Here is a 56,550-nt window from a genome sequence, read left to right on the forward strand (position 1 = left end):
ATGCTCTGCGACATCCTGATCGCCGCCGACACCGCGAAGTTCGGGCAACCCGAGATCAAACTCGGGGTCATCCCCGGCATCGGCGGCTCGCAGCGGCTGACCCGCGCCGTCGGCAAGGCCAAGGCCATGGAACTGTGCCTGACCGGCCGGAACATGGACGCCGAGGAAGCCGAACGCGCCGGACTGGTCTCCCGGATCGTCCCCGCCGCGGACCTACTCGACGAGGCGTTGCAGACGGCGAGCACCATCGCCGAAATGTCGCTACCGGTGGCGATGATGGCGAAAGAAGCGGTCAACCGGTCCTTCGAGACCACCCTCACCGAAGGCGTCCGCTTCGAACGACGAGTCTTCCACTCCACCTTCGCCACCGAAGATCAGAAGGAAGGGATGGCGGCGTTCGTCGAGAAGCGTGCGCCCGTCTTCAAGCACCGCTAGAAGCCCCGAAAACGACTGTCGCCCCGTACCGGATCCGGTACGGGGCGACAGTCGTCTCTCACCACTTGGTGGGGGCGTCTCCGGTGTCGAAATCGCCTGCCTCGCGGCGCAGTTCGGCGAGGATCGTGACAAGTTGTTCCAGCTTGTCACCGGATACCCCTGGGCGCGAGAATACCTGGGCGTTGAGTCGCTCGGTGGACTCGACAGCCAGTTTCCTTCCCGCGTCGGTGATTTCGATCAGGGTCGCCCGGCGATCGCTAGGGTGCGGGACACGCCGCACGAGGTTCGCCGTTTCGAGCCGGTCGACGGCGTTCGTCACGCTGGTCGGGTGAACCTGAAGGCGCGCGCTGGCCTTCGCCATCGGGAGTGCGCCGGTGCGCGTGAACGTCAGCAGTGTCAACAATTCGTACCGGGCGAACGTGAGCCCCGACGGCTTGAGCACCTCTTCCACCCGGGCCATCATGATCTGCTGTGCCCGCATCACCGAGGTCACCGCAGCCATCCCGTCGGCGACATCACCCCAGCCGTGCTTCGTCCACTGCCGGTGGGCCTCTTCGATGGGGTCGAGATGAAGTGGTGACGGTGGTGGCATGCGTCGATCATCCCATGTCGGGTGATGGGCCGCGAAAGTCTGCCGAGCGTGTCGTCAGTGCGCTTCCGCCTTCGCGGCGGCCGCCAACGCCACCAGCCCGAGTCCCGCGCACGCCGTCATCGTGACCGCGAGAGCGACGCCGGTGTTGCCGAGCACGCCGACCAGGGGAGCGATCAGCGCGCCGACACCGAACTGCAGGGCGCCGAGCAGCGCGGCAGCCGTGCCGGCCGCCTCGCCGTGGCGGCCGAGAGCCAGCGCGGGGGCGTTGGGCAGGACGAAGCCGACACCGGCGAGGAGGAACCACAGTGGAACGACGAACCCGACGAGCCCGCCGAACTCGAAGTGGGCGGTGGTGACCAGCGCCAGCCCGGCCACCGTCGCGAAGGCGAGGGCCGACACCGTGATCTGCAGCGGTGACCACCGTGCGAGGGCGCGGACGTTGAGTTGCGAGGCGCCGATCAGAGCGATCGCGCCGGAGCTGAACAGCAGCGCGAACTGCTGCTCGTCCAGGCCGTACTGGTCCTGGAACACGAACGACGCACCGGAGACGTACGAGAACAACGATCCCATCGCCACACTCGACACGAGTGCGAGCACCATGAACGCGCGGTCACCCAGCAGGCTCTTGTAGGTGCCCAGCACGGCGCGCAGACTGCTCTTGCGCCGCCGCTCCGGCGGCAGCGTCTCCGTCAGACCCCACACCCCGATCAATGCCGTCAGGGTGCCGATCACGGCGAGGACGACGAAGATGCCGCGCCAGTCGAGGGCGATGAGGAGCGCCCCGCCGATACTCGGGGCGAGAACGGGTGCGACGCCGAGCACGAGCATCAGCCGCGACATCACGACGGCCACGGTGTTCCCAGAGAACAGGTCGCGGACGACCGCGAGCGCGACCACCGCTGCGGCGGCGGCCCCGATGCCCTGGAAGACGCGGAGCACGCCCAGCACGGCCACGGTCGGCGCGAAGACCGCGAGCACGGACGCGACGACGTGGACACCGATACCGGCGATCAGGGGACGCCTGCGCCCGAGGCTGTCCGCGAGCGGTCCGACGATCAACTGCCCCAGCGCGAGGCCGAGCAGGGTGCCGGTGATGGTCAGCTGGACCGCGGACGAGGACGCGCCGAGGTCGGTTCCGATGTCCGGAAGCGCGGGCAGATACATATCGATCGTGAAGGGGCCGAGGGCCACCATCGCGCCGAGTACCAGGATCACCCGAAGGCTGGGACGGGTGGTTGTCCGGTCGGCGGTCGGGGCGGCGCGTTCTTCGGTGTCGGTCACGGAGGAACACAGCAACGAGGGCACGTGGTTTGTTCCCGCCCCGGCGTGTCGGTTTCAGAATCACCGTGAGCGCAACCCTCGCGCCCGGGGCACCGGCCGGGCACAGTAATCCCCGATGCGGGTGTGACTGAGTGGTTGAGGTACCGGCCTGCAAAGCCGTTCACACGGGTTCGAATCCCGTCACTCGCTCGGGTGAGAACCGGCAGGTGATGCACCTGCCGGTTCTCTTCGCGTGGTCACACGTCTTCGAGGCGAATGCCCTTGGTCTCCTTCATGAACAGGCACGCGACGCCGGTGAGGACGGCCAGCACCATGATGTAGACGCCGAACACCCAGCCGAGGTCGAGTCCGAGGAGAAGCTGGTTCAGGTACGGGGCGGTGCCACCGAACACCGCGACGGAGAAGGAGTACGCGAATCCGATCGCCTGCGTGCGTAGTCGCGTCGGGAAGCTCTCCGACAGCGTGGAGGACAGAATCGACGCCGGGACCGCGACAATCAGCAGGGCGGCGGTGGTGGCGACGAGCAGGGTCCACCCGTCGGACGTGATCATCATCGTCAGCGGCAACTGCAGGACGAACATCAGAACCGCGAAGGCGCCCAGCATGGGCCGTCGGCCGATCTTGTCGGAGAGCAACCCGAGGAACGGCAGCGAGACCAGAGCGATCAGCTGAGCGATCACCAGCATCCAGTACGCGGTGTCGGGATTCATGCCCTGCTGCGTGATCGCGTACGTGGAGATGTACGACGTCCACGTGTAGTGCGCGGCCGTGATGCCCGAGGTCATCCCGATCATGAGGAGGATCGCCCGGACGACGGTGCGGCGGGGGATGCTCGGCTGATCCTCATCCTTCTGCGCAGCATCGAAGACGTCGCTCTCGTCCATGCTGCGGCGCAGGTACAGGGCGAACAGTGCCAGGAGCGCGCCGATGAGGAAGGGGATACGCCAACCCCATTGACCGACAGCGGTGTCGGACAGGGAGGAGGTGACGACGCCGCCGACGGTGTAGGCCAGCACCGAACCGCCGAAGATCGCGATGAACGCGACGCTTCCCCACATGCCGCGCCGGTGCGGAGGCGCGATCTCTCCGACGTAGGAATACGCGGTCGCGGACTCGCCGCCGTGCGCGAAGCCCTGCATGACGCGCGCCGCGAGCAGGATCAACGACGCCCACGCGCCGATGGTCGAGTAGGTGGGCATCACCCCGATGATCAGGCTGCCGGTGGCCATCATCAGCATGGTCGTGACGAGGACGAACTTACGTCCGCGCTTGTCGGCGATCCGGCCGAAGATGATCCCGCCGAGTGGGCGCATCAGGAACCCGACCGCGAACACGGCGAGCGTGGACAGCAGGGCCGAGACCGGGTCCGAGTTGCTGAACATCGCCGCCGCGATGAACGGGGCGAACACCGCGTACGCGCTCCACTCGTACCACTCGAGGACGTTGCCGACGGAGCTGGCGAGGAGCGATTTCTTGCGGGAGGCGAGGGTGGTGCCGGAATGGGTGTCAGGCTGCGCCTGGCGAGTGAGGTCGACGTTCACGTGCAGTCACTTTCGTCGGGGTCGCGGAGTCGAGATGTCGAGGGGAGGAGCCGTCAACGCAGGTCGCTGCGACGGATCTTGCCCGTCTGGGTCTTCGGGAGGTCGGTGATGATGTGCACCAGCCGCGGCCGCTTGTACGCGGCGAGCCGGTCGCGGGCGAACGCGACGAGTTCGTCCTCGGTGGCGGTCGCGCCCTTGCGGAGCGAGACGTAGGCCACCACCGATTCGCCCTGGTAGTCGTCGGGTTGCCCGACGACGGCGGCCTCGTGCACGGCCGGGTGTTCGTAGAGGGTGTCCTCGACCTCACGGGGCCACACCTTGTACCCGGACACGTTGATCTGATCCTTGAGCCGGTCGACGAGATACACCCACCCCGCCTCGCCGATGATCGCGACGTCCCCGGTGCGCAGCCGTCCGCCGGGCAGTGTGTCCCGCGAGGCGTCCGGGTTGCGCCAGTAGCCCGAAACAACCTGCGGTCCGGCGATTTCCAGTTCGCCTGCGGTGTGGGGCGGAACAGGGTCACCATTCGGGTCGACGGCGCGGATGTCCACCCGGGGCAGCGGGAGTCCGATGGACAGCGAGCCACTCGACGGGTCGACCGGCGCCCGCAGGCCGGGTGGCACCGCAATCACTCCGGCCGTCGTCTCGGTCATCCCGTACGCGTTGTGGATGTACTTGCCGAATCGGGCTTCGAACTTCTCCACGGTGGCAGGCGGGATGGGCGCGCCGCCCGAGTAGAGGGTCTTGACCGAGGCGAAGTGGTCCGCGCTCACGGCCGGAACCTCGGACAGCGCGTTGAACACGGTGATCGAGCCGATTGTGTAGGTCACCCGGTGCTCCACGAGCGTCTCCAGTGCGACGGCCGCGTTGAACCTGTTCGCGAAGACGAGCAGGCAGTCCCGGACGAGGGCGACACCCGCATTGAGCACGGCGCCGGTGATGTGGAACAGGGGAGCGACGGCGAACACGACGTCCCCGTCGACGACGCGGGCGCACTCACCGAAGTCGAGTGCGGTGGCCAGCACGTTCGCGTGGGAGTTGAGCGCGCCCTTCGGTGGGCCGGTGGTCCCGGAGGTGTAGGTGAGCAGCGCAAGGTCGTCTTCGTCGAGTTCGACCAGGGGAGGCCGCCTGCCGCGAAACCGCGCGAGGAGTTCGACGAGGTCGCCGTCGGCCGCCGGCGTGGCGCGCGTGGTTGACTCGAACACCCGCGGATCGTTGCGGGTCTGGAAATCGAGGGCGCTGGTGCTGATCGAGAATCGCACGCTGCTGCCACGCAGGGTCTCCGCCGTGGCCGCGACGCTCACGTCTTCGCAGAGGATGCCGATCGGCTCCGCATCGTCGACGAGGCGGCGGAGTTCGTTTCCGCGGTACATCGGATTGAGCACCAGCGCTGCAGCGCCGACCTTCCACAGCGCCAGCAGAGCGAGGGCGTACTGCGGCACGTTCTGCAGGTAGATGCCCACCCGGTCACCGCGCCCGACACCCCACTCGTCCAGTGCGACGGCGAGGGCATCCGACAGGTCGTCGACCTCGCGCGCCGTGAGGGTGCCATCGAAATAGGCCACGGCGGGGTGATCGGGATGCGCCTCCACGCGCGACCGCCACGCGTCGAGAGTGGTCGCCACGGGTGGCTCCTGGATTCCGTCGTTGATGAACGTCGACGACACCGCATGTCCTTTCTCCGGCTCGGTCGGAACGGGATGTCCGAATTCGAGCGGCCGACCGATCACTCGCTCGGTCGGTGTGCGCAAGTGTTGTGTGTCACACGAGAAGTGTCAAGTCGGGGCCCGCCCGCCGCTCGGCAGAGACCGGGTTCCGTGGCCACCCCAGCGACGGTTGCAGCTCATATTTCCATCTGGCAATATGAGGCTATGAGCGCCTACGCCGCCCTGGCCGAGCCGCACCGCAGACAGATTCTGGACCTGCTGCGTGACGGTGAGCGGCCCGCCGGAGAACTGGTGGAGCGCATCGCGCTCAGTCAGCCCGGCGTGTCCAAGCACCTCAAGGTGCTGCGCGAGGCCGGGCTCGTCGTGGTGCGCGCGGATGGCAAACAACGTCTGTACGCGCTGCGCCCAGAACCCCTCGCCGAGGTCGACCAGTGGCTGGAGCCGTACCGCGTGTACTGGTCGAGGCGCCTCGACGCCCTCGAACGACACCTGGAGGAGAACCCATGACCGACGGAACCCTGGAGACGATCGACGGCCGCCCGGCGCTGCGCTTCGAGCGCACACTCGCCCACTCGGTCGAACGCGTGTGGCGGGCGGTCAGCGTGCCGGCGGAGCTCGAGCGCTGGTTTCCCGCCGCCGCCGAGTGGACACCGGCGACAGGGGAGACCTTCGAGGCCTACGGCGCGACCGGCGAGGTGACCGAGGTCGATGAACCCCATCGGCTGGCGTGGACCTTCGGCGGTGAGCGGTACAGCTTCGATCTGACCGCTGAGGGCGACGGATGCCGGCTGATCTTCATCCATGTCTTCGGCGACCGTGCGATCGCAGCGCAGACCGCGGCCGGCTGGGAGACCTACTTCTCGCGGCTCGAACCTCATCTCGCCGGCGGGTACCTCTCCGAGGCGGAGGCGCACGGGTCGTGGGATGGGTGGGAGGAACTTCACGAGCGCTACGCCGAGCGCTTCGGCGTCGACCCGACGCCGGGACGGAAATTCCTGGAGGCGCAGCGCGCCGGCCAATGACATCCGGTAGACCCTCTGCCGAAACGGCGCTCGTCCAGCAGTTCCAGCCCGCACCGGACGCGCTCCGGGAGAGACCGGGTGCCGCCTCCCGCAACGACGGGAACGACGAACACCTGGCACGCGTCGACCAACCCGGCCGCGAAGGCGTGGGAGGCGAGCCCGGGGTTGCTGTCCGGGTGTGATCCGGATCAGCGTGTCACGTCCAGTGCGTCGACGTCGACGCCTGCCGCCGGAAGCAGGTGATAGAAAGCGCGTTCGCAGAGATCGATCATGTCCGTGCGGTCCATGGTCGGTTCATCGAGCCACGACAGCACGATCTCTTCCATCAATGCCTGCCACCCCGAGATCGCCGCCTCGAGCGCGGGTGTCGTCGACACCCCGAGCTCGGCCAGCGACGCGCCTATCCAGCGGGTGAACGTGCGCCGCATTCCCCGGTAGATCTTTCGCATGCCGTGGTCCCCGCTGCTCGCCATGCGCATGACGGCTAAATAGATTGCGGGGTGCGCGATTACCGCCTCGGCGAACGTCTCGACACCCGCGCGCAGCTGCGCCGGAAGGGGGAGCGACGTGTCGGGCGTCATCCTCCGCTGCAACTCGGTGGCCGAGGCTACGAGCACTGCGTTGCGAAACCCGTGCTTGTTCTTGAAGTAGTGAAACAACAGTGGCGACGAGACGCCTGCCTCGGCCGCCACCTGGTCCATCGACAGCTGCTCGAACGGCACCGAGTCGAGGAGTCGCATGGCGACGTCGAGGATCTGCGCGCGCCGATCTGCGGGGGAGCGGGGAGCGGCGGTCATCTCTGCACTCTAAGGGACGGGACGGCACACCCCATTGACTTTCACTCAACGGTGTACGTAACGTCGTGTAACACCAACTGAGTGTGAGGAGCGCAACATGTCGGATTTCGACATAGTGGTCGACGGAGGGCTGTGGTTCGACGGAACCGGGTCTGCGCCTCGCCGCCGAAACCTGGGCATTCGCGACGGAGTCGTCGTCAGGGCCTCCGCGGAGCCCCTCCTCGTCGGGCCCGACACCGAAGTGATCGACGCGGCGGGCAAGTGGGTGGTGCCCGGCTTCGTCGACGTGCACACGCACTATGACGCCGAGGTCCTGGTCAGCCCCGGCCTGCCCGAATCCGTCCGGCACGGCGTCACCACCGTTGTCCTCGGGAACTGCTCGTTGTCGACGGTGTATTCGACACCCCGTGAATGCGCCGACCTGTTCAGCCGGGTCGAGGCCGTACCCCACGACTCGGTGCTGCGCATCCTCGACGACAACAAGAGTTGGCAGAATCCGGCCGAGTACGTCGACGCGCTCGAATCGCTTCCGCTCGGTCCCAATGTTGCCGGTTTCATCGGGCACTCCGACATTCGCACCCGCGTGCTGGGGCTCGGCCGCGGCACCGACAGGCGGGTGGAGCCCAGCGCCGGAGAACTCGAGCGGATGGGTGCGATGGTCACCGAGGCCCTCGATGCGGGTTTCCTCGGTCTGTCATCGATGACGAATGCGCTCGACAAGATCGATGGCGACGAATATCGTTCGCGTTCTTTGCCTTCCACGTATGCGCGGTGGCGCGAATTCCGCTTCCTCAACCGGATCCTGCGCGAGCGCGGCAAGATCCTGCAGAGCGCACCCACGATCAACCTGCATCCCAACATTCTCGGATTCTTCGCCGAGAGTTCGGGTCTCGGCCGCCGCAGGCCCCTCAAGACGTCGCTACTCTCCGCGGCGGATTCCAAGGCGTACCCGCCGATCGTGTACTTCATGCTCGGCGCTGCGCCGCTACTCAACAGATTCGCCAAGACCGACTTCAAGTGGCAGCACCTGCCCGTGCCGTTCACCGTGTATGCGGACGGCATCGATCTGGTGGTGTTCGAGGAGTTCGGCGCCGGCGCGGCGGCTCTGCATCTCAAGGACCAGGTGGAGCGAAATGCCCTGCTGCAGGACGAGTCCTACCGACGCCGGTTCCGCAAGGACTACGACGACAGGTTCAGCCCCCGCATCTGGCACCGCAACTTCTACGACGCGGTGATCGTCGGGTGCCCCGACGAGACGTTGATCGGCAGCACCTTCGGCGCGGTCGGTGAGCTGCGCGGCGTCCATCCGGTCGACGCCTACCTCGACCTCGTCGTGAAGTACGGCACGGACCTCCGGTGGCGCACCACCATCGCCAATCACCGGCCGAAGTTCGCGAAGAAGCTGGCCGCCAGTTCCGGTGTGCAGATGGGATTCGGTGACGCGGGTGCGCACCTGCGCAACATGGCGTTCTACAACTATCCGATCCGGTTGCTGAAGAAGGTCAAGGACGCGCAGTCCGACCGCAAGCCCTTCTTGTCCGTCGAACGCGCCGTCCACCGGCTGACGGGAGAACTGGCCGACTGGTACGGCATCGATGCCGGCCACCTGCGGGAAGGGGACCGCGCCGATCTCGTCGTCATCGATCCGGCGGGCCTCGACGCCACCGTGGACGGATTGTTCGAGGCCGAGGTCCCCGAGTACGGCGGTCTGCGCCGAATGGTGAACCGCAGTGACGGCGCGGCGGTCGCGACGGTGATCAACGGCAGGCTCGTCTACCGCGACGGGGAGTTCACCGGCGGGTTCGGCGTCACCAAGACGGGACGGTTCCTCCGCGCGGGAGCGTCGGCCGCAGACCACAGCGAGCGTGAGCCGGCCGTCCGATGAGCGGCACGGGACGGATCGGCACGTTCACCCGGGACGGGCTCGTGTTCGACGTTCGCGACGAGGGTCCGATCGACGGAGCCCCCGTGGTGCTGCTCCACGGTTTCCCACAGGATTCGAGATCATGGGACAAGGTGGCGCCACTGTTGCACAGGCGCGGTTTCCGCACCCTTGCGCCGGACCAGCGCGGCTATTCGGCCGGGGCCAGGCCTCGCGCCCGTTGGGCGTACCGCACCTCGGAGCTGGTAGCGGACGTCGTCGCGCTCATCGACCAGGCAGGCCTCGGCCCGGTGCATGTCGTCGGGCACGACTGGGGCGCTGCGGTGGCGTGGGGTATCGCGGCGGAACGGCCCGACCGGATCCGCACGCTCACGGCGTTGTCGGTGCCGCACCCGGCGGCGTTCCTACGGTCGATGCTCACCAGTCGACAGATCCTGCTGTCCTGGTACATGTTCGCGTTCCAGCTGCCGTGGATCCCGGAGCGGATGATCGCCTCGGACGGTTACGGCTACCGTGCCCTGCTCTCCAGCGGGCAGGCCCCGGACCGGGCGAAGCGCGACCTCGAATCGATGCGCGACCGAAGTCGGGCCCGGGGGGCCCTGAACTGGTATCGCGCAATGTTCTTGGCCTCGCCGGGTTCGGTGACCGGCAAGGTCCGCGTACCCTCTCTCCTCGTCTGGAGCGACGGCGACACGGCAATCGGCCCGGTCGGACCCGAACTGACCGCGAGGTTCGTCGACGGCCCGTACACATACGAGGTGCTGCACGGCGTAAGCCACTGGATCCCCGACGAGGCCGCCGAGCGCCTCGACGAACTACTCGGCAACCACTTGCGCGATCACTAGCGACCCGCCGCGACACCTGGTACTCGCCGGGAGGCGCTTCGCGCGGGCTGCGTCTGGGACCATCCAAGAGTCGCGTGCGGTCCTCCGCGCCTACATGATCTAGGTGTCCCCCCAAGTCGTCGCAGCGTGACAAGCTAGTGCCAAGCACGCTCCATCAACGATCGGGTATCGATCCGTTGGGTTCGGACGGGCCGGAGGTGGAAGGAGCCACTGTGCGCAAGCCCCTTGTGTTCGCGGCCGGCGGTGTGGTGGTTGCCGGTGTGGCAGTAGGGCTGCTAATCAACGGTGCAGCCTCCGACCCCATTCCCGCCTCCGTTCCCGGCGCACCAGGTGGCGGCGCTGAAGATGGACCGATGACGAGCCGAGGAGTGGTCCGTAGCTGGGATATCGAAGGCATGCAGGGCATTATCGACGGCGACGATATTCCAGGTGGATGCCACATCATGTTCGGTGCGGTCGCGGTAGACGGATTCCCCGCATTGTCCGAAGGACAACAGGTGGAGTTCGAATGGCATCGCGGCGAACAGCCCGAGTCGGGCCTTCTCTACGAATGCAGTCGGGCCTGGCCGGCCGGCGAGCAGCCCTATGACGAGCCGAAGGCTTTCAGGTCGCGGGCGTGGACGGTACACGCGGACGGCACCGTCGAAGAGATCACCGAGGCAGAACTGGCGGAGCCGGTGCCAGCTCTGCCCCGTGTTACCGGCCAAGCCATGGGCACCGTGCAGATGTGGAATGACGAAGAGGGGTGGGGAGTTTTCGACTCCGCTCAGACACCGGGCGGTTGCTGGGCCTTTTACAGCGACATCGTCGGAGAAGGGTTCCGAACCTTAGCTGTGGGTGCCACCGTCACTCTCGACTGGGAACAGGTAACCGATCAGGACGGCTATCGGTATCGGGCCACACGCGTGGAGCAACACGGCAGCTAGCACCCCGCCGCGATACGACAGGGTCACAGCAACAATGAGATTCGAGACCTTTTGCGGCCTCGTCGCCGACGAATTCGGCATCGACCTCCGAGTCCCGTCGTACTAGGGCGTCGTTGTCTTCCGGAACGAGAGCAGCGCGGCGGTCAGCGGTCGATGGTGGCCATGTTCGCCTCGTCGTGGCGCTCGCCTGCGGCGGGGGGTGAGGTTGATCAGGCGGCCGAGTTGAGCGGCACTGCGCTCGGGACCAGGTCGTAGGAGACACGTTCGCCATGCTGCGCGCCGAGGCCGGCAGTGATCTCTACGACCGGCGGCTGACGGACCTGATCGGGGAGCTGTCCACCCGCAGCGAGACCTTCCCACTCGGCGACGGCCCCAGCCAGTTCCTCCTCACCTACACCGCCGAGCCCACGTCGCCCTCACAGGACGCGCTGAACCTGCTGGTCAGCTGGATCGCGACCAACGAGAACATCGAGCGGTCCGCGCCTGCCCACGATTCGGAGTCAAGCTGAGGATCTCGAGCGCCGGCTGCAGATTCCGGCGAGAATTTACGCTACCGACCGGCTGTCCGCTGTCGGTGAACGCCGCCTCGTCCGGGAACGTCGTCTGGAAGACTCCGGAGGTATGGAACCGCAGCGCAGACTCACACTGGTGACGGGCGCTCCCGAGCAGCCGCGGGAGGAGCCGCTGGTGCGCGAGCTCTACGGTCGGGTGCTTCGGGACGCGCGCCGGGACCAGGACCGGAGTCTCGAGGATGTCGCCGCAGAGGTCGGCATGTCCAAGCAGTACCTCTCCGAAATTGAACGCGGCAAGAAGGAACCGTCCTCGGAAATGCTGCGCGCAGTGTGTGGCGCGCTCGGTCTGCCGGTGGAACACCTGCTGTTCCGGTCGGGGCGCCGGATCGGTGCCACGAATAGAAACGCCGGCCGAGGAACTCCCACGATGCTCGCGGCCTAGTTCTCCTGGCCCGTGGTGATCAGTGTGTCGGCCAACCCGTAGTCGATGGCTTCCCGGGCGCTGAAGATTCGATCCCGGTCGGTGTCCTGACGAAGACGGTCGACGCTCTGCCCGCTGTGCTTGCTGAGAATTTCTTCGGTCTGCGAACGGACCCGCAGTATTTCGGCGGCTTGCAGGGCGAGATCGGAGATCGTGCCACTGCCCTGCGTGGACGGTTGATGCAACAGAACTCGGGAATGTGCGAGAACGTGACGGTGACCCTTCGTTCCCGCGGCGAGTAACACGGCGGCGGCCGAAGCGGCTTGGCCCATGCAGTACGTCGCGATCGTCGGTCGCAGGAACTGCATCGTGTCGTAGATCGCGAGCATCGCCGTGGTGGACCCGCCGGGTGAATTGATGTAGAGCCCGATTTCTCGGTCGGAGCTGTCTGCATGAAGGTGAAGTAGTTGAGCCATCACCACATTGGCGACACCGTCGTCGATCTCCGTGCCGACAAAGACGATCCGTTCGTTCAACAACCGGCTGAAGATGTCGAACGACCTCTCACCCGCCGGCGTCCGCTCGATGACATTCGGAATGGTGTACTGGGACATGGCGTCAGAGTCCTATCCTGGGAGCGGTTGTGTGGGGCGCGATTTCAGCGAAGGTCGATACCACCCGGTCGACGATCCCGTATTCACGGGCCTCGTCTGCGGTGAACCAGCGATCGCGGTCGCTGTCTGCTGCGATTTCCTCGACAGGCCTACCGGTCTCGTCGGCGAGTATCTGCTGCGATTGACGTTTCATCCGTTCGAGACTTTCGGCCTGAATGGCGATGTCGACGGCTGTTCCGCCGATGCCTGCCGAGGGCTGGTGCATCATGATCCGGCTGTGCGCGAGAGCGATTCGCTTGCCTCGGGTTCCGGAGCAGAGAAGCACTTGCCCCATGCTGGCCGCAAAACCCATGGCCACCGTGACCACGTCGTTGGGGATCAGTTTCATGGTGTCGTAGATGGCCAGTCCCGCGAAGACGGAACCGCCCGGCGAATTGATGTAGATGACGATGTCGCGCTCGGGGTCGGCGGCCGCGAGCAGAACCAGCTCCGAGCAGGCACGCTCCGCCATTGCGTCGTCCACTTCGCCCGTGAGGCGGATGGTTCGCTGACGGAAAAGCCGGTCTGCCAGTAGATCGCGGTAGTTGAGGTCGGCAAGTGTGGCTGTGGTCATGACCTCAGTACTACCGCCCTATGAGTACTCGATCGGCGATTGTCTGCTGTGGGCAGACACGGCATCTACTGACGTCGGAACATCGGTGGGCACGATGTGACGCAGATCGCGCGCGTCGCCTCGGGACCCTCGGGCCGAGGTCGAGCTGGGCATTCACCCGGAAAGGTGTCGGGGCGGCGACGAGTAGATGAACTACTCACGACCGGAACGTGAACGACGTAAACAGACCGCTCGGCCAGTGGACATCGGTCTGTCTCCGAGTGGATTTGGTGGTTAGGGTGCCCTCATGCACGTTCTGTTCGTTTGTAGCGGCAACGTCTGCCGTTCGCCGATCGCAGAGCGGTTGACGCGCGCCTATGCCGTGGACCGCGGTATTTCGCACCTCACTGCGGAAAGCGCCGGCGTGCGGGCGCTGGTCGGATTCCCCATCGAACCGATCGCGGCGAGAGTAGTGGAAGGTCTCGGCGCCAGCGCCGAGGGTTTCACCGCACGACGACTACGCCCCGAGATGATCAAGAGAGCCGACCTCGTGCTCGCCATGACCGAGCAGCTCCGGGATCGCTCGATGGAGCTGGTCCTCGGGACGAGTCACTGCACGTTCACGCTGCGCGAAGCGCACCGGATCGCGAGGGACACCGGTGCCCGCACCGTCGCCGAACTCGCCGTAGCTCGACGGGACTACGGGCCGATCGAAAATCTGAACATCAGCGACCCGGTCGGGCTGAGCGAGGCCGCGTTCACGCAGGTGGGTGATCAGATCGCCGCATCGTTGATGTCACTGCTCGATGTACTCGACCTCGAGGCGGTCACGAATCCCGAGGCCGACGAGGCCTTGTGCCCGGAGCCGGAGCCGGAGCCCGTGCCGACGCCGGACCGGGCCGCCGCGCCGACGGCGGCGCCGACGTTCATGCTGCCCTTGTCGCCGCGACCCCTCGTCGCGGCGCGGGCGGCGTCGTCGATCCTCGACTATCCCGTCACCTGGTAGCGCTGAACCGGTAGTCGGCGAACCTCTCATCCACCTGTTCAGCCGAGAGTCCGAAGTCCTCGAGGGTGTACTTGTGGGACGGCCGTCGGTTGCCGGCGCGGCTCTCGGCATGCATGGCCTCCATGGCCGACTGCGCCGACGGGGTCAGCTCGAGGCCGAAATGGGTGTAGACACCCTCTACGGTCCCCAGTGGATCCGCCACGAAGTCGTGGTAGTCGACGTCGAGAAACTGGGCGCTGTCGTGCCGAGCGCGAACTTCGGTGAACTGCTCGAGCCCGCGCGCCCACAAGTCGAGCTGGCTCTCACCGATCACGTTGCCGCGAAACTTCTCCGACCATCCGTCGGTTGCCTGCTCCGCCAGGCTGCACACCGAGGGGACGATGGTGCGTGGGGGTCGGTGCGTCTGGATTACCACAGCATCCGGATACACCGCGAGTAACTCGTCGAGCGCGAACAGATGGCTGGGATTTTTGAGCACCCAGCGGCGGTCGCGGTCGGGGAGTCCGATCAATTGCAGGTTCTTCTTGTGCCGCTGATAGGCGTTGGTCCATGTCTGACCGGCAAGCCACTGCGAGTACGTCGGCAGATACGCGAGGCACTCGTAGGAAATCGATTTGAAGGTCTGCCGGAGCAGCTGCCAGCATTCCTCGACCTCGCTCGCGGACATGTAGTGCACACCCATGAACTCGGGTCGTTCGATGTGGTGACGACTGAAGCCCTCCTCGATCTTCTGGAACACCGAATTCGACGCCCATGTCTCCCGCGGCGGCCGTGGTTGCGGCATCTCCGTCAACCACATCTCGAGTCCCTGGTGCGACGGATCGGCAGTCAAGAGCCGGTGCAGAGCCGTGGTCCCGGTTCGTGGAAGCCCGGTGACGAAAATGGGGCGGTCGATCGAAACGTCGGCGTACTCGGGGTGCTGCTTCCACGCGGCCTCGCTGAGCAACCGGGCCACCAGCGCGCCGCGCAGGAAGACCCGCGCGACCTTGCTGCCCAGCGGTGTCAGTTGCTCGTCGGTGGCGTAGGAGTCCAGCAGTACGCCGAGTGCTTCGGTGTAGTCGTCGGAGCCGAAGTCGGTCAACCCGGTCATGCGGGTCGCCGACTCGTGCAGGTCCTCGACCGTGCCGACGGTGGTGCGCTCACTCATGATGGTCCGGTTCTCTCTCGCTAGTGATGGAATTCGCCGCAGTTGACGTCGAGGCACTGACCAGTGACGGCGCGTGCCATCGGCGACGCGAGAAAGATGACGGCATCGGCCACTTCGTCGGTCTCGGGCAACCTCTTCAGATCGGTGCCCGCGGCGGTGTGTTCGTAGATCTGCTCCATCGTTGTCCCGTACTTCTCGGCCTGGTGTGCGAAGTACTGCTTCAACGTGGCCCCCCAGATATAGCCCGGTGCAACGGAGTTCACCCGGATGCCCTGCGGACCGAGTTCCGTCGCGAGAGATTGCGACATAGCCAGCAGGGCGGATTTCGCCATCTTGTAACTGCCGTAACGCTCCTGCGAGTGGCGGAGAACCATCGAGTTGATGTTCACCACAGCACCCGAAGATTCGGCCAGAGCCGGGGTGAAGAGTTGAGTCAGGCGTAGCGCGCCGAGAACGGTCAGTTCGAAACTGCTGCGAATCGAATCGAAGTCGGTGCGGGCCAGCGGTTTCATCGACGGGACCGAGAACGCGTTGTTCACGAGTACGTCGACCTTGCCATACGCATCGACCGCCGCGGCGACGAGATTCTCCGCCGAGGCGGGGTCGGTGATGTCCGTCGGAACCGTCACCGCGCGGCGGCCGAGCGTGATGATCTCCTTGGCCACCTCCTCGAGCCGGGAGGCGGTGCGAGCGGCGAGCACCATGTCGGCACCTGCTTCCGCACACCGCACCGCGAGCGTGCGACCCAAAGCGGGCCCGACACCGGAAATGACGACTACTTTGCCGAGCAGCAGGTTGCTGTCGCTCACGGCGGCGCTCATCCCAGCATCCGATCCGCGACAGCCGCTTGCCGCCCGGCGATCCGCGCGGCATAGCTCTCGGATGTGATGGTGTTGGACCGGTAATACGGGAGCTTTCCGGGAATCTCCTCGATCCCGACGATCTCGATACGGGGCCCGTCGGCCTCGGTCAGTTCCCGGGACACTCGCTGCCAACGGAATTGGAGGTAGCCGCGAAGATGACCTGTGGTCTCGATCCAGTTGGTGACTCCCGGATCGGCTTCGCTGACGACGAGACGAATCATCCCATCGGGGTCCACCTGCGACTGCGAGACGTTCAGCGACGTTTGGTGGTTGATGTAGTCGAGGGAGACGTACCACAGACTGCCGAGCTGAAAGCCCTGGTACGGAGCGTCGGACCGCGGAACGGTGATGATGATGGCCTGGTCCTCGGAGATGTCGTAGTGACCGACGGAGGAGTACTGGGTGGCCAATCCGCCCGGTGTGAGCCGGGGTTCGGTCATCGTGTTGACCGGAAGGTTGAGATAGAACCACTCGGGGAACTGCAGCCACGTCTTGACCCGTGACACGAGTGCCTTGCCTGCTCGCGCATAGCGCTTCTCCACCGACTCCCGGGTGAGGGGATCCGGCGCGGTACCGCTCGTGTCGGCGCGCGCGATGCGGATCGTTCCACGTCGCTGACTCCAATCGCTGTAGACCTCGCGGACCACCAGTTGGGAGGATCCGGGCGCGAGCGGAAAATAGTTGCGCCGGCTCGCATCCGGCTCGGCTCCGGGACCGAACCGGACCTCGAAGCTGCCGTCGGCGGCGATATCGATCTCACGATCGTCGAAAGCGGTCACACTGCCGGGCACATCTGCGGCGGTGTAGTTTCCGCTGAGAATCTGGAAGCTCAGGTCTGCTGTGGTGCCTCGTGTGCCGGTGACGACGTATTCGACGTCGTCACTGATTCGTGCGCCGAAGTACAGGGTGTCGGGGTTGTCGAGGCCCATCTTCATGTATGGCCCCGTGCCGGAGATGAACGTCGGGTGGGATCGTTCGGTGGCCCAGGCGGCATGGGTTGTCGCGAGGATTCCGCCGGCGAGGTACTGGTAGCCCTCGAGCAGATCTTGCTCGGTCCGGATGTGGGGGGCGGTCTCGATCAGTTTCTCGGCCTCGGCCAGTGCGTCGGCGAATGGGTCGGTCAGCACATCGTGCTCCTCACGATGGGGTGGTACATATATGTACCTGCGTGGTAGAACGTGATGGACCGACAATAGAACGTGTTCTAAGGAGTGGTCAATGGCTGCCATGGACGACGGCGTCGACAGAGCCCAGGGGCGACGGTCCCCGCCGACGGAACGGGTGGTGCAGGTGCTCGACTTCCTGGTGTCCCGCAAGGAGCACCGGTTCGGCCTCTCCGAGCTCGCGCGGACCCTCGACATCAGTAAGCCGACGTGTCTCGGCATCCTCACCGAGCTGGTCCGCGGCGGCTATCTGGTCCGCGACCCGATTACGAAGTCCTACGGCCTCGGCCCCGCATTGATCGCGGCCGGGCGTGCGGCGCAGCAGGGATTCGCGGCCGGTCCGGTCGCGCGCAGGCATCTCGCGGCTCTCAGTGCCGAGTATCAGACGACGTGTACGGCGTCGGCGGTGGTTAGCGACCGGATCGCCGTTCTGGAACTGACGAGTCCTCCCGGCGTGCGAGCGGCTGCCAAGGTGGGGGAGATGTACCCATTCGCACCACCCGTCGGCTTGATGTATGTGCTCTGGGACGGTGAAGACGCGCTGCAGGCGTGGCTGCGGCGAGAACCGACCCTGCCGGTTCGTCTCGATCGGGAGCGGCTGCGCAAGGTGGTCGAGGAATGCTCACGGACGGGATATCTCGTCGAAACGCTCACTCCGGTGGGTCAGCGTTTGCACACCTTGATGGCCGGCGTGGCCGCCCACGATCTGCCTGCGGAACTGCGCGACGTTCTCGGCGAGATGGTGTCCAGTCTGGGTGAGCGCGTGCACCTCGATGCCGAACATGCCGATCCCGGCGCGATGCATCCGGTCAGCCTGATTGCCGCGCCGACATACGACGCGGAGGGGCATCAAGCCATGGTGCTCACGTTGTATGTGGGCGCGGAGCTCGCATCGGACGACATCGCTCGTCGAGGCAAGGCGCTCGCGGCGGCGGCGGACGCGATCACCCAGGAGGTGGGGGGACGGCGGCCTCGTACGGGCGGGCATTGACCTACTTCTGAAACACGTTCTATTGTCGAGGGGACCTTTTCGACCGGTCCGGTCCAAATATGAACCGCGCTCGGTTCGGCACTCGCGACGAGGAGTCGCCCCATGACCTCATCCATGGCACCGCCCGTCTACGAGCTGTCGCACCTCGGCGCGCTCGAGGCCGAGGCAGTGCACATCTTTCGTGAAGTGGCCGCGACGTTCGAGCGTCCGGTTCTGCTCTTCTCCGGTGGCAAGGATTCCGTAGTGATGCTCCACGTCGCCGCGAAGGCATTCTGGCCCGCACCTGTTCCTTTCGCCGTCATGCACGTGGACACCGGGCACAATTTCGACGAGGTGATCGAGTTCCGTGATCGCACGGTCGAGCGTCTCGCACTGCGGTTGGTGGTCGCACGTGTGCAGGACGACATCGATGCGGGACGTGTCAGCGAAGAGACAGGAGCGCGGGCCAGCCGGAATCGGCTCCAAACTGCGGCGCTGCTGCGCGCGATCACGGACAACGGCTTCGACGCCGTCTTCGGTGGTGCCCGCAGGGACGAGGAAAAGGCGCGCGCGAAGGAGCGGATCTTCAGCTTCCGTGACGAGTTCGGGCAGTGGGAGCCTCGGGCGCAGCGCCCGGAACTGTGGAGCCTCTACAACGGGCGGCACCGCAAGGGTGAGCACATCAGGGTCTTCCCGCTGTCCAACTGGACCGAACTCGACATCTGGCAGTACATCAGCGAGGAAGGCATCGACCTTCCCCCGCTCTACTACGCACACCGCCGCGAGGTGGTGCCCCGCGACGGAATGCTCCTTGCACGTACTCGTTTCCTGACACTGCTGCCCGGCGACGAACCGTACGAGGCGCTCGTGCGGTTCCGGACCGTCGGCGACGCCACCTGTACGGGATGCGTCGAATCCTCGGCCACCACGGCCGAGGCCGTCGTGACGGAGGTGGCGGCCAGCCGAGTCACCGAGCGTGGGGCGACCCGGGCGGACGACCGGATCTCCGAGGCCGGCATGGAGGATCGCAAGAAGGAAGGATACTTCTGATGCCGCAGCTACTTCGGGTCGCGACCGCGGGAAGTGTCGACGACGGCAAGTCCACTCTCATCGGCCGTCTGCTCTACGACTCGAAGGCGATTTTCGAGGACCAACTCGAGTCGGTGGAGCGCACCAGCCGCGAACGAGGCGACGAGCACGCCGACCTCGCACTGCTCACCGACGGCCTCCGCGCGGAACGGGAGCAGGGCATCACCATCGATGTCGCGCACCGCTACTTCGCTACCCCGCATCGCAAATTCATCATCGCGGACACGCCGGGACACGAGCAGTACACCCGGAACATGGTGACCGGTGCCTCGACCGCCGACCTGGCATTGATTCTCGTCGACGCCAGAAAAGGGGTGCTCGAGCAAACCCGTAGGCATGCCTTCATCGCGAGCCTTCTCGGGATCCCGCACCTGGTGTTGTGCGTGAACAAGATGGATCTGGTGGGGTGGTCGGAGCAGCGGTTCGAGGAGATCAAGGAAGAGTTCCGTCAGTTCGCGATCAAACTCGAGGTGCACGACCTCACCTTCATCCCCGTCTCCGCGTTGCGTGGCGACAACATCGCGCAGCGGACGGCCAACATGTCCTGGTACGAGGGTGCGTCACTACTGCACCATCTCGAGCAGGTGCACGTCGCCTCCGACCGCAATCTCATCGACGCGCGCTTCCCGGTGCAGTATGTGGTGCGGCCGCAACGGCAGACCGATTCCCCCTGGCACGACTTCCGAGGCTATGCAGGCACGATCGCCAGCGGAGTATTCAAGCCGGGGGACGAGGTGGTGGCGCTCCCGTCGGGATTCACCTCGAAAATCAGCGCCATCTGGGGGCCGGGCGGAACGGCCCTCGACGAGGCCTTCGCACCGTCCGCGGTGTGCGTCCAGCTGGTCGATCAGTTGGATGTCAGCCGCGGAGACATGTTGTGCCGCCCCAACAACCGCCCCCTCGTCGGCAGCGAACTCGACGCCATGGTGTGCTGGTTCAGTGACCAGGCTTCCCTGAATCCGGACGCGCGGTACACCCTGCTTCACACCACCCGCGCCGTCAGGGCCACGGTGGCCCGCCTCGACTATCGGCTCGACGTCAACACCCTGCATCGTGACGACACGGCCCGCTCGCTCTCACTCAACGAGATCGGCCGAGTGCAGCTGAAGACCTCCCAACCGCTGATGTTCGACCCGTACCGCCGCAACCACGTGACGGGCAGTTTCGTTCTCGTCGACGAGAGCACGAACAACACCGTCGGTGCCGGAATGATCACCGGGCCGACCCTCTCCCCGGCGAAGGTGGTGTGGCATGCGGCGGAAGTGTCGCGCGAGGAGCGGCCCACCCGTGGTCGCACCGTCTGGCTCACCGGGCTCTCCGCTTCGGGGAAGTCCACCGTCGCGGTCGAACTCGAGCGGCGGCTGGTCGCCTCCGGCGTGCCCGCGTACCGGCTCGACGGCGACAACCTGCGACACGGGCTGAACTCCGATCTGGGGTTCGGTGCCGCGGACCGCTCGGAGAATGTCCGACGGGTAGGTGCGGTGGCGCAGTTGCTCGCCGATGCGGGCGTCGTCGCTATCGCCTGCCTCATCAGCCCCTACCGTGCGGATCGCGAGCGCGTGCGCGAAGAGCACCGGGCCGCCGGGCTCGACTTCGTCGAAGTGTTCGTCGACACCCCGGTCGAACGATGCGAGGCCCGTGATCCTAAGGGCATGTATGCGAAAGCGCGGGCCGGGGAAATCACGGGATTCACCGGAGTCGACGACCCGTACGAGGCACCCGAGCGCGCGGAACTCGTACTCCGGCCGGAGGACGGCACGCCGACCGAACAAGCAGCGAAGATTATGGAATTGTTGAGGCGTGACCTCTGACGCGCGGCTCGCGGCCGATATCGCCTCCGGTGCCGGTGCCCTGTTGCTGGATATCCGTGCTGCCGGACTCGGATCCGCGGACGGGCGTGAGCTGGGCCGGCGTGGTGACGTCGCCGCCGACGCCTTCATCGCCGGAAAGCTGGCCGCCGAGCGTCCCGGGGATTCCATCCTTTCCGAAGAGTCGGCCGACGACCGGTCTCGCCTCGACAGCGATCGGGTCTGGATCATCGATCCCCTCGACGGCTCGAAGGAATACGGCCTACCCGGGCACTCCGACTGGGCGGTGCACGTCGCGCTGTGGGAGCGTGGCCGGGGTGTCACCGCCGCCGCGGTCGCACAACCGGCCCTGGGGGCGGTGTACGCGAGTGACGACCCGAGCCGCGCAGTCCACGCCGAGGAATTGCCGGCGCGGCCCCGCATCGTGGTGAGTGCCAGTAGACCGCCGGCCTTCATCGACGCCGTGGCGACCCAGGTCGGCGCCGAGGTCCGGGCCATGGGATCGGCTGGGGCCAAGGCGATGGCCGTGCTGAGGGGTGACGTGGACGCGTATGTGCATGCGGGCGGACAGTGGGAATGGGACTCGGCGGCCCCGGTCGGTGTCGCCGCCGCCGCGGGCCTCCATTGCTCACGCATTGACGGGACCCCACTGCAGTACAACCAGTCTCATCCCTATCTCCCCGATCTGGTGATCTGTCGGCCTGAGCTTGCGCAAGTCCTCCTCGCTGCGATCGCGGACCACGCCACCGACTCTGCCGACAGCGGACGCGTCGCGATGGCCCGGGCCTACATCGACGCGCTCGTGAGCCATGACGCGACCAAGGTCCGCCTCTCCGAGACGGCCTGGCGTGTGGAGAACGGTCAGCACACCGGCGACTCGGGGGCGTTCATCCGGGACGAACTCGAGAACGGTCCGCAATACCAGGCCATCCAGGCAGTTCGCGATCTCTCGTTCCACGAGTGGGGGGAGAATGTGGTGGCGCGATTCCTGCTCGACCTCGGCGCCGCGCCGACCGAGGTGACGACGGTCCGCATCACCGAGCATTTCCACATTCCGGCGGGAGCGATCCAGTCGGTGCTGGCCATCATCGAACCGCACGCAACCGAAGGGAATGCCGATGAGCCCCGATGAGCTGGTCACGCAATTCTGCGCCGAATGGTCTGATCCGGACCCCGCGGCGATCGCGGAGTACTTCTCGGAAGACGCGGTTTATCACAATATTCCGATGGAGCCGGTCTGCGGGCGTGAGGCGATCCGCGAATTCGTGGCAGGCTTTGTCGCCGCTTTCGGCGGCATCGAGTTCCGGGTGCAGCGCCAGGTCGGCAGTGTCGGCAGCGCTGACGACGCCGGCGGGAACGGCGTGATCATGAACGAGCGGGTCGACGTGTTCGACATCAACGACACCCGGGTGGAGCTGCCGGTCGTCGGCGTCTTCGAGATCGCCGACGGCAAGATCACCGCGTGGCGGGACTACTTCGACATGGCCCCGATCCAGGCGGCAACGGCCGGAGGTTGACTCCCGCGCAGGCCGCAAGTTGACGTCAGATTCACATGCGCTCTACTGTGACCGGACCGAACTATGACGGCCGTCACATGCGAGCGGTGGGAGGCCGTGCCGGGTGTTGATTCGCCCGGTAATTCAGCCGAACACCGCCCGACCAGGAGGAGGGCGCCGATGACCCAGATCAACACCGTCCGTGGGCCTGTCGACAGCGCGGACCTCGGTCGTACCTACATGCACGAGCACGTGTTCGTGCTGACCGCCGATGTGCAGCAGAACTATCCGGATGAGTGGGGAAGTGAGGACGAGCGCGTTGCGGACGCGGTGGCGAAGCTCCGTGCGCTGACCGAGCAGGGAGTCCGGACCATCGTCGACCCCACTGTCGTCGGCCTCGGTCGATACATACCGCGCATCCGTCGTGTGGCCGAACAGCTCCCGGACCTGAACATCGTTGCCGCAACCGGGTTGTACACGTACGACGACGTACCGTTCTTCTTCCATTATCGAGGTCCCGCACTCGACGCCATGGTGGGCGCCGAGGTTCCCGATCCGATGGTCGACATGTTCGTCAAGGACATCGAGGTGGGAATCGCCGACACCGGGATCCGGGCAGGGTTGCTCAAGTGCGCTATCGATGAACCCGGATTGACGCCCGGCGTGGAGCGCGTGATGCGGGCGGTAGCGAAAGCCCATCGGCGTACGGGGGTGCCGATCACCGTACATACCCATCCGGGCAGCGCCGCCGGTGTGCACGTCAAGCGGGTCATGTGCGACGAGGAGGGGGTACGGCCCGACCGGATCGTCCTCGGGCACAGTGGTGACACAACGGACGTCGAGCATTTGACGAGCCTGGCGGAGCAGGGGTTCATCCTGGGAATGGACCGGTTCGGCATCAATCTGGACACGACTTTCGAGGCGCGTGCGGACACGCTCGTGGAGATGTGCCGCCGCGGGTTCGCCGGACAGATGGTGTTGTCCCAGGACGCATCCTGTTACATCGACTGGATCGATCCGAATCTGATGGCGGCGCTCCCGCAGTGGCACTACCTCCACATCGAGAACGACGTGCTGCCGTACGTCCGTGAGCGTGGTGTCACCGAGAACATGATTTCCGAGATGCTGGTGGAGGTCCCGCGGCGATATTTCGAGAACGCATCTGCGTATTGAGCAGATTCACTTGAAACTGAGGCCGGATTCAAGTAATACTCGAGTATGGAGAAGTCGGATGGTGGGGGAGTTCTTCCAGAACGAGGAGACGAAGGTCCGCCCTCGATGGCGAACGCCACCCTCCTCCGGGAGCCGCCCGTTACCGCACGAGGAGTCCGTACTCGGAATCGGCTGGTTGCCGCCGCGCGGGTTGTGTTCGAGCGGGAGGGCTATCTCGATGCCCGACTCGTCGACATCACCAGGGAGGCTGGGCTCTCGACGGGCTCCTTCTACACGTATTTCACCAACAAAGAACAGGTTTTTGCCGCCGTCGTCGAGGTGACCCAAAATGACCTGCTCCACCCCGGCATGGGTCGAGTGGCCGACGAAGGCGATGTACACGCGATCGTCGAGGCGAGCGTCCGCGCGTATCTGCACGCGTGCCGCAGAAACGCGCGGCTGCTGGCGGTGCTGGAGCAGGTGGCGCACGTCGACCCCGAATTCCGGGAACTCGAACGCCGTCGCGACGACATCTTCTTCCGACGCAACGCCCGAGCGATCGCGGACCTGCAGGATCGCGGCCTCGCAGATGCGGTACTGGATCCGATGCTCACGTCCAAGGCGCTCTCTGCCATGGTCGGCAGGACGGCGTACAGCTATTTCGTCGGACCGGTGAGCGAACGGAAATCCCTGTCGTTCGATCAGTTGGCGACGGGCCTGGCGCGGATGTGGACGAATGCCCTGCGTGTGCCGGATTCTGTCCGAGGTCAGTAGCCGGGCGCGCGCAGAATTCGCAGGACGAGGTCGGCGTTGATGTCGCCCAGCTCTTCGGGGGTGAATTCGCCGTCGGGGTCGTACCAACGGCAGATGTCGATGGCGAGCGACATGATGGCGAGCACCGCGACTCGGGGATCCGGGATCAGGAAGACGCCCTCGTCGATTCCCCTGCGCACCTCGCGCATTGCTGCGACACGGATCCGCAGGCGCGTCTGAGCCACGGCCTCACGGTGCTCCGCGCGGAGGTGCCGGCTCTCGTACTGCGCGGATACGGGCTTTCCGAAAGTTCGTGGCGTGCAACATGCTGAAGTCCCGAACCAAGGCGCGAACCCGGTCGATCGGGTCGGTGAACGGTGCAACCGCATCGAGCACCTGGGCCAGTGCCCGCTCATGGGCGCGGCACACGAGCCGGAACAGTAGTTCTTCCTTGGAGGAAAAGTGTACGTACATCGCGGCGGGACTCAGTCCTGCCATTGCGGAGATGTCCCGGGTGGTGGTGGCCTCGAAGCCCCTGTCGGAGAACAGCATTGTAGCTGCGGTGAGTAGGCGTTCCTCGGAGGACGACAGATCCCGAATGGGTTGACCGGGAGCTGGGGTTTCGTCCCGTAGATCTGTCATGCGTAGTCCTCACCGGTGCGGCGGGCCGGGAGCGCCCACCGAACGTATATGTCGAAAGCATCGCCTCGAGTGATTGACATCACACGACAAGTGAAACACACTAAGCAAGCGCTCACAGACTTGAAGTTGGCGTCATGTTCTAAAACTTCATCTCTAGCCACACCCCACAGACCTATCTCGAGGAGTGATTGGATGACTACATCCGCGGTGCAGCCGAGTAAGGACGCAACCGGCGACACGGCCGTCCAGCGGAAGCGGGCACACCGGAAGCTGCTGGCGGCAGGTCTCGTCGGCAGTTCCATCGAGTGGTACGACTTCTTCCTCTACGGAACAGCTGCGGCTCTTGTCTTTCCGCAAGTCTTTTTTCCCGACTCATCGGCGCTGATGGGCACTCTGCTGTCGTTCAGCACGTTCTGGGCGGGATTCGTCGCCCGGCCTCTCGGTGGACTGGTCGCCGGCCACTTCGGCGACAAATACGGGCGCAAACCCGCGGTGGTGACCTGCCTGCTCTTCATGGGCATCGCCACCTTCCTCATCGGATGCCTCCCGGGTGCGTCGACGATCGGAGTGGCTGCACCGATTCTGCTGGTGGTGCTGCGCTTCATCCAGGGCATCGCGTGCGGCGGTCAGTGGGGTGGGATCGTCCTTCTGCTGACCGAATCGGCGAGTCCCAAACGCAGAGGGTTTTCCGGCACCTTCGGTCAGATGGGTGTCTCGTTCGGTGTGCTGCTCGGCAACCTCGTGTTCCTGGGCGCCACCGCCGCCATCTCGAACGAGGCGTTCCTCAGCTGGGGTTGGCGTATCCCCTTCTTTGCCAGTGCATTGCTCTTCCCCGTCGTGCTCTACATCCAGACGAAGGTCGAGGACACACCGGAGTTCCGCGAGCTGCAGGAAGAGGCACAGAAGGGTAAGGAAACGGTAGTCCGGGCACCGCTCACCCAGGCGATCAAAGACCACTGGCGCAAGATTCTGCTCGGGTGCGGCCTTCTCGCGGCCACCAACTCGTTGTTCTACATCTCGATCGCCGGCGTGCTCAGTTACGGCACTGCCGAACTGGGCATGAAGCGCAACGATCTGCTGGCGATCTCCCTGCTCAGTGCCGGCCTCACCGTCGGTGTGGTGTTGTGGTCGGGGCACGTGTCCGACAAGATCGGTCGTCGGCCGATGATCCTGTTCGGCGCCGGAATGATCGTGCTCTGGGCCTTCCCGTACTTCTGGCTGATCAACACGAAGAACCTGATGTTGTTCTTCATCGCCGTCACCGTCGGAAGTGTGTTCCAGTCCATGACCTACGGTCCGATCGCGGCCTACATGGGCGAGCTGTTCGCACCCAACGTGCGCTATTCGGCAGCCTCCCTGGCCTACCAACTGGCTGCGATCACGGTCAGCGGTGGCACTCCCTTCATCATGACCGCGCTGATTGCCAAAACCGGCACCACCACACTCGTCGCCGTATTCGTCGCCTTGATGGGGCTGGTCACATTCCTTTGCGCGTGGCGGCTCCACGAGACCAACCCGGCGGAAGTCCGCAACGACCCGAACGCTGTTCCCGGAGCTCAGTTCTACTAGTACGGCATCAAGGCCGAAAGAATGCCCACCCCGAACGGCGGTGGGCATTCCTTTCGCGGCAGGGGTGTTCAGTTGTCGCTGATCTTCAGTACCAGCTTGCCCGTGTTTGCGCCGTCGAACAGCATGGTCAGCGTGCGGCCGAAAGCTTCGACACCGCCGGTTTCCACCTGCTCACGGGTCACGATGTCACCGTTGCGAATCCACTCCGACATCGCCTCCATGCCCTCCTCGAACCGATCGAGATAATCGAAGACGATGAATCCGGTCATCGAGGCCCGGTTGACCAGTAGCGACAGGTACCGCGACGGACCGGGTTGTGGATCGGTGGCGTTGTATCCGGAGATCGCACCGCACAACGCGACCCGCGCATTCTTGCGCAGACGCCCCAGTGCGGCGTCGAGAATGTCACCGCCGACATTGTCGAAGTAGATGTCGATGCCGTCGGGTGCGGCCGCCCGCAGCGCGCGGCCCACCGGCCCCGCCTTGTAGTCGATCGCCGCATCGAAACCGAGCTCATCGGTGAGCCACGCGCACTTCTCGCGGCCACCGGCAATGCCGATCACCGTTGCGCCGTTCAGTTTGGCGATCTGGCCGGCGATGCTTCCTACCGCTCCCGCCGCTCCCGAGATGAGCACGACGTCGCCCTTCTCGAGCTTGCCGACATCGGTGAGGCCGAAATACGCGGTCATCCCGGGGAATCCGAGCGCACCGAGCCAGGTGGGCGCGGGTGCGAGTGTCTCGTCCACGACAAGAGCGCCCCGACCGTCGGACACCGCGAACTCCTGAATTCCGAACTGTCCGGAAACGATTGCCCCTTCCGGGAACGCCGGATTCCTGGACGCCACGACGCGGCCCACGGCATGCGCGCGCATCACCTCACCGATCTGAACGGGCGGCACGTACGACTTCACGTCGTCGAGCCAGCCACGCATGGCGGGATCGAGCGAGGCATAGTCGACCTGCACGGTGAACTCGCCGTCCGATGGTGTGGGAATCGGTTCGGAGACGATCTCCCAAGTGGAGTCGTCGGGCAGGCCGATCGGGCGTTTCGCCAGTCGAACCTGTCTGTTGACAGATGTCACGGTGTCACCTTTCGGGGTATCTCAACGGTCAATGGGTCAGGTCTCAGCGCGGCCTTGTCGATCGACCGCTTGAGGATTTTTCCGGTCGAGCCCTTGGGAAGGGCGTCGACGATCGAGATGATGCGGGGAATTTTGTACGCGGACAGCCGCTCCCGAGTCCACCGCGTGAGCTCGGCGCCGTCCAGTTCTGATCCAGGCAGGAGGGCGACTACCGCGGCCACCTCTTCTCCGTAGTGGTTGTCGGGAACGCCCACGACCGCGGCCTCGACGACGTCGGGGTGCGTGTACAGCACCTCCTCGATCTCACTGGGATACACGTTGTAGCCGCCGCGAATGATGAGGTCCTTGACCCGGTCGACGATGCGGAGGTCTCCCTCCGAGTCGACACAGCCGAGATCGCCCGTGCGGAACCAGCCGTCCGGTGACAACACGCCTGCGGTGTCGACGGGCCTGCGCCAGTACCCCTTCATCACCGTGGGACCCTTCACGAAGACTTCACCGACGGTGCCGGGTGTGCACTGGTTCCCGTCGTGGTCCCGGACCTCGACCTCCATACGGGGAACGGCGCGTCCCGTGTAGCCGATCTTGCCACCGCGATCGATGTCGTTGAACGTGCCGAACGCGGTCGTCTCGGTGAGTCCGTACCCCTCGAGGATGGTGCACCGGAAGCGCGTTTCGAATGCGCGGGCCACCTCTCCGGGCAGCGAGGCGCCGCCGGAGATAGCGATCCGAAGCTGAGCGAAATCCTCCGGGTCGGCGTCGCCGGCCGCGTGGAGCATCGCATTCCACATCGTCGGGACACCGGCCATGATGGTCAGGCGGTCGCGGCGCAGCATCGCCAGCATCGCGGACGGGTCGAACCGCGCCAGCAACGACAAGGAGCCGCCACCGGTGAAGGTCGCCATCATGACCGAGGCCTGTCCGAAGACGTGGAAGAGCGGGAGCCCCGTCCCTGTGCGGTCCTCGCTCGAGCCGCGACTGCATTCGGCGCCGATCTGCCCGCCCGACAGTAGGTTTTCCACGGTCAGTTCCGCACCCTTGGGCCGCCCGGTCGTTCCGGACGTATAGAGAATGGCGGCGGTGTCCTCGCCGTCCCGGTCGACGATGGACTTCGGGAGCCCGTCCGAGACAGTTATTTCCGGGGACAACGTCCAGACCGGGACGTCGAGCGCTGCCGCCGCCTGGCTCATCGCGGGCCCCAGTTCGTACCAGAGGATCGCCAGCGACACACCGGCGTCGCTCAGGACGTACTCGGTTTCCGGCCGAGTGGACATCGTGTTCACCGGGACCACCACGGCCCCGGCCGCCTGAATCGCCAGGTATGCCACCACGAACTCGAGCACGGACGGGGCGGCGAGGAGCACGCGGTCGCCGGGCGAGATACCCCATTCGCGAAGCGCGCCCGCGTAGGTCGTGCTCGCGATCTGCAGCTGTCGATAGGTCAGGGTGCTGTCTGCACCCCGCAGCGCAATGTTGTCCGGGGTGGTGTCCGCGTGGAAGCACACGGGGTCGATCACGTTTGCCATATACGTCAGCCTCCGAGTCGAGCTTCGATCAAGGGATCACGCGCGAGTACGTGCCGCCACAGGAGTGGCGGCACGTACAGACCGAGGCCTAACCGGCTTCGACGACCCGGGCTACCGACTCCGACACGACCACCGGCTTGTCGGAGCCTTCCCGTTCGACCACCTGAGTCATCGTCACCTGGATGCCGCCGCCGACCTGTTCGGCGGCCGTCACGGTCGCCCGCATCCGGATCCGCGAACCGACGGGAACGGGCGCGGGAAACCGGACTTTGTTGTATCCGTAGTTCAGGCTGTGCGCGAAACCGTCGAATCGCAGCAGGGTCGCGGAGAGGGCGGGTCCGAGGGACAGGCTGTAGAGACCGTGCGCAATAGTTCCGCCGAGCGGACTCGATGCGGCGCGTTCGGGGTCGACGTGAATCCATTGATGGTCACCGGTGGCGTCGGCGAACGCGTTGACCCGTTCCTGGGTGACCTCATGCCACTCGGTGGGGCCCAATTCTCTCCCGATCAGAGCGGTGAGCTCGTCGTAGCTCGCCGGGCGGACGGGCAGTTGAGTCGTGTCGGTCATCGGTCTCCCTCGATCGCGGATGGTGGGTGTCGGTCATGTCTGAGGCGAACTGCTCTGCGGTTTCGCCGCACCGCCACTTGAACTTGACGACGGGTTCAACTATACAAAAGAGAGACGCGAGTCACAATGTACGGCGAAGGAGAGGAAGCCTCGTGAAGGTTGCACAGAAGGTCGCCATCGTGACCGGCGGTGGAAACGGGATCGGCGGAGCGATCGCCGAACGTCTCGCCACGAACTGAGGCGGAGATCATGACTACTGACGAACAAACGATCGCGCGAGAACTGACCGAACGGGTCACGGCGCTGCTCGAGCAGAACGACACCTCGAATCCGACGCAGTTCCTCGGCGCGCGGTTCGACGCCGGCCTCGCGTGGGTTCACTTCGCGCCCGGACGTGGCGGGCTCGGTCTGCCGCAGAGCTTCCAGGCCCAGGTCGACGCGCAGCTGGAAGCGGCGGGCGCGCCGGCACCGGCAAAGGGCCGCAACGGCATCGGCCTGGGGATGGCCGCGCCCACCATCGCGGCCTTCGGGACCGACGAACAGCAGCGAAAATATCTGCGTCCGATTTTTACCAGCGAGCACATCTGGTGCCAGTTGTTCAGTGAGCCGGGGGCGGGTTCCGACCTCGCTGCCGTGGCGACGCGTGCGGTCCGTGACGGCGACAACTGGATAGTCAACGGCCAGAAGGTGTGGACGTCGGGCGCGCAGAATGCGCAGCGGGCCATCCTCGTGGCCCGCACCGATCCTGCCGTGCCTAAACATGCGGGTCTCACCTACTTTCTCTGTGACATGAGCGATCCCGGCGTCGACGTTCGCCCCCTGCGCCAGATCACCGGCGAGGCCGAGTTCAACGAGGTGTTCCTCACCGACGTGCGAATTCCCGACGTCGATCGGCTCGGGGACGAGGGGCAAGGCTGGCGGGTGGCAACCGCGACCCTCAACAACGAACGCGTTGCGATCGGCGGGTCGGCCGCAGCGCGCGAAAGCGGCATGATCGGCCCCGTGGCCGCGGCCTGGCGAGAACGTCCCGAACTGCGGGACCCGGCAATGCACGACGAACTTCTCCGGTTGTGGGTCGAAGCCGAAGTCGCCCGGCTGACCGGTGAACGGCTACGGCAGCAACTCGCGGCCGGGCAACCCGGCCCCGAGGGGTCCGGACTGAAGCTCGCCTTCGCCCAGCTCGCACAGACCATCTCCGGATTCGACATCGAGCTGCACGGCGAAGCGGGTTTGCGCTACGACGACTGGACCATGCGCAGGCCCGACAAGGTGGACTTCACCGGACGTGAACCCGGATACCGCTACCTGCGCGCGAAAGGTAATTCGATCGAGGGCGGCACGTCGGAAATCCTGCGGAACGTTATCGCAGAACGTGTTCTCGGGCTGCCCCCCGAGCATCGCGTCGACAAGGACATCGCCTGGAAGGACCTGCCCCGATGAGCACCGCAGATCTGCTGTACACCGACACCGAAGACGCCCTCCGCGACAGTGTCCGGCGGCTGCTCGCCGACCGTTGCCCGCACGAGCTCGTCATGAGCGCCTACGACTCGTCGCCCGGTGACTTCTCCGCCGTCTGGAAGTCGCTCGCCGTCGAACTCGGACTGTCCGGTCTCCTCGCCCCCGAATCGATCGGCGGGGCAGGGGCGGGCGCAAGGGAAGCCGCCGTGGTCATGGAAGAGATCGGACGTGCCGTGGCGCCCGTCCCGTATCTCTCCAGCGCTGTACTCGCGACGGTCGCGCTGGTGAAGGCGGGAGACACGACCATCGTCCGGGATCTCGCCGAAGGCACCACCACCGGTGCCCTCACGATCGGCCTGGCCACGCCGCCCGACCGCTTCAGCGCGACCGTCCGACTGGGCGCCGACGGGTTGACCGGCCGCGTCACCAGTGTTGCGGGCGCCGCGGAAGCCGAACTACTGGTCGTTCCGGTGCAGGGGCCCGACGGGCTCGAGCTTCACACTGTGCGCACGGACAGCGCCGGCGTCACCGTGACCCCGATTCTCGCGCTGGACATGACGCGTCCCCTGGCCGATGTCGACTTCACCGCACCGTCGTCGACTCGGGTCGACGACGGTGCGGCAGTAGAGGCCATTCGTGGCGCTCTTCTCTGCGGTGCTGCGCTCCTCGCCTCCGAACAACTCGGAGTGGCACAGTGGTGCTTCGGCACCACGCTCGCCTACGTCAAGGAGCGCAAGCAGTTCGGGCGTGCCGTCGGCTCGTACCAGGCGCTGAAGCATCGCCTAGCCGACCTGTGGCTGGAGATCACCTCCGCCGCTGCGGCTGCTCGTTACGCGGCTGACACCGCTGCTCGCGGCGACGCGGACGCCGAGATCGCGGCGGCGATCGCACAGGCGTATTGCAGTGGTGCCGCCGTTCATGCCGCCGAAGAATGCGTCCAACTGCACGGTGGACTCGGCATGACCTGGGAATATCCCGCGCACCTTTATCTGAAGAGGGCGAAAAGTGATCAGCTCGCCTTCGGCACGGCCTACCGTCACCGAGCGCGTCTCGCCGAATTGATCGATCTGCCCGCGTAACCCGGGCCACCCACCGACAGTCAGGAAGAAAACGATGAAGGCATGGCGTGTCCACGAACTCGGCGAGCCGCATACCGCGCTGCAACTCGAGGAGGTCCCGGACCCGGTAGCAGGTCCCGGCCAGGTGCTCGTCAGGGTGCTCGCCGCACCGGCGAACTTCCCCGATGTGCTCCTGTGCCGAGGGGAGTACCAGATCACGCCGCCGCTGCCCTTCACCCCGGGTGTCGAACTGTGCGGCGAGGTGGTTGCCGTCGGAGACGGTGTCACGCGGTTCACGCAGGGCGACCGGGTGATCGGTAATTCGAACCTGCCCGGCGGCGGGTTCGCTCAGCTCGCGGTTCTCGACGAGGCGAACACCTTCACCGCACCGGCCGCCCTCGACGACGCCGAAGCGGCGGCGCTGAGTATCGGATACCAGACGAGCTGGTTCGCCCTCCATCGTCGGACGCACCTCGCGGCGGGGGAGACTCTGCTCGTGCACGCCGCGGCCGGTGGAGTGGGCAGTGCCGCAGTGCAATTGGGGAAGGCGGCCGGGGCGAAGGTCATCGGTGTGGTCGGAGGGGCCGACAAGGCGGAGTATTGCCGCCGGCTCGGGGCCGACCTGGTGATCGATCGCCGCACCGAGGATTTCGTCCCACTCGTCAAGGAGTTCACCGGTGGACGCGGAGCCGACGTCGTCTACGACCCGGTCGGTGGAGATGCCTACGCCAAGTCCACCAAGTGCATCGCTTTCGAGGGACGCATCCTGATCATCGGCTTCGCGGGCGGCACCATCCCGACTCCGGGACTCAACCACGCGCTGATCAAGAATTACTCGATCATCGGACTGCACTGGGGCCTGTACAAGCAGTACAACCAGCAGGCCATCGCCGACTGCCACGAGGAGCTGACCCGACTCGCCGCGTCCGGCGCGATCCGGCCCCTCATCAGTGAGCGGCTCTCGCTCGCCGACGTCGCCGACGGACTCGGCCGGCTCGGTGAGGGCAGCACCGTTGGTCGGCTCGTCTTCCAACCGTGAAAGGAATGCTCGTGGAAGCTCATTCGCTGTTCGATGTCGCCGGAAAGACGGTAGTCGTCACCGGAGGTTCGCGCGGTATCGGCCGGATGATCGCCGAAGGATTCGTCCGGGCGGGAGCGCAGGTCCTCGTGTCGTCCCGTAAAGCCGGCGACTGCGCCGAGACGGCGTCCGAGCTGTCCGCGCTCGGGCCGGGGTCCTGCCACGCCCATCCCGCCGATCTGTCCACTCCGGACGGCATCGACAGCCTCGCCGCCCACGTCGAGGAGGTAGCCCCGCGACTCGACGTGCTGGTCAACAATGCCGGCGCGACGTGGGGCGCACCGGTCGACGAGTTTCCCGAGGCCGCGTTCGACAAGATCTTCGACATCAACGTCAAGAGTGTGTTCTCGCTGACGCAGAAACTACTGCCCAGACTGCGGGCCGCGGCCACCGGGGATCAACCCGCCCGGATCATCAACATCGGTTCGATCGACGGCCTGGTCGTGTCGAGCAGCGACAACTTTTCGTACGGAGCGAGTAAAGCTGCCGTGCACATGCTCACGCGGAAGCTCGCGGCCACCCTGGCCGGCGAGAATATTACCGTCAATGCGATTGCGCCCGGACCATTTCCGACCAAGATGATCGCCCACCTCCTCGGCGATACGGCGCGCCGGGAACTCGTCGAGAGCGCCGTTCCACTCGGCCGGGTCGGCTGTGCCGAGGACATCGCGGGCACCGCGATATTCCTGTCCTCGCGGGCGGGCGCATACCTGACGGGCACCGTCATCCCCGTCGACGGGGGACTGTCGGGCACACGTTGACGCCGGTGGGCATTCAGAATCACGAATTCGGACGAGATCGAGAGGCGGTACGGCGGCGATGAGCTGGTACGACGACAGGCCCTGGATGGACCGATATGAGGAGAGGGTTCGACGCGTGGGAGATATCCCCGCCCGTACCGCGCTCGAGATGTTCGAGTCGGCGGTCGTCACCGCCGGAGACGGCCCGGCGGTGCGCTACCTCGGCGGCACGCTCGGCTACCGGGAAGTTGACCAACTCACCGACGGAATCGCCGCGTACCTGCTCGAGAACGGGTTTCAGCGGGGCGACCGGCTCGCGATCTACCTGCAGAACATTCCGCAGTTCGTTCTCGCGTTGATCGGAACGTGGAAGGCCGGCGGTGTCGTCGTTCCTCTCAACCCGATGTACCGGGACGAGCTCGCACACATTCTCACCGACGCGGGGGTCACCGCGATCGTGTGCAGCGAGAGCGCGTGGGCAGACCGGGTGGGTTCACGCGCGTCGGAAGCGGGCGTGCGGATCGCGCTCACCTCGAGCGAACTCGACATCCAGACTTCGAACGACGAGCGTTTGTTCCGGACGGTAACCCGTGCCCGCAGTGAGAACGTGCCCGACCTTCTCGAGGTGGCGCGGGTGCGGGCCGGAGCGACGGTGCCTGATCCCGGGCTGACGCCCGAAGATATTGCCCTGGTGTCCTACACGTCCGGAACCAGCGGCGTACCCAAGGGTGCCACCAACACCCACCGCAACCTGACGGTGAACAGCACAATCCTGCGACTGTACGAGGACAAACCGGCCGGCGCGCCGATCTTCGCTCTGGCACCGCTCTTCCACATCACGGGAATGGTGTGCCAGCTCCTCACGGCGATCGACCTGGCGTCGCCGCTGATCCTGGTGTATCGCTTCGAACCGGGGGTCGTCCTCGATGCCCTCGAACGTGAGCGGCCGATCTTCATGGTGGGTCCGTCCACCGCATACATGGCGTTGATGGCGCACCCCGACTTCTCCGGGGAACGCTTCGCCTCCCTCGAGGCCGTCATGTCCGGCGGCGCCCCACTGCCTCCCGCCATCGTCGAGCGCTTCCGCGAGCTCACCGGCAAATACATTCGCAACGGTTACGGGCTCACCGAAACCAGCGCACCCTGCGTCGTCGTTCCGCCCGACCTGGAAGCACCGGTCGATCCGGCATCGGGAACGCTGGCGATCGGCCTGCCGCTGCCCTCCGCAGTGGTCCGGATCATCGGCGAGGACGGAAAGGACCTGGAGCCACTGGAGGTCGGCGAAATTGCCGTCGACGGACCGATGGTGGTACCCGCCTACTGGAACAAGCCGGACGCCACAGCGCAGTCACTGCCGGGTGGCCGTCTCCTCACCGGCGATGTCGGCTTCATGGACGCCGAGGGCTGGGTGTACGTGGTGGACCGCAAGAAGGACATGATCAACGCGTCCGGGTTCAAGGTGTGGCCGCGAGAGGTCGAGGACGTTCTCTACCAGCATCCGGCGGTGCGCGAAGCCGCAGTCGTGGGTGAACCGGACAGCTATCGCGGTGAAACCGTCGCCGCCTTCGTCAGCCTGCGGCCGGGCACGACGGTGGAGACGGCCGACCTCGTCGAGTACTGCCGGGAGCGGCTGGCCACCTACAAGGCCCCGCGGCGGGTGGAAATCGTCGACGAACTGCCGAAGACGGCGAGCGGGAAGATTCTCCGTCGCGAGATGCGTCGCCGCGCGCCTGCCTGACCTGTGCCGATCCGCCCTGCGCTGTTGCGCGCGAACGGGACGCTCGTTGCGTCAGATCGAACGAGCGTCCCGTTCGTACGCGGCGCTCAGGTAAGGACCGCGTGCGGGTAGTCGGCCGCACGGTCCTGGAACGACAGGACCTTGGGGTTCTGCACCACTCCGTCGCGGATCTCGATCGCCCGCCGGATCGTCTCGCTGTTGTCCCACGCCGCGGGTCCGCCGAGAACTGTGCGCAGATGGGGGAGCAGCGCCTCGCTGATCTCCCAGGTGGCGGAGTTCCACAAATGTGACGGACTGTGGTCGACACCGTAGTAGCGGACGTTCTCGCCGATCATGAACGTCGGGTCCGCGAAGGAGGTCGGACGCGCCCAGGCAAAGCCCATGCCTTCGTCGCAGGACACGTCGATGACGAGGCAACCAGGCAGGAGGGTGTCGATGTCCTCGTCGCCGAGGAAGGTCAGCGGCGCCTCGGTGTCCTGCAGAACACAGTTGACGATGATGTCGTGACGGGCCAGGAAACCCGCCAGCGGCAGCCGGCCGTCGTCCGTCGTGACGTGGCTTCGACGTGGGTCGGCGTCGTCGTGGTCGAACTGGACGATCTCCGCCGAGTGGATGGGCGAGCTGACGGCGGTCACGCCACGCTGCGTGACGACATGAACGTCATGGATTCCCAGAGCATTCAGCGCGGTGACGGCCCCGCGGGCGGTGGCCCCGAAACCGAGCACGACCGCGCGGAGTCGACGGCCGTAATCACCCGTCGACCCGGCGATCGACAAGGCGTGCAGTACGGAGGAGTAGCCGGCGAGCTCGTTGTTCTTGTGGAAGACATGCAGCTGGAACGACCCTTCGGCACTCCAGTGATTCATGGCCTCGAAGGCGACGAGGGTCAGACGACGATCGATGGCCACCTGGGTGAGCTCGGAGTCCTGCACGCAGTGCGGCCACCCCCAGAGGATCTGTCCGTCGCGCAGGTCCTCGAGATCCTTCGCGAGCGGCTTCGGGAGCAGTACGACGTCGGATTGCGCGATCAGCTCACTCCGTGTGCGCATTCCCGCGACCGAGCGGGCCAGTTGCTCGTCGGACACACCGAACGGCTCGCCGTAACCGTGCTCGAGGTGGATTCGGCCCAGCAGGTCGGCGTCGATGCGGTCGAAGTGCAGGGGGTGGATCGGAAGTCGGCGTTCGTCGGCCTTGCTCGAGCGCGCGATCACGCCGAGGGTGAGCGGATGTGGGTGGGGCTGGTGCACGGAGTGTCCCTCGGTCGACGCAAATGGAGAAAAGGATGGCGGAAAGGTGAAGCCGCGAAACCCACAGCGAAGGTGCGAGGGAGCTCAGCGTTCGAATCGATGTATGCGGCCGGGGCCGACGCTGCAGCTCTCGCAGAAAGCCCGGGGAGATCACCCGGGGGAGGACTGGTAGCACCAGGAAGAGATGTGCACCGCGAGATGCGGCGCAGTGTTCTCGTGGTGCCCCCGGCAGGATTCGAACCTGCGACCTTTCGCTCCGGAGGCGAACGCTCTATCCCCTGAGCTACGGGGGCGCACCGGAAAACCGGTGTGCCGATTGGGCGCGCCAATCGTAGCGCATCGATGGGGGGAAGAACCAAATCGGTCCCCGAGTTCGGCCCACAACCCCCGCACGGTCGACCGAATCCGCCTAGTGTCGGAAAGAACGCCTGCGCACATCAGGGGAGGGCCGAGGATGACCGATCGGCAGCATGTCCATTCGGAAAACTCGAACGCGGAGTATTCGGAACGCGAACTCGAGTTGGATCTCCGCTGGTGGTCGGCGGCCAACTATCTCACCGTCGCGCAGATCTATTTGCAGGACAATGTGCTTCTACGTGAGCCGCTGCTTCCGGAGCACATCAAGCCCCGGCTCCTCGGACATTGGGGGACCAGTCCCGGTTTGTCGATGATCTACGCCCTTCTCAACAGGTTGATCCGGCGTACAGACGCGGACTGCCTGTACGTGACGGGGCCTGGTCACGGCGGGCCCGCCCTCGTCGCTGCCACGTATCTGGAGGGGACGTACTCGGAGGTGTATCCCGCGGTCTCCGGTGATGCTGCCGGACTCCGGCACTTGTGCCGGCAGTTTTCGACACCGGGAGGTATCCCGAGTCATGTCAGCGTGCAGACGCCGGGCAGCATCCACGAAGGCGGTGAGCTGGGATATGCACTGGCGCACGCGGCGGGTGCGGCATTCGACCACCCGAACCTGTTGGTGGCGTGTGTGATCGGAGACGGTGAGGCGGAGACTGGTCCGCTGTCCGCTTCGTGGAAGCTCCCCGCCTTCCTCAACCCGGAACGGGACGGTGCCGTGTTACCGATCCTGCACGTCAACGGGGCCAAAATTGCCGGACCGACCGTCTACGGGCGCAGCACCGACACGGACATCGAACGCTTCCTGGGTGGCCAGGGATGGGCGCCGACCGTGGTCGCGGGCGACGACCCGGCCGTGGTTTTCCGCACACTCGACCGGGCGCTGGTCGACGCGTATGACCAGATAACCGAGATCCGCCAGGAGGCGCGGGCGGGTCGCCGGCATCCTGTGAAATGGCCGGCGATCGTGCTCCGCACTCCGAAGGGCTGGACCGGCCCCCACCGTGTCGATGGCGTCCTCGTCGAGGGAACACACCGTTCCCATCAAGTTCCGCTGTCGGGCGTCCGCACCAACGACGAGCATCGGCGTCAGCTCGAGGAATGGATGCGGTCCTACTCCCCGGAGACCCTGTTCGATCCCCAGGGTGCCTTGGTGCCCGAACTCGCTCAGCTGGCGCCGCGGGGCGACAAACGAATGGGTTCTTCTCCCTATGCCAACGGCGGGCGTCTACGCGTCGATCTTCCGATACCACCACTGCACAAGTACGCCTTGACCATCGAAAGGCCCGGGGCCACGGTGCACGAGACCACCCGCGTCCTCGGCGAACTGTTACGGGACGTCTACGCGGCGACCACCACACCGGACGGCGGCGGATACTTTCGGCTGTTCTGCCCGGACGAGACGGCCAGCAATCGGTTGGGCGCCGTGTTCGAGAGCACCGATCGATGCTGGCAGCTACCCGTCACCGACTACGACGACCACCTGTCCGCGGGCGGACGGGTGATGGAGGTGCTCAGCGAGCACCTGTGCGAGGGGTGGCTCGAGGGGTACCTGCTGTCCGGGCGGCACGGGCTCTTTGCCAGCTACGAGGCCTTCGCCATGGTCAGTGTGTCGATGCTGGTCCAGCACGCGAAGTGGCTGCAACACGCGGTGGACCTGCCGTGGCGATCGCCGGTGGCCTCGCTCAACGTGCTGTTGACCAGCACCTGCTGGCGCAACGACCACAACGGTTTCAGCCACCAGGGGCCCGGGATGATCGACGCCGTCATTCCCCTCGCCCCGGATGTCGTTCGGGTGTGGCTTCCCCCCGACTCGAACACGCTGCTCTCGATTGCCGACCACTGTCTCCGCAGCACCGACCACGTCAACGTCATCGTGGTGGACAAGCAACTGCACCTCCAATACTTGACGCTCGACGAAGCGAACGCGCACTGTGCGGCCGGGGCGTCGGTCTGGGCGTGGGCGGGTACCGAGGCAGCCGCCGATACCGTGGACATCGTGCTTGCCGCGGCGGGTGACGTTCCTACGCAAGAAATTCTCGCGGCAGCCCAGCTGTTGCGTGAGCACACACCCGACCTCGTCACCCGTGTGGTCAACGTGGTCGATCTGATGGCGTTGCTGACGCCCACGGAGCACCCGCACGGTTTCGACGACCGCACATTCACCGACCTCTTCACCGCCGATACCGACGTGGTGTTCGCGTTCCACGGTTATTCACGCGCGGTCCACGAGTTACTGCACGGTCGGCCGCAACCCGAACGCTTTCATGTTCGCGGCTTCAGCGAGCAGGGCACCACGACCACCCCGTTCGACATGGTGGTGCTGAACAGGATGAGCCGCTACCACCTCGCGCTCGAGGCGCTGCGCCGTGTAGAAACCGAACCCGCCGGGGCCACCGAGCTCGCCGATTTCTGCCTCACCCAGCTCGAGCGGCACGGCGAGTACGTGGTCGAGCACTTCGAGGACCTGCCGGAGGTACGCGACTGGACCTGGTCCTGAGGGGCGAGGCCGTCAGTTCATCGGGAGCGGAGCGGCGCCGCGTTCGGTGAGCATGTCGGTGAGCAACCTCGACTCGCCCTGCTGGGTCTCGACCATGGTCTGTGCGAGCCCGCGGACGGCGGGCTCGGAGGCCCGTTGCGCGGCGTATTCCATCATGGGCAGTCCACCCTGGTGATGTCGCAACATCAACTGGAGGTATTCGACGTCGACGGCGGTCCCGGTGGCCTGTCGTAGCCTGGCCATGTCCTCGGACGACGCCATTCCCGGCATCGTCGGCATAGACCCCGTATGTGCGTTCTCGCCGGAGGAATGATCGTGTCCGCCGTCGTGCTCCGACGCCATCCAGCCCATGTAGCCGCCGGACGGGAGGGACGGCTGGTCCCAGATCGAGAGCCATCCCTGCATCTGGCCGAGCTGGTTCTGCTGGGTGGTCAGGATGTCGTAGGCGAGAGTCCGGACGGTGGGATCACTCGTGTTTCGGAGGGCGATCGCCGACATTTCCACCGCCTGACTGTGGTGCACGCTCATGTCCTGAGAGAATCCCACATCGACGGATCCCGCCTGGGGAACCGCAGAGTTGTTGTCCTGCAGTGGAAGTCGCGCCAGGAAGCCGAGCGCGAAACCGAGTGCGACGGCGCCGATCACTCCGATCACCAAGAGCGCGGCGCGCTGACTCGGCCTGGAGTAAGCCGGCTCGGCCCCGGACCCGACTTCGGATCCGGGTGCTGAGTCGGCCGATTCAGCCATTACCGCCCTCGGCGGGCGCCTGCTGCAGGTCGGAGGGCAGCTGCAGATCGCTCGGCAACTGGGCTCCCGCCCCGCCGGTCTCGGACTGGTCCGGCGCGATGCCGCCACCGTCCATCGGCACTGCGTCGGCGCCGGGTGCGCTCGGATCGAAGGGGGGCGGGTTGTCCGGGTCGAAACCGGAGCCGGGGATGGTCGAGCAGCTGGCACCGACCTCCGGGTAGGTGTTCTTGTTGATGCGCAGGGCCGTGATGAACTGATCGATCCGCTCGTCGTCGGCGCTGTCGAGCTTCAGCTGGTGGCCCCACGACTGCAGAGAGATCGGACTGTCGAGCCCCGGGTACGGCGACATCAGGGTGTAGCTCTGGCCGTCCACCTTGTCCTGCAGTGTGTCGACCTGCTCCGCAGACAGCGTGTCGGGGTTGTAGGCGACCCACACGGCGCCGTGCTCGAGAGAGTGCACTGCGTTCTCGGTGCGGATCGCATTGGCGTACACGGTGCCGGTGCACGTCGCCCAGATGGCGTCGTGCGGGCCGCCGAACGGAGGCGACTGATCGTAGGCGACGCGCTGCGTCGGCTGGATGTGGATGCCGGCCGGGTAGTCGATCTTCAGCACGCCGTCGATGTTGACCGAAGGGTCGGGATTCTCGGCACTGGGCGCGTACCGCTGGGCCTCCTCCTTCGCCTGATACTTGGGCACCAGGTTGACCGCGAGGATCGCGACCAGCGCGAGGACCGCCGCCGACGCACCGATCGTCAGCCACGGAATGTGCCGGGGCGCGGAGACGCCGCCCTTGGCTTTCGCGCCGCCACTCTTCTTCTTGGCGGCCTTGATGGCCTTGGCCGACTTGGCACCGGAGTTCTTACCGGGACCGCGACTATCCGAACCGCTTGGCATCGATTGTGATCTTTCGGTGTGTGGGTTACGGGCGCTCTACCCCGGTTCGCCCGAGGCTGAGACCGGGACTCAGGGCGACCCCACTCTACTTACCCACCCTGAGCGCAAGCTGGGAGAGTGGCATCCGCCACGCCGGTCGGGGCCTATCCGGCCGTCTGTGGGACTCCGGGCCAGGCGGGTCACCGCCCGGGACGTCTTGGCCATAGGATAGATACCTGTGACTCCAGCTGACCTTGCCGAACTGCTCCGCGGAACCGCCGCGAAGGTGCTCGCCGAACGTGGACTCGACGTGTCCGTGCTTCCCGAAACTCTCACGGTCGAGCGCCCGCGCAACCCCGAGCACGGTGATTACGCCACCAACGTCGCGATGCAGGTGGCCAAGAAGGTCGGTACCAACCCTCGCGAACTCGCGACCTGGCTCGCCGAGGCGCTGACCGCTGCCGAGGGTATCGACAGTGCCGATATCGCCGGCCCCGGTTTCCTCAACATCCGCCTGGCCGCCGACGCCCAGGGCGCCATCGTCGCCAAGATCCTCGAAGCGGCCACCGCGTACGGATCCGGGCACACTCTCGACGGCAAGAAGATCAACCTGGAGTTCGTGTCCGCAAACCCGACCGGGCCCATCCACCTCGGCGGTACACGCTGGGCTGCCGTCGGTGACGCGCTCGGCCGCATCCTGTCCACCCAGGGTGCCGCCGTCACACGCGAGTACTACTTCAACGACCACGGCGCCCAGATCGACCGCTTCTCCCGGTCGCTCATCGCCGCCGCCAAGGGGGAACCTGCTCCCGACGACGGTTACGCGGGTGCATACATCGCCGACATCGCGGCTCAGGTGCTCGCGCAGCGTCCGGACGCACTGGAACTTCCGGCGGGTGAGCAGCAGGAAGTGTTCCGATCGCTCGGAGTCGACCTGATGTTCGCGCACATCAAACGCACCCTGCACGAGTTCGGAGTGGACTTCGACGTCTACTTCCACGAAAACTCGCTGTTCGAGTCCGGTGCGGTCGAGAAGGCCGTCGAGACCTTGAAATCCTCCGGCAGTCTCTTCCAGGAGGACGGTGCCTGGTGGCTCAAGAGCACCGACTTCGGTGACGACAAGGATCGTGTCGTCATCAAGAGTGACGGCAACGCGGCCTACATTGCAGGGGACATCGCCTACTTCCAGAATAAGCGTGCGCGCGGCTTCGATCTGTGTATCTACATGCTCGGCGCGGATCATCACGGCTACATCGGCCGGCTCAAGGCCGCGGCCGCCGCGTTCGGCGACGACCCGGACACCGTCGAAGTGTTGATCGGGCAGATGGTCAATCTGGTCCGCGACGGGGTCGCCGTGAAGATGAGCAAGCGGGCCGGGACGGTGATCACGCTCGACGACCTGGTCGAGGCCATCGGTGTCGACGCCTCGCGATACGCGTTGATCCGCTCGTCGGTGGATTCGAGCATCGACATCGACCTCGCGCTGTGGACCAGCACGGGCAACGAGAACCCGGTCTATTACGTGCAGTACGCGCACGCCCGGTTGTCGGCGATTGCGCGCAACGCCGCCGAGTTGGGTGTCACGGTTGCCGATCCGGACTTCGCGTTGCTGGTCTCCGAGCAGGAGGGCGATCTCATCCGCACGCTCGGCGAGTATCCGCGCGTCGTCACCAGTGCGGCGAATCTCCGTGAGCCACACCGCATTGCGCGGTATCTCGAAGAGCTGGCCGGTGCTTATCACCGCTTCTACGGCGCGTGCCGGGTTCTGCCTCAGGGTGACGAGGAGGTCGGGCCACTGCATGTCGCGCGGCTCGCTCTGTGCGACGCCTCGCGTCAGGTGCTGGCAAACGGTCTCGCACTCCTCGGCGTGAGCGCCCCGGAGCAGATGTGAACGCGCATCCCGCCGGTCCCAAGCACGCCGAACAGCTACACGCACCCGGACTACCCGAGCGTCCCACGGACGCAACGGCATTCGCGGCGCTCGCTCCTGAGGTGTGGCCCCGCAACGCGGAACGCGGTCCGGACGGCGTTGTCCGATTGGCCGGGATTCCGGTCACCGAACTTGCGGAGACGTACGGGACGCCACTGTTCGTCGTCGACGAGGACGATTTCCGGTCCCGGTGCCGTGACATGGCGCGCGCATTCGGGCCCTCGGCCAAAGTCCACTACGCGTCCAAGGCGTTTCTCTGCGGCGAGATCGCCCGTTGGGTGGCAGAAGAGGGGCTGTCGCTCGACGTCGCCTCGGGCGGTGAATTGGCGATTGCGTTGCATGCGGGGTTCCCGGCGGAGCGAATCGCCATGCACGGCAACAACAAGTCGGTCGCCGAACTTCAGGCGGCAGTGAAGGCCGGAGTGGGCCACATCGTCCTGGACTCGTCCATGGAGATCGACCGCCTCGACGCAGTCGCCGCCGAAGCCGGTGTCGTACAGGATGTCCTGATCCGTGTGACGGTCGGAGTGGAAGCGCACACCCACGAATTCATCTCGACCGCCCACGAGGACCAGAAGTTCGGTTTCTCACTGGCAGGTGGCAAGGCGATCGACGCGGTCCGGCGAGTATTCGCCGCAGACAATCTGCGTCTCGTCGGGCTGCACAGCCATATCGGTTCGCAGATCTTCGACGTGGACGGATTCGAGGTGGCAGCACATCGGGTGATCGGGCTGCTCCGCGACGTCGTCGCCGAGTTCGGTGTGGACAAGACCGCCCAGATCTCGATCATCGACCTCGGTGGCGGTATGGGCATCTCTTACGTGCCCAGCGACGATCCTCCGCCCGTGGACGAGTTGGCGGCCAAACTCGGCGACATCGTGCGCAACGAGTCCGCTCTCGCCGGCCTGCCCGAGCCGACCCTTGCGGTCGAGCCGGGACGAGCGATCGCCGGGCCGGGGACGGTCACACTCTACGAGGTCGGCACCATCAAAGACGTCACCGTCGGGAGCGCGCTCACTCGCCGCTACGTCAGTGTCGACGGCGGAATGAGCGACAACATCCGCACGGCGCTGTATCAAGCGGAATATGAAGCGAAGCTCGTCTCCCGAGTCAGCGGAGCCGAACCCGTGGTGTCGCGAGTCGTGGGTAAACACTGCGAATCCGGCGATGTCGTTATCCGTGACACCTGGATGCCCGAGGACATCGATGCCGGCGATTTGCTTGCCGTCGCTGCCACCGGTGCATACTGCTACTCGATGTCGAGTAGGTACAACCTGCTCACCCGTCCTGCCGTGGTGGCGGTGCGCGACGGACAGTCGCGCGTGATCCTCCGGAGGGAAACCGTGGAAGACCTGCTCAGCTTGGAGGTACAAGAGTGACCGTCGAATCGGCGCAACGCGCTGTCGGTGTGACCGAATCGGCGCAACGTGCTGTCGGTGTGACCGAATCGGCGCATCGCGCTATCGGTGTGGCCGTCCTCGGCCTCGGCAACGTCGGGAGCGAGGTGGTTCGCATCCTGCAAGAGCACAGCGAAGACCTCGAGGCCCGCGTCGGTGCGCCCCTGGAACTGCGGGGAGTGGCGGTCCGCCGCCCCGGCAAGGACCGGGGCATACCGGAGGAGTTGCAGACCACGGACGCAGACTCGCTCGTGGCGCGCGACGACGTCGACATCGTCGTCGAGGTGATCGGCGGTATGGACCTTCCGCGCAAGCTGATCCTGTCGGCACTGAACTCCGGCAAGTCCGTCGTCACCGCCAACAAGGCCCTTCTCGCCGAGCACACCGGTGAACTCGCCGAGGCCGCGGAGCTGCACCGCGTCGACCTGTACTTCGAGGCGGCCGTCGCCGGTGCGATCCCCGTGATCCGCCCGCTCACCCAGTCCCTTGCCGGTGACCGGGTGAACAAGGTCGCCGGAATCGTGAACGGCACCACCAACTTCATCCTGTCGGCCATGGACGAAACCGGGGCCGACTATGCGGAAACGCTCGCGGAGGCGGGAAGACTCGGCTACGCCGAAGCCGATCCCACCGCCGACGTAGAGGGTTACGACGCCGCGGCGAAGGCCGCTATCCTCGCGTCCATCGCCTTCCATACGCGGGTCACCGCGGGTGATGTGTACCGCGAGGGTATCTCCAACATCACCGCTGCCGACCTGACGTCGGCGAGGGCCCTCGACTGCACTATCAAGCTGCTCTCCATCTGCGAGCGCATCCCCACACCCGACGGCAAGGAGCGCATCTCCGCACGGGTCTACCCGGCGCTGGTGCCGCTGAGTCACCCCCTCGCGTCGGTCAACGGAGCATTCAACGCCGTGGTCGTCGAGGGCGAGAACGCCGGAAGGCTGATGTTCTACGGTCAGGGCGCCGGCGGTGCCCCCACCGCGTCTGCTGTGATGGGTGATCTGGTGATGGCCGCGCGCAACAAGGTGCACGGTGGCCGCGGTCCGCGCGAGTCGAAGTACGCCAAGCTCAAGATCGCTCCCATCGGCGACATCCCGACGCGCTACTACGTCAACATGCAGGTGACGGACAAGGCCGGTGTGCTGTCGGCCGTTGCCGCCGAATTCGCCGAGCACGGCGTGAGCATTTCGACGGTGCGGCAGGAAGGCGCGGGCGACGGCGCCCGGCTGGTGGTCGTTACCCATGTCGCGACGGACTCCGCGTTGTCGGAAACCGTTGAGGCATTGAGCAAACTCGAATTCGTCACCGCTGTGACCAGCGTGCTGCGACTGGAAGGCACCGAACAATGACCGGCACCCGCAACCCCGTGCACACTCCGTGGCCGGGGCTGATCGAGGCCTACCGTGACCGCCTCGCGATCGGACCGAACTGGAAGACGGTGACCCTCCGTGAGGGCGGCACGCCGCTGCTTCCCGCCGGGCATCTGTCCGAAATCACGGGCTGCGACGTCTACCTCAAGGTCGAGGGTCTCAACCCCACCGGCTCCTTCAAGGACCGCGGGATGACGATGGCCGTGACCGACGCCCTGGCGCGCGGTCAGCAGGCTGTGCTGTGCGCGTCGACGGGCAATACGTCCGCCTCGGCGGCCGCCTACGCCGCCAAGGCGAAGATGAGCTGCGCGGTGCTGGTGCCGCAGGGCAAGATTGCCATGGGCAAGCTGGCGCAAGCGGTCATGCACGGCGCCCGGATCATCCAGGTCGAGGGTAACTTCGACGACTGCCTCGAGCTGGCGCGCAAGACTACGGCGGAGTTCCCGACCATCGGCCTGGTCAACTCGGTGAACCCGGTCCGGATCGAAGGCCAGAAGACCGCGGCTTTCGAAATTTGTGATGCGTTGGGCAAGGCTCCGGACGTCCACGCGCTTCCCGTCGGCAACGCCGGCAACATCACCGCCTACTGGCGGGGTTATTCCGAGTACTACGCCGACGGGCTCACGAGCGTGAAGCCTCGCATGCTGGGCGTTCAGGCGGCAGGTGCCGCCCCGCTCGTCCACGGTGCACCCGTCAAGGACCCGGAGACCATCGCGACGGCCATCCGCATCGGTTCGCCCGCGTCCTGGAACGGCGCGGTCACCGCGAAGGAGGAGTCGCACGGGGCCTTCCGCGCCGCGACGGACGAGGAAATCCTCGAGGCGTACCGGCTGATCGCCTCCACCGAAGGTGTGTTCGTCGAACCCGCGTCGGCGGCGAGTGTCGCAGGACTGCTGGCCGCCCGGAAGGAAGGCTGGCTCGACTCCGGACTCACCGTGGTCTGCACGGTCACCGGCAACGGATTGAAGGACCCGGATACCGCACTCGCCGGTATGCCTGTCGTGCAACCCATTCCGGTTGATCCTGTCGCTGTCGCGTCGGCCCTCGAGCTGGCGTAGTGGTGGCGCCCACGCCCATCACGCCGCAGGATCAGACCGCAGACATGACACAGACCCTGCCCACCGGGCTCACCGTGACTGCCCGTGTGCCGGCGTCGAGCGCGAATATCGGGCCCGGATTCGACACCCTCGGCATCGCGCTCGGGCTCTACGACGAGATCACGGTCACCACCACGGGTTCGGGTTTGAAGATTCGTGTCGAGGGTGAGGGCGCAGAGGACGTGCCGTGGGGCCCCTCCCATCTGGTGGTGCGCGCGATCGAACGTGGTCTGGAGTCGGCCGGCGTGTGGGCGGAGGGCCTCGACGTCGTGTGCCGCAATGCAATACCGCACTCGCGGGGCCTGGGGTCGTCCGCGTCTGCTGTGGTCGGCGGGTTGGCCGCGGCCAACGGTCTCGCGATGAAGCTCGATCCCGCACTCGGCCTCTCGCCCGACCAACTGGTCCAGTTGTCGTCCGAGTTCGAAGGGCACCCCGACAACGCTTCGGCGAGCGTGCTGGGCGGCGCCGTGGTGTCGTGGAGTTGTGAAGACCAGGAATCCGCGGGCACCTCCACGTCCGGGAACCGCTACTACGCGGTGCCCCTGACGGTGCATCCCGCGATCCGGGTCATCGCCCTGATCCCGGGTGAGCGTTCGTCAACCGCTCACACGCGGGGATTGTTGCCCGAGGTCGTGGCGCACCGTGACGCCGCGTTCAACGTCAGTCGCGGCGCTCTCGCTGTGGTGGCGCTCACGGAACGGCCGGACCTTCTGATGCCGGCCACTGAGGATCGGCTCCACCAGGTTCAGCGGGCTCCCGCGCTCCCGCTGACCACCCGGTGGATCTCCTTGCTGCGGAAAGCCGGCATTGCCGCGGCGGTCTCCGGTGCGGGACCGACAGTCCTCGCGTTGAGTACAGAGCCGCTACCGGACGATCTCCGAGTACAGGCGGAGGCCGAGGGGCTGCAGGTGCTCGAACTCGACGTCGCCGAAGGCGTCCGGATCAGCTGACACGCCGGAAACGGGTCTTCTTGCCCCTACGGTCGTTCACAGCTATCCTGGGCAATGTCCGTACATCGTGCGCATCAGACGCCGGTGCTTCACCAGGGCGATTACTCCAGGTCAATCGGGGTTGGCAGCTCCTGGCACGATCCTCCGCACTTTCTGTTGTGTAGGGATTGCGAGTGCGCCTGTTCAAGGTGATGTGATGGCGGGCAAGCCGGCAGTTCAGCTAAGCAACGACGTACGGCACATCCGAATCCGGTACTGAACCGGATTACGGGACGAACCCTCGACTCTGCGCAGCGCGAGTGAGGGAAGGAAAGGACCTCCGTGACCGATACGGACCTCATCGCCGCTCCTGCGGACGCCTCCTCGGTGGATACCGTTGGCGCGCAGGCAGGCGACTCTTCACAGGCGTCATCGACCGCACCGGAAAACGGTGCAGTGACGGCCTCCACAAAGCGCGCCGAGGCGCGCCGAGGTGCCGGGCTGTCCGGGATGGTGCTGACCGAGCTCCGTGCCCTTGCGGGCGAGCTCGGTATCAAAGGCATTTCAGGGATGCGTAAGGGCGACCTGATCGCCGCGATCAAGGATCGGCAGGGCGCCGCGTCGGCGTCGGCGGCTGCGACGACCGAGGCCGCGCCCCGCACCCGGACGTCCCGCACCAAGCGTGAGCAGTCCGCGCAGACTGCCCTCGACGTGTCTCCGCAGCAGGAGACCGCCGAGAAGGCGGCCGAAAGCAAGGCGCCCGAACCTGCAGTTGCCGACGGCAGCGCGGCCGACACCGATGTCCCCGAGGCGGGCCGACGCGGGCGTCAGCGCCGTGGCTCCTCCCGCCGGGCAGGTGCCCCTGAGCAGGGCGACCAGGCCGACAGCGGCCAGGACGCTCCCTCGCAGAATGCTGCCGCCCAGAATGGCGTCGACACCCAGCAGGCCGAGCGCAAGCAGGTCGACGACCGTCAGGACAGTGCGGAAAAGTCCGGAAGGCAGGACGGCTCCGGCGAGCAGTCCGGCGACCGCACGCGGCGTGAGCGTGGGGACAACCGCGGCAGCGACCGTGGTGACCGCACCGACCGGAACGACCGCGGCGACACCCGCGAGCGGGACCGCGGTGACACGCGCGAACGTGACCGCGACCGGGGTGATCGCAACCAGGGCAGCAACAACGGCCCGCGCACGAGCGACAACCGTGACAACCGGGGCGGCGACGACGAAGAAGGCGGCCGCGGACGACGTGGACGGCGCTTCCGCGAGCGTCGTCGTGGGCGCGACCGCGGCGAAGGCGGCGGCGGTGACGTACGCGAGACGGAAATCCGGGAAGACGATGTCCTGCAGCCGGTAGCCGGCATCCTCGACGTCCTCGACAACTACGCTTTCGTGCGGACGTCCGGGTACCTCGCGGGCCCCAACGACGTCTACGTGTCGATGAACCTCATCCGCAAGAACGGACTTCGCCGAGGCGACGCGATCACCGGTGCGGTCCGGGTTGCACGCGAGGGTGACCAGGGCAATCAGCGCCAGAAGTTCAACCCGTTGGTGCGTATCGACACGGTCAACGGCGGCGACATCGAGGCGGCGAAGAAGCGCCCCGAGTTCGGGAAGCTCACCCCGCTGTACCCGAATCAGCGGTTGCGTCTCGAGACCACACCGAACATCCTCACCACCCGCGTCATCGATCTCGTGATGCCGATCGGTAAGGGTCAGCGCGCGCTCATCGTGAGCCCGCCGAAGGCCGGTAAGACCAGCGTTCTGCAGGCCATCGCCAATGCGATCGCGACCAACAACCCCGAGTGCTACCTGATGGTCGTGCTGGTCGACGAGCGTCCAGAAGAGGTCACCGACATGCAGCGATCGGTCAAGGGTGAGGTCATTTCCTCGACCTTCGACCGCCCGCCGGGAGACCACACCTCGGTCGCCGAGCTCGCCATCGAGCGTGCGAAGCGTCTGGTGGAGGCCGGTAAGGACGTCGTCGTCCTTCTCGACTCGATCACTCGTCTCGGCCGCGCGTACAACAACTCGTCGCCGGCATCGGGCCGCATCCTGTCCGGTGGTGTCGACTCGACCGCGCTGTACCCGCCGAAGCGTTTCCTCGGTGCAGCCCGCAACATCGAGAACGGCGGTTCGCTCACGATCATCGCGACGGCCATGGTCGAGACCGGTTCCACCGGCGACACCGTGATCTTCGAGGAGTTCAAGGGAACCGGTAACGCCGAGCTCAAGCTCGACCGCAAGATCGCGGAACGGCGGGTGTTCCCGGCTGTCGACGTCAATCCTTCGGGAACGCGTAAGGACGAGCTGCTGCTCAGTCCGGATGAGGCCGCGGTGCTGCACAAGCTCCGCCGGGTGCTGTCTGGTCTCGATTCGCACCAGGCCATCGATCTGCTGATCGATCGCCTCAAGAAGAGTAAGAGCAATCTCGAGTTCCTCATGCAGGTGTCGAAGACCGCTCCGGGAGCGATCGACGACTGAGTGCTCGACACGGCAAAGCCCGGCGACCTGTCGCCGGGCTATGCCGTTTCTCCAGTACAGAGCAGGTGGAATTAAATGCGGGGGAGCGGCGTTGATCTCTCCGCAAGCACACATGCCGATTGGGATCGCACTCGCGCGATCTGGCATACTGAACGGCTGAGTCCGGTTCCGGTTCACGTCTTCGAATGGCGAAGGCGACCCGGCGACCATTGAAAGGGACACCATGAAGTCAGGCATTCACCCCAATTACGTGGCCACCACCGTGGTCTGTGGTTGCGGAAACACTTTCGAGACCCGAAGCACCAAGGAGACCGGACGGATCAACGTCGAGGTCTGCTCGCAGTGCCACCCGTTCTACACCGGTAAGCAGAAGATTCTCGACACCGGTGGACGCGTCGCCCGCTTCGAGGCTCGCTACGGCAAGCGCGCCGGCAAGGGCGCAGCAAAGGAATCTGCCGAGTCCTAGCTGGTCCGCCGACGCCCGTCCTGCGATAATTGCAGGCCGGGCGTCGGCTTTTTTGTGCCGTTTCCCTCGGCACCCCGTAGTGCGCAGCGCGCGCTGAGACGAGAGTGGAGCCCATCATGGCAGGGACGACCCAGCCGTCGGCGATCGACGACATCCTGGCCGAACATGCCGGCCTCGAGCAGCAGTTGTCCGACCCAGCGCTGCACAACGACGCCTCCGCGGCCCGCAAAGCCGGGAAGCGTTTCGCCGAGCTTGCGCCCATCATGTCGACGTACAGCAAGCTCAAGGCTGCGCAGGACGATCTCGCAGCCGCGCGTGAGCTCGCCGTCGACGATTCCAGCTTCGCGGCCGAGGTGCCCGCACTCGAGGCCGAAGTGCTCGAGCTCGACAAGGCACTGACGGATCTCCTCGCGCCGCGTGACCCGCACGATGGTGACGACGTGGTACTCGAAGTGAAGTCGGGCGAGGGCGGTGAGGAGTCGGCGTTGTTCGCGTCCGACCTCGCGCGTATGTACGTCCGGTACGCCGAGCGGCACGGGTGGCGCGTCGAGGTTCTCGATGCGACAGTGTCCGACCTCGGTGGATACAAGGACGCGACACTGTCGATCAAGTCGAGGGGCGAGGTTCGGGACGGGGTGTGGGCCCGTCTGAAGTTCGAGGGCGGCGTCCACCGCGTGCAGCGCGTGCCCGTCACCGAGTCGCAGGGCCGGGTACACACCTCGGCTGCCGGCGTCCTGGTCTATCCGGAACCGGAAGAGGTCGAGGAGGTGCAGATCGATGAGACCGATCTGCGCATCGATGTCTACCGTTCCTCCGGTAAGGGCGGTCAGGGTGTGAACACCACCGACTCGGCGGTGCGGATCACGCATCTGCCCACCGGAATCGTTGTGACATGCCAGAACGAGCGCTCCCAGCTACAGAACAAGGCGCGGGCCATGCAGGTGCTGGCCGCTCGCCTCCAGGCAGCGGCCGAGGAAGCAGCAGACGCCGAGGCATCGGCCGGGCGGCAGAGCCAGGTGCGCACGGTCGACCGCTCCGAGCGCATCCGCACCTACAACTTCCCGGAAAATCGCATCACCGATCACCGAATCGGCTTCAAATCGCACAATCTCGATGCCGTCCTGGACGGTGAATTGGACGCTCTCCTCGACGCGCTGGGCAAGGCGGATCGTGAGGCACGGCTCGCCGCGGAGTAACGCGGTACCCAGGACCGGAGTATCACCGTTCCCAGGGCGTGGCAGTCTGTACCCGTGAGCCGACTTCCCCTTCGCCTGGCCCTGATCGATGCAGCCGCGCAACTCGACGAGGCAGGGGTGCACAGCGCCCGCGCGGACGCCGAGATGCTGGCTGCCCATCTGCTGGGGGTGGAGAGGACCCGATTGGGTCTCGTGCCGCTGGTCGACGAGTCGGTGATCGACGCCTACAAGAAGATGGTCGAACAGCGCGCCAAGCGAATCCCGCTGCAGTACATCCTCGGAACCGCCGCCATGGGTGACATCGACATCGAGGTCGGTCCCGGCGTCTTCGTTCCGCGCCCGGAGACCGAACTTCTCCTCGGGTGGGCGCTCGCGTTCCTGGGAAGCTGCGATCAGCACCCACCGGTCGTCATGGATCTGTGTACCGGGTCGGGTGCGCTCGCGCTCGCCATTGCCCACGCCCGCCCCGACGCCGTCGTGCACGCCGTCGAACTCGAACCGCACGCGCTCGCCTGGGCGCGGCGCAATGCCGATGCCCGCGCTGGAGCGGGCGACACCCCGATCAAGCTGTACCAGGGCGACGTCACCGACCGGACGATCCTGACCGGCCTCGAAGGTGCAGTCGACCTCATCGTTGCCAACCCGCCGTACATTCCCGAAGGCGCGGAACTCGAGCCGGAAGTGGCGGATCACGACCCGCACAGCGCACTCTTTGCCGGACCGGACGGATTATCTGTGATCAAGCCGATGATCTCGAATGTCGCGCGGTGGTTGAGGATCGGGGGAGCAGTGGGAATCGAGCACGACGACACCAATGGTGCGGACGTTGCGGCGCTGTTCGCGGCGCGTCGGGTGTTCGGTGACGTCGCGGAACACCCCGACCTCGCGGGCAAGCCCCGCTTCGTGGTGGCTCGGCGCATCGCGACCGATGTCGAGGCGCAGCGTGCGGAGGCCGCCGGCGAGGATGAAAGAATGAGCCGGTGAGTACCGTTTACGACTGTGGCCGCCCCGATTCCCGCGCCGCCGGAATGAGTGCGGCCAAGAACGCCCTCAAGGCTGGACGACTCGTCGTCCTGCCCACGGACACCCTCTACGGGATCGGCGCCGACGCATTCGACGGCGATGCGGTCGCCGCGTTGCTGCGGGCGAAGGGCCGTGGCCGCGATATGCCTGTGCCGGTTCTCGTCGGATCGTGGAACACCATCGACGGCCTCGTGTACAGCGTGCGCCCGCACACCCGCGACCTCATTCGGGCCTTCTGGCCGGGTGGCCTGAGTCTTGTTGTGGAGCAGGCTCCTTCGCTGGCGTGGGACCTCGGTGATACGCGCGGGACGGTGATGCTTCGCATGCCCCTGCATCCGGTCGCCCTCGAACTGTTACGTGAAGTCGGACCGCTCGCGGTGTCGAGCGCCAACGTCTCGGGACAACCACCGGCCACCACCGTCCAGGAAGCTCGGGACCAGCTCGGCGGATCGGCCGGCGTGTACCTCGACGGCGGGCGTGCCGAACAAGGCCGGGCCTCCACCATCGTCGACCTCACCGGCGCGAGCCCCCGCATTCTCCGGGAAGGTGCCGTACCCACCGGTGACGTCGCCGACGTCCTCGGGGTGTCGGCGGAGAGTCTGCTCGAGGGGACCGCGACGGCATGACCGGGCTGCGCGGGGCAACGGTAGCGTCTGCCCAGTGATTGCTGCCGAATCCGCCGGCGTGGTGCTGGCTCAAGCAGGTGGGGGTGCGGGCGTCCCTCTGCGTGAACTTCTGCTCGTCCTCTTCACTGCTGCGGTGGTCACCTACCTCGCCACCGGCGCCGTCCGGCTGTTCGCCCTGCGATTCGGGGCAGTGGCAGTGCCTCGGGACCGGGACGTGCACGTCACGCCCACGCCCCGACTCGGGGGCGTCGGAATGTACCTGGGCATGCTGGTCGCTCTGTTGTTCGCCCAGCAACTACCCGCGCTCACCCGGGGATTCGAGTTCACCTCCGACATCCCCGCGGCCCTGGTGTCGGGGTTCGTCATCGTTCTCGTGGGGGTGGTCGACGACCGGTGGGGTCTCGACGCGCTGACCAAGTTCGTGGGCCAGGTGACGGCGGCCGGAATCCTCGTCGTGATGGGCGTCAGCTGGTTCATCATCTACGTTCCGTTCGGCGATGGCACCACGGTGATTCTCGACCAGCTGCAGGCGGGACTGGTCACGGTGGCGGTCGCCGTGGTGATGGTCAATGCCATGAACTTCGTCGACGGCCTCGACGGTCTCGCCGCAGGTCTCGGGCTGATTTCCTCGCTCGCGATCTGCGTGTTCTCGGTCGGATTGCTCCACGATCAGGGCGGTGATGTGAGCGCCTATCCGCCGGCGTTGATCGCCGCAGCACTGGCAGGCGCCTGTCTCGGTTTCCTGCCGCACAACTTCCAGCCTGCGCGCATCTTCATGGGCGACTCCGGATCGATGCTGATCGGCCTGATGCTCGCGGCCATCTCGACCAGCGCCTCCGGCCGCATTCCGCTGACCGCCTACGGCACCCGCGACCTTCTGGGTCTTCTGTCGCCACTGCTGCTCGTCGGCGCCGTCATGTTCATCCCGATCCTCGACCTGCTGCTTGCCGTGGTCCGGCGTACGCGCGCAGGCGTCAGTCCGTTCAGCCCCGACAAGATGCATCTTCACCACCGCCTCCTGCAGATCGGGCATTCACATCGGCGAGTGGTCCTGCTCATCTACTTATGGGTCGGCGTACTGGCGTTCGGTGCGGTCGGATCTGCCTTGTTCGACCGCCGCGTAGTGGTGCTCCTGGTGGCCGGCGGACTCGTCTTCGCGCTGGTGGTCACGGCGGTACCTTCCATCCGGGGGCAACAGCACGACCGCCAGACGTGAGGTCACGGTTGCGGTGCGCCGAGGACGATCCACTACCCTTGGCGACCGTGACGTTCATCCCCGCGCCTGCTCCCGATCACACCGCCTCGTTGCGGGCCGCCGTCCGCTACGGCGTCCTCGGCCTGATCGTGCTGGCAGTGGTCGGTTCCATCGTTGCAACTCTGCTCGCAGGTATGCCTGGTCTCTACGGCGCGCTGTTGGGCGCGGCGGTCGGCGGAGGGTTCATTCTCTGCACGGCCCTCGGGGTGTTGTTCACGGCCAAGCTTCCCGCCATGACTGCGGGGGCGGTGCTGCTCGGTACCTGGCTGTTGAAAATGATCCTCGCGATCACGGTCCTGGCGATCCTGAAACCGCTCGACTTCTACGACAAAACGGCGTTGGTATTGGTCATCGTGTTGTCCTTGGTGATCGTGCTCGGTGCGGAAACCTATGGGGTACTTGGCGTGAAGGCCCCGTACGTGGAGCCACGCGCAGCGGGCGATGCCGAACCGGGGGAGAAGGACGCCCAGTAGTACTACGGGATGTAGTAAAATTGAATCGAGCCGGACCCCGTCTACACAACGTCGTAGATGACTTGATAAGGTCTGGGTCAAGCGAGAGCAATGAGACGGCGAGTAAGTTACTGGCTGGTATTGCATGCTTGCAGGCGGTCGCACTTTCAAGGCCGCCGAGTCGACGAGAGTCGCCGACACCGACAGACGCTGGACTCCCTGGAGTCCACAGCAGCTGACGAATACGCGAGTCGAGCTTGTCGACTTGTTTGATCGTCAATGTCCGATCGAACCGCAGTCAACGAAGGCTGCGGACCGACTACGGGAGAGAACGCTGAGCGTCATCAACGTGGCTGCTGGAGAATTCCATCCGCCTTCCCTGAACGACTTCTTCCCGCCCGCGGTCCTGTTCGAAGGGACTCCGTTCGAACTCGACCGCCTGATGCTGGTTCGCATCCTGCTGTCCGCCCTCATGATGATCTTCTTCGTCATCGCGATGCGCAGCCCGAAGATCATTCCACGCGGTGTCCAGAACATCGGCGAGATCGCTCTCGACTTCGTCCGGATCAA

54 protein-coding genes, 2 tRNA genes and 2 pseudogenes (1 of these 58 only partly in view) are annotated in these 56,550 nt (G+C 65.8%); 39 read left to right on the forward strand and 19 right to left on the reverse strand.

Going from position 1 to position 56,550, the window contains the following annotated elements; genetic code table 11:
- Positions 1-435 (forward strand): enoyl-CoA hydratase-related protein (locus tag R4P95_RS32035; protein ID WP_317756831.1); only part of this gene is annotated, 435 nt, incomplete at its 5' end.
- A 58-nt stretch (positions 436-493) separates the two neighbouring features.
- On the opposite strand, the gene R4P95_RS32040 is transcribed toward R4P95_RS32035, so the two are convergent.
- Together R4P95_RS32040 and R4P95_RS32045 are read right to left on the reverse strand one after the other, a co-directional pair.
- Positions 494-1,027, reverse strand: coding sequence for a MarR family winged helix-turn-helix transcriptional regulator (locus tag R4P95_RS32040; protein WP_009474224.1), 534 nt, complete (start codon positions 1,025-1,027; stop codon positions 494-496).
- 54 nt (positions 1,028-1,081) lie between these two features.
- Complete coding sequence (locus R4P95_RS32045; protein ID WP_317747140.1) at positions 1,082-2,332, reverse strand: multidrug effflux MFS transporter; 1,251 nt, start codon at positions 2,330-2,332, stop codon at positions 1,082-1,084.
- Positions 2,333-2,425: 93 nt separating this feature from the next.
- On the opposite strand from R4P95_RS32045, the gene R4P95_RS32050 reads away from it, so the two are divergent.
- Positions 2,426-2,497 (forward strand) — tRNA-Cys (locus R4P95_RS32050).
- Positions 2,498-2,544: 47 nt separating this feature from the next.
- On the opposite strand, the gene R4P95_RS32055 is transcribed toward R4P95_RS32050, so the two are convergent.
- Together R4P95_RS32055 and R4P95_RS32060 are read right to left on the reverse strand one after the other, a co-directional pair.
- Positions 2,545-3,849: an MFS transporter gene (locus tag R4P95_RS32055; RefSeq protein ID WP_317747141.1), complete on the reverse strand. Its 1,305-nt coding sequence runs from the start codon at positions 3,847-3,849 to the stop codon at positions 2,545-2,547.
- A gap of 53 nt (positions 3,850-3,902) precedes the next feature.
- Positions 3,903-5,516 carry a class I adenylate-forming enzyme family protein gene (locus tag R4P95_RS32060; protein ID WP_317747143.1) on the reverse strand — a complete coding sequence of 538 codons (1,614 nt, stop codon included), beginning with the start codon at positions 5,514-5,516 and terminating at the stop codon, positions 3,903-3,905.
- 204 nt (positions 5,517-5,720) lie between these two features.
- On the opposite strand from R4P95_RS32060, the gene R4P95_RS32065 reads away from it, so the two are divergent.
- From R4P95_RS32065 to R4P95_RS32075, 3 genes are read left to right on the forward strand one after another with little or no spacing between them, the layout of a single operon-like run.
- Entirely contained in the window at positions 5,721-6,023 is a 303-nt protein-coding gene (locus R4P95_RS32065; protein ID WP_317747144.1) for a metalloregulator ArsR/SmtB family transcription factor, read from the forward strand.
- Positions 6,020-6,538, forward strand: coding sequence for an SRPBCC domain-containing protein (locus R4P95_RS32070; protein ID WP_213572705.1), 519 nt, complete (start codon positions 6,020-6,022; stop codon positions 6,536-6,538). Before R4P95_RS32065 ends, R4P95_RS32070 begins: the two co-directional genes overlap by 4 nt.
- Positions 6,535-6,720, forward strand: coding sequence for a hypothetical protein (locus R4P95_RS32075; RefSeq protein WP_213572704.1), 186 nt, complete (start codon positions 6,535-6,537; stop codon positions 6,718-6,720). Before R4P95_RS32070 ends, R4P95_RS32075 begins: the two co-directional genes overlap by 4 nt.
- Positions 6,721-6,726: 6 nt before the next feature.
- Here the strand turns inward: R4P95_RS32075 and R4P95_RS32080 are convergent, their stop codons facing one another.
- The gene (locus R4P95_RS32080) at positions 6,727-7,335 is read right to left on the reverse strand and encodes a TetR/AcrR family transcriptional regulator (RefSeq protein WP_317747145.1); all 609 of its coding nucleotides are present in this window, start codon (positions 7,333-7,335) and stop codon (positions 6,727-6,729) included.
- A gap of 97 nt (positions 7,336-7,432) precedes the next feature.
- On the opposite strand from R4P95_RS32080, the gene R4P95_RS32085 reads away from it, so the two are divergent.
- The 5 genes and pseudogenes from R4P95_RS32085 to R4P95_RS32105 all read left to right on the forward strand — a co-directional run bounded on the left by R4P95_RS32085 (position 7,433) and on the right by R4P95_RS32105 (position 11,942).
- The gene (locus R4P95_RS32085) at positions 7,433-9,220 is read left to right on the forward strand and encodes an N-acyl-D-amino-acid deacylase family protein (RefSeq protein WP_317747147.1); all 1,788 of its coding nucleotides are present in this window, start codon (positions 7,433-7,435) and stop codon (positions 9,218-9,220) included.
- A complete protein-coding gene (locus R4P95_RS32090; protein ID WP_317747148.1) occupies positions 9,217-10,062 on the forward strand; it encodes an alpha/beta fold hydrolase in 846 nt (281 codons plus the stop codon). The genes R4P95_RS32085 and R4P95_RS32090 overlap by 4 nt, the downstream gene beginning before the upstream one ends.
- A 212-nt stretch (positions 10,063-10,274) precedes the next feature.
- The gene (locus R4P95_RS32095; protein WP_317747150.1) at positions 10,275-10,988 is read left to right on the forward strand and encodes a hypothetical protein; all 714 of its coding nucleotides are present in this window, start codon (positions 10,275-10,277) and stop codon (positions 10,986-10,988) included.
- Between the two features lie 239 nt (positions 10,989-11,227).
- Positions 11,228-11,497: pseudogene (locus R4P95_RS32100) on the forward strand (hypothetical protein); the annotation flags it as partial.
- Between the two features lie 112 nt (positions 11,498-11,609).
- Positions 11,610-11,942 carry a helix-turn-helix domain-containing protein gene (locus R4P95_RS32105; protein WP_213572699.1) on the forward strand — a complete coding sequence of 111 codons (333 nt, stop codon included), beginning with the start codon at positions 11,610-11,612 and terminating at the stop codon, positions 11,940-11,942.
- Here R4P95_RS32105 and R4P95_RS32110 read toward each other — a convergent pair.
- Together R4P95_RS32110 and R4P95_RS32115 are read right to left on the reverse strand one after the other, a co-directional pair.
- Positions 11,939-12,535 carry an ATP-dependent Clp protease proteolytic subunit gene (locus R4P95_RS32110; RefSeq protein ID WP_317747153.1) on the reverse strand — a complete coding sequence of 199 codons (597 nt, stop codon included), beginning with the start codon at positions 12,533-12,535 and terminating at the stop codon, positions 11,939-11,941. The two genes, R4P95_RS32105 and R4P95_RS32110, sit on opposite strands and share 4 nt — an antisense overlap.
- 4 nt (positions 12,536-12,539) lie before the next feature.
- Positions 12,540-13,148 carry a ClpP family protease gene (locus tag R4P95_RS32115; protein ID WP_109328632.1) on the reverse strand — a complete coding sequence of 203 codons (609 nt, stop codon included), beginning with the start codon at positions 13,146-13,148 and terminating at the stop codon, positions 12,540-12,542.
- Between the two features lie 286 nt (positions 13,149-13,434).
- Between R4P95_RS32115 and R4P95_RS32120 the strand changes: the two genes are divergently transcribed.
- A complete protein-coding gene (locus R4P95_RS32120; protein ID WP_317747154.1) occupies positions 13,435-14,133 on the forward strand; it encodes a low molecular weight phosphatase family protein in 699 nt (232 codons plus the stop codon).
- Here R4P95_RS32120 and R4P95_RS32125 read toward each other — a convergent pair.
- From R4P95_RS32125 to R4P95_RS32135, 3 genes are read right to left on the reverse strand one after another with little or no spacing between them, the layout of a single operon-like run.
- Entirely contained in the window at positions 14,123-15,280 is a 1,158-nt protein-coding gene (locus tag R4P95_RS32125) for a sulfotransferase (protein ID WP_317747155.1), read from the reverse strand. The genes R4P95_RS32120 and R4P95_RS32125 overlap by 11 nt on opposite strands.
- A gap of 20 nt (positions 15,281-15,300) precedes the next feature.
- On the reverse strand, positions 15,301-16,089 hold the full coding sequence (locus tag R4P95_RS32130; RefSeq protein WP_397517759.1) for an SDR family oxidoreductase: 789 nt from the start codon (positions 16,087-16,089) through the stop codon (positions 15,301-15,303).
- An 8-nt stretch (positions 16,090-16,097) separates the two neighbouring features.
- Positions 16,098-17,270, reverse strand: a complete 1,173-nt coding sequence (locus R4P95_RS32135) for a DUF1214 domain-containing protein (RefSeq protein WP_317747156.1) — start codon at positions 17,268-17,270, stop codon at positions 16,098-16,100.
- Positions 17,271-17,370: 100 nt separating this feature from the next.
- Here R4P95_RS32135 and R4P95_RS32140 point away from each other — a divergent pair, with 100 nt between their 5' ends.
- The 7 genes from R4P95_RS32140 to R4P95_RS32170 all read left to right on the forward strand — a co-directional run bounded on the left by R4P95_RS32140 (position 17,371) and on the right by R4P95_RS32170 (position 24,595).
- On the forward strand, positions 17,371-18,297 hold the full coding sequence (locus R4P95_RS32140; protein WP_397517761.1) for a helix-turn-helix domain-containing protein: 927 nt from the start codon (positions 17,371-17,373) through the stop codon (positions 18,295-18,297).
- Between the two features lie 102 nt (positions 18,298-18,399).
- Positions 18,400-19,326 (forward strand): sulfate adenylyltransferase subunit CysD, encoded by a 927-nt coding sequence (gene cysD, locus R4P95_RS32145; RefSeq protein WP_317747158.1) that lies wholly within the window; start codon positions 18,400-18,402, stop codon positions 19,324-19,326.
- Complete coding sequence (gene cysC / locus R4P95_RS32150; RefSeq protein WP_317747159.1) at positions 19,326-21,176, forward strand: adenylyl-sulfate kinase; 1,851 nt, start codon at positions 19,326-19,328, stop codon at positions 21,174-21,176. Before cysD ends, cysC begins: the two co-directional genes overlap by 1 nt.
- Entirely contained in the window at positions 21,166-22,305 is a 1,140-nt protein-coding gene (locus R4P95_RS32155) for a 3'(2'),5'-bisphosphate nucleotidase CysQ (RefSeq protein WP_317747160.1), read from the forward strand. Before cysC ends, R4P95_RS32155 begins: the two co-directional genes overlap by 11 nt.
- On the forward strand, positions 22,292-22,690 hold the full coding sequence (locus tag R4P95_RS32160; RefSeq protein WP_213572689.1) for a nuclear transport factor 2 family protein: 399 nt from the start codon (positions 22,292-22,294) through the stop codon (positions 22,688-22,690). Before R4P95_RS32155 ends, R4P95_RS32160 begins: the two co-directional genes overlap by 14 nt.
- Before the next feature lie 159 nt (positions 22,691-22,849).
- Positions 22,850-23,842, forward strand: coding sequence for a phosphotriesterase (locus tag R4P95_RS32165; RefSeq protein WP_213572688.1), 993 nt, complete (start codon positions 22,850-22,852; stop codon positions 23,840-23,842).
- 105 nt (positions 23,843-23,947) lie between these two features.
- Positions 23,948-24,595, forward strand: a complete 648-nt coding sequence (locus R4P95_RS32170; protein WP_317747162.1) for a TetR/AcrR family transcriptional regulator — start codon at positions 23,948-23,950, stop codon at positions 24,593-24,595.
- On the opposite strand, the gene R4P95_RS32175 is transcribed toward R4P95_RS32170, so the two are convergent.
- Entirely contained in the window at positions 24,589-24,819 is a 231-nt protein-coding gene (locus R4P95_RS32175; RefSeq protein WP_317747163.1) for a hypothetical protein, read from the reverse strand. The two genes, R4P95_RS32170 and R4P95_RS32175, sit on opposite strands and share 7 nt — an antisense overlap.
- A 4-nt stretch (positions 24,820-24,823) precedes the next feature.
- Positions 24,824-25,216: a helix-turn-helix domain-containing protein gene (locus tag R4P95_RS32180; RefSeq protein ID WP_317747164.1), complete on the reverse strand. Its 393-nt coding sequence runs from the start codon at positions 25,214-25,216 to the stop codon at positions 24,824-24,826.
- Positions 25,217-25,408: 192 nt separating this feature from the next.
- Here R4P95_RS32180 and R4P95_RS32185 point away from each other — a divergent pair, with 192 nt between their 5' ends.
- Positions 25,409-26,785: an MFS transporter gene (locus R4P95_RS32185; RefSeq protein ID WP_213572685.1), complete on the forward strand. Its 1,377-nt coding sequence runs from the start codon at positions 25,409-25,411 to the stop codon at positions 26,783-26,785.
- 68 nt (positions 26,786-26,853) lie between these two features.
- Here R4P95_RS32185 and R4P95_RS32190 read toward each other — a convergent pair whose 3' ends face one another.
- From R4P95_RS32190 to R4P95_RS32200, 3 genes are all read right to left on the reverse strand, one after another.
- A complete protein-coding gene (locus R4P95_RS32190) occupies positions 26,854-27,867 on the reverse strand; it encodes an NADP-dependent oxidoreductase (protein ID WP_213572684.1) in 1,014 nt (337 codons plus the stop codon).
- On the reverse strand, positions 27,864-29,393 hold the full coding sequence (locus R4P95_RS32195; RefSeq protein ID WP_317747165.1) for a class I adenylate-forming enzyme family protein: 1,530 nt from the start codon (positions 29,391-29,393) through the stop codon (positions 27,864-27,866). Before R4P95_RS32195 ends, R4P95_RS32190 begins: the two co-directional genes overlap by 4 nt.
- A gap of 88 nt (positions 29,394-29,481) precedes the next feature.
- Complete coding sequence (locus R4P95_RS32200; protein WP_213572682.1) at positions 29,482-29,961, reverse strand: MaoC family dehydratase; 480 nt, start codon at positions 29,959-29,961, stop codon at positions 29,482-29,484.
- A gap of 152 nt (positions 29,962-30,113) precedes the next feature.
- On the opposite strand from R4P95_RS32200, the pseudogene R4P95_RS32205 reads away from it, so the two are divergent.
- From R4P95_RS32205 to R4P95_RS32230, 6 genes and pseudogenes are all read left to right on the forward strand, one after another.
- Positions 30,114-30,191, forward strand: a pseudogene (locus R4P95_RS32205) (dehydrogenase); the annotation flags it as partial.
- 19 nt (positions 30,192-30,210) lie between these two features.
- Positions 30,211-31,401, forward strand: a complete 1,191-nt coding sequence (locus R4P95_RS32210; RefSeq protein ID WP_317747167.1) for an acyl-CoA dehydrogenase family protein — start codon at positions 30,211-30,213, stop codon at positions 31,399-31,401.
- The gene (locus R4P95_RS32215; protein ID WP_317747168.1) at positions 31,398-32,498 is read left to right on the forward strand and encodes an acyl-CoA dehydrogenase family protein; all 1,101 of its coding nucleotides are present in this window, start codon (positions 31,398-31,400) and stop codon (positions 32,496-32,498) included. Before R4P95_RS32210 ends, R4P95_RS32215 begins: the two co-directional genes overlap by 4 nt.
- 34 nt (positions 32,499-32,532) lie before the next feature.
- A complete protein-coding gene (locus R4P95_RS32220; RefSeq protein ID WP_317747169.1) occupies positions 32,533-33,516 on the forward strand; it encodes an NADPH:quinone oxidoreductase family protein in 984 nt (327 codons plus the stop codon).
- Between the two features lie 11 nt (positions 33,517-33,527).
- Complete coding sequence (locus tag R4P95_RS32225) at positions 33,528-34,316, forward strand: SDR family oxidoreductase (RefSeq protein ID WP_317747188.1); 789 nt, start codon at positions 33,528-33,530, stop codon at positions 34,314-34,316.
- 58 nt (positions 34,317-34,374) lie between these two features.
- Positions 34,375-36,033, forward strand: a complete 1,659-nt coding sequence (locus R4P95_RS32230; protein ID WP_317747171.1) for an AMP-binding protein — start codon at positions 34,375-34,377, stop codon at positions 36,031-36,033.
- A gap of 86 nt (positions 36,034-36,119) precedes the next feature.
- Here the strand turns inward: R4P95_RS32230 and R4P95_RS32235 are convergent, their stop codons facing one another.
- Both R4P95_RS32235 and R4P95_RS32240 read right to left on the reverse strand, forming a co-directional pair.
- Positions 36,120-37,280, reverse strand: coding sequence for a N(5)-(carboxyethyl)ornithine synthase (locus R4P95_RS32235; protein WP_317747172.1), 1,161 nt, complete (start codon positions 37,278-37,280; stop codon positions 36,120-36,122).
- 217 nt (positions 37,281-37,497) lie between these two features.
- Positions 37,498-37,573: transfer RNA gene (locus R4P95_RS32240), tRNA-Arg, on the reverse strand.
- Between the two features lie 161 nt (positions 37,574-37,734).
- Between R4P95_RS32240 and R4P95_RS32245 the strand changes: the two genes are divergently transcribed.
- On the forward strand, positions 37,735-40,134 hold the full coding sequence (locus R4P95_RS32245; RefSeq protein ID WP_317747173.1) for a phosphoketolase family protein: 2,400 nt from the start codon (positions 37,735-37,737) through the stop codon (positions 40,132-40,134).
- A 12-nt stretch (positions 40,135-40,146) separates the two neighbouring features.
- Here R4P95_RS32245 and R4P95_RS32250 read toward each other — a convergent pair whose 3' ends face one another.
- Positions 40,147-40,881: a DUF305 domain-containing protein gene (locus tag R4P95_RS32250; protein ID WP_317747174.1), complete on the reverse strand. Its 735-nt coding sequence runs from the start codon at positions 40,879-40,881 to the stop codon at positions 40,147-40,149.
- Complete coding sequence (locus R4P95_RS32255; protein WP_317747176.1) at positions 40,874-41,776, reverse strand: DUF3105 domain-containing protein; 903 nt, start codon at positions 41,774-41,776, stop codon at positions 40,874-40,876. The genes R4P95_RS32250 and R4P95_RS32255 overlap by 8 nt, the downstream gene beginning before the upstream one ends.
- 217 nt (positions 41,777-41,993) lie before the next feature.
- Here R4P95_RS32255 and argS point away from each other — a divergent pair, with 217 nt between their 5' ends.
- The 13 genes from argS to atpB all read left to right on the forward strand — a co-directional run.
- Complete coding sequence (argS, locus tag R4P95_RS32260) at positions 41,994-43,646, forward strand: arginine--tRNA ligase (RefSeq protein WP_317747177.1); 1,653 nt, start codon at positions 41,994-41,996, stop codon at positions 43,644-43,646.
- Positions 43,643-45,064, forward strand: coding sequence for a diaminopimelate decarboxylase (lysA, locus tag R4P95_RS32265; protein ID WP_213572673.1), 1,422 nt, complete (start codon positions 43,643-43,645; stop codon positions 45,062-45,064). Before argS ends, lysA begins: the two co-directional genes overlap by 4 nt.
- Positions 45,065-45,147: 83 nt before the next feature.
- Entirely contained in the window at positions 45,148-46,434 is a 1,287-nt protein-coding gene (locus R4P95_RS32270) for a homoserine dehydrogenase (RefSeq protein WP_109334992.1), read from the forward strand.
- A complete protein-coding gene (gene thrC, locus R4P95_RS32275; RefSeq protein ID WP_317747178.1) occupies positions 46,431-47,513 on the forward strand; it encodes a threonine synthase in 1,083 nt (360 codons plus the stop codon). The genes R4P95_RS32270 and thrC overlap by 4 nt, the downstream gene beginning before the upstream one ends.
- A 44-nt stretch (positions 47,514-47,557) precedes the next feature.
- Positions 47,558-48,502, forward strand: a complete 945-nt coding sequence (gene thrB, locus R4P95_RS32280) for a homoserine kinase (RefSeq protein WP_317747180.1) — start codon at positions 47,558-47,560, stop codon at positions 48,500-48,502.
- Between the two features lie 321 nt (positions 48,503-48,823).
- The gene (rho, locus tag R4P95_RS32285; protein ID WP_317747181.1) at positions 48,824-50,962 is read left to right on the forward strand and encodes a transcription termination factor Rho; all 2,139 of its coding nucleotides are present in this window, start codon (positions 48,824-48,826) and stop codon (positions 50,960-50,962) included.
- A gap of 223 nt (positions 50,963-51,185) precedes the next feature.
- The gene (gene rpmE / locus R4P95_RS32290; protein WP_109328687.1) at positions 51,186-51,428 is read left to right on the forward strand and encodes a 50S ribosomal protein L31; all 243 of its coding nucleotides are present in this window, start codon (positions 51,186-51,188) and stop codon (positions 51,426-51,428) included.
- A 116-nt stretch (positions 51,429-51,544) separates the two neighbouring features.
- On the forward strand, positions 51,545-52,624 hold the full coding sequence (gene prfA, locus R4P95_RS32295) for a peptide chain release factor 1 (protein ID WP_317747182.1): 1,080 nt from the start codon (positions 51,545-51,547) through the stop codon (positions 52,622-52,624).
- A gap of 54 nt (positions 52,625-52,678) precedes the next feature.
- The gene (gene prmC / locus R4P95_RS32300; protein WP_213572669.1) at positions 52,679-53,608 is read left to right on the forward strand and encodes a peptide chain release factor N(5)-glutamine methyltransferase; all 930 of its coding nucleotides are present in this window, start codon (positions 52,679-52,681) and stop codon (positions 53,606-53,608) included.
- Entirely contained in the window at positions 53,605-54,273 is a 669-nt protein-coding gene (locus tag R4P95_RS32305; protein WP_109328693.1) for an L-threonylcarbamoyladenylate synthase, read from the forward strand. The genes prmC and R4P95_RS32305 overlap by 4 nt, the downstream gene beginning before the upstream one ends.
- Before the next feature lie 34 nt (positions 54,274-54,307).
- Positions 54,308-55,489, forward strand: coding sequence for a glycosyltransferase family 4 protein (locus R4P95_RS32310; RefSeq protein WP_109328695.1), 1,182 nt, complete (start codon positions 54,308-54,310; stop codon positions 55,487-55,489).
- A gap of 38 nt (positions 55,490-55,527) precedes the next feature.
- Complete coding sequence (locus tag R4P95_RS32315) at positions 55,528-56,001, forward strand: hypothetical protein (RefSeq protein WP_159921206.1); 474 nt, start codon at positions 55,528-55,530, stop codon at positions 55,999-56,001.
- Positions 56,002-56,329: 328 nt separating this feature from the next.
- Positions 56,330-56,550: the 5' portion of a F0F1 ATP synthase subunit A gene (atpB, locus tag R4P95_RS32320; RefSeq protein WP_109334994.1), read on the forward strand. It continues 559 nt past the right edge of the window; the window shows 221 of its 780 coding nt (coding positions 1-221); the start codon lies at positions 56,330-56,332; the stop codon falls past the right edge of the window.

The organism is Rhodococcus sp. IEGM 27, assembly GCF_033142305.1.
Taxonomy (GTDB): Bacteria; Actinomycetota; Actinomycetes; order Mycobacteriales; family Mycobacteriaceae; genus Rhodococcus_F; species Rhodococcus_F oxybenzonivorans.

What these genes read in the sequence shown, in the direction of transcription:
- R4P95_RS32040 (WP_009474224.1), bottom strand. Translation starts at nt 1,027, where the DNA reads ATGCCACCACCGTCACCACTTCATCTCGACCCCATCGAAGAGGCCCAC.
- R4P95_RS32065 (WP_317747144.1), top strand. Translation starts at nt 5,721, where the DNA reads ATGAGCGCCTACGCCGCCCTGGCCGAGCCGCACCGCAGACAGATTCTG.
- R4P95_RS32070 (WP_213572705.1), top strand. Translation starts at nt 6,020, where the DNA reads ATGACCGACGGAACCCTGGAGACGATCGACGGCCGCCCGGCGCTGCGC.
- R4P95_RS32075 (WP_213572704.1), top strand. Translation starts at nt 6,535, where the DNA reads ATGACATCCGGTAGACCCTCTGCCGAAACGGCGCTCGTCCAGCAGTTC.
- R4P95_RS32080 (WP_317747145.1), bottom strand. Translation starts at nt 7,335, where the DNA reads ATGACCGCCGCTCCCCGCTCCCCCGCAGATCGGCGCGCGCAGATCCTC.
- R4P95_RS32085 (WP_317747147.1), top strand. Translation starts at nt 7,433, where the DNA reads ATGTCGGATTTCGACATAGTGGTCGACGGAGGGCTGTGGTTCGACGGA.
- R4P95_RS32090 (WP_317747148.1), top strand. Translation starts at nt 9,217, where the DNA reads ATGAGCGGCACGGGACGGATCGGCACGTTCACCCGGGACGGGCTCGTG.
- R4P95_RS32105 (WP_213572699.1), top strand. Translation starts at nt 11,610, where the DNA reads ATGGAACCGCAGCGCAGACTCACACTGGTGACGGGCGCTCCCGAGCAG.
- R4P95_RS32110 (WP_317747153.1), bottom strand. Translation starts at nt 12,535, where the DNA reads ATGTCCCAGTACACCATTCCGAATGTCATCGAGCGGACGCCGGCGGGT.
- R4P95_RS32115 (WP_109328632.1), bottom strand. Translation starts at nt 13,148, where the DNA reads ATGACCACAGCCACACTTGCCGACCTCAACTACCGCGATCTACTGGCA.
- R4P95_RS32120 (WP_317747154.1), top strand. Translation starts at nt 13,435, where the DNA reads ATGCACGTTCTGTTCGTTTGTAGCGGCAACGTCTGCCGTTCGCCGATC.
- R4P95_RS32125 (WP_317747155.1), bottom strand. Translation starts at nt 15,280, where the DNA reads ATGAGTGAGCGCACCACCGTCGGCACGGTCGAGGACCTGCACGAGTCG.
- R4P95_RS32140 (WP_397517761.1), top strand. Translation starts at nt 17,371, where the DNA reads ATGGACGACGGCGTCGACAGAGCCCAGGGGCGACGGTCCCCGCCGACG.
- cysD (WP_317747158.1), top strand. Translation starts at nt 18,400, where the DNA reads ATGACCTCATCCATGGCACCGCCCGTCTACGAGCTGTCGCACCTCGGC.
- cysC (WP_317747159.1), top strand. Translation starts at nt 19,326, where the DNA reads ATGCCGCAGCTACTTCGGGTCGCGACCGCGGGAAGTGTCGACGACGGC.
- R4P95_RS32160 (WP_213572689.1), top strand. Translation starts at nt 22,292, where the DNA reads ATGAGCCCCGATGAGCTGGTCACGCAATTCTGCGCCGAATGGTCTGAT.
- R4P95_RS32165 (WP_213572688.1), top strand. Translation starts at nt 22,850, where the DNA reads ATGACCCAGATCAACACCGTCCGTGGGCCTGTCGACAGCGCGGACCTC.
- R4P95_RS32170 (WP_317747162.1), top strand. Translation starts at nt 23,948, where the DNA reads ATGGCGAACGCCACCCTCCTCCGGGAGCCGCCCGTTACCGCACGAGGA.
- R4P95_RS32180 (WP_317747164.1), bottom strand. Translation starts at nt 25,216, where the DNA reads ATGACAGATCTACGGGACGAAACCCCAGCTCCCGGTCAACCCATTCGG.
- R4P95_RS32185 (WP_213572685.1), top strand. Translation starts at nt 25,409, where the DNA reads ATGACTACATCCGCGGTGCAGCCGAGTAAGGACGCAACCGGCGACACG.
- R4P95_RS32195 (WP_317747165.1), bottom strand. Translation starts at nt 29,393, where the DNA reads ATGGCAAACGTGATCGACCCCGTGTGCTTCCACGCGGACACCACCCCG.
- R4P95_RS32200 (WP_213572682.1), bottom strand. Translation starts at nt 29,961, where the DNA reads ATGACCGACACGACTCAACTGCCCGTCCGCCCGGCGAGCTACGACGAG.
- R4P95_RS32210 (WP_317747167.1), top strand. Translation starts at nt 30,211, where the DNA reads ATGACTACTGACGAACAAACGATCGCGCGAGAACTGACCGAACGGGTC.
- R4P95_RS32215 (WP_317747168.1), top strand. Translation starts at nt 31,398, where the DNA reads ATGAGCACCGCAGATCTGCTGTACACCGACACCGAAGACGCCCTCCGC.
- R4P95_RS32220 (WP_317747169.1), top strand. Translation starts at nt 32,533, where the DNA reads ATGAAGGCATGGCGTGTCCACGAACTCGGCGAGCCGCATACCGCGCTG.
- R4P95_RS32230 (WP_317747171.1), top strand. Translation starts at nt 34,375, where the DNA reads ATGAGCTGGTACGACGACAGGCCCTGGATGGACCGATATGAGGAGAGG.
- R4P95_RS32245 (WP_317747173.1), top strand. Translation starts at nt 37,735, where the DNA reads ATGACCGATCGGCAGCATGTCCATTCGGAAAACTCGAACGCGGAGTAT.
- R4P95_RS32250 (WP_317747174.1), bottom strand. Translation starts at nt 40,881, where the DNA reads ATGGCTGAATCGGCCGACTCAGCACCCGGATCCGAAGTCGGGTCCGGG.
- R4P95_RS32255 (WP_317747176.1), bottom strand. Translation starts at nt 41,776, where the DNA reads ATGCCAAGCGGTTCGGATAGTCGCGGTCCCGGTAAGAACTCCGGTGCC.
- thrC (WP_317747178.1), top strand. Translation starts at nt 46,431, where the DNA reads ATGACCGGCACCCGCAACCCCGTGCACACTCCGTGGCCGGGGCTGATC.
- thrB (WP_317747180.1), top strand. Translation starts at nt 47,558, where the DNA reads ATGACACAGACCCTGCCCACCGGGCTCACCGTGACTGCCCGTGTGCCG.
- rpmE (WP_109328687.1), top strand. Translation starts at nt 51,186, where the DNA reads ATGAAGTCAGGCATTCACCCCAATTACGTGGCCACCACCGTGGTCTGT.
- prfA (WP_317747182.1), top strand. Translation starts at nt 51,545, where the DNA reads ATGGCAGGGACGACCCAGCCGTCGGCGATCGACGACATCCTGGCCGAA.